This is a genomic window from Bacillus sp. M13(2017), from assembly GCF_002218325.1.
In the GTDB taxonomy this organism is placed as follows: Bacteria; Bacillota; Bacilli; order Bacillales; family Bacillaceae_G; genus Bacillus_A; species Bacillus_A thuringiensis_K.
The window spans coordinates 230687-288357 of sequence record NZ_KZ268501.1; the positions used below are offsets into that span (position 1 = coordinate 230687).

Consider the following 57671-nt stretch of genomic DNA (forward strand, 5'->3'; position numbering starts at 1 on the left):
ATTGTAAAGGCTTACAGTTATGTGCACGAAGATCTATTAGGATTGGAGGAAATAATGATGAAAGCTGAAGAGAAATTTTCCCCGGGATTAGATGGTATAGTGGCAGCGGAGACGAAAATCTCGTTTCTTGACACAGTAAAAGGTGAAATTGTAATTCAAGGGTATGACTTAATCGAACTCTCAAAAACAAAAGAGTATTTAGACATTGTGCACCTTTTATTGGAGGAACACCTACCGAATGAAGATGAAAAAGTAACACTTGAAAAGAAATTAAAAGAAGAATATGCAGTACCAGAAGGTGTATTCAACGTACTAAAGGCATTGCCTAAAGAGACGCATCCCATGGATGGATTACGTACAGGTGTGTCAGCGTTAGCTGGTTACGATAATGATATCGAAAACCGCTCGTTAGAAGTGAATAAAAGCCGAGGGTACAAGCTGTTAAGTAAAGTGCCAAACATTGTAGCGAATAGCTATCATATTTTAAATAATGAGGAGCCAATTGAACCTCTTAAAGAATTATCTTATAGTGCGAATTTCTTCTATATGTTAACTGGTAAAAAACCAACTGAACTTGAGGAAAAGATCTTTGATCGTTCCCTTGTTTTATATAGTGAGCATGAAATGCCAAACTCTACATTTACAGCTCGCGTTATTGCATCAACACAATCAGATTTATACGGTGCTTTAACAGGTGCAGTTGCATCTTTAAAAGGAAGTTTACATGGCGGTGCAAATGAAGCGGTTATGTACATGCTTTTAGAAGCTGGTAATGTTGAGAAATTTGAAGAGTTATTACAGAAGAAACTATATAACAAAGAAAAAATTATGGGCTTTGGACACCGTGTTTATATGAAGAAGATGGATCCAAGAGCACTTATGATGAAGGAAGCTTTAAAACAGTTATGTGATGTAAAAGGTGATTATACACTATATGAAATGTGTGAAGCTGGAGAAAAGATTATGGAAAAAGAAAGAGGAATTTATCCAAATCTTGATTATTATGCAGCTCCAGTATATTGGATGTTAGGTATTCCAATTCAACTTTACACACCAATCTTCTTTAGCTCTAGAACAGTGGGGTTATGTGCGCACGTTATTGAGCAACATGCAAATAATCGTTTGTTCCGTCCTCGTGTAAATTATATTGGCGAGCGACATGTACTTAGTAAATAAGAACAACTGGGGAGTTGTTAGCGCCGCCCGCCAGATGGGTGTTTGACCGACACCCATCATTAATAATAACGAATTTTCGACAGAAAGGGAAGAATAGCATGATTAAAACAAATGAAATTAAGCAAAAAGATGCATTATTAGAAGAGATTACCGATTATGTATTAAATAAAGAGGTTACTAGTGCAGAAGCATTCAGTACAGCTCGTTACGTATTACTTGATACACTTGGATGTGGAATTTTAGCACTGCAATATCCAGAATGTACGAAATTACTAGGACCAGTTGTGCCAGGAACAATCGTGCCAAATGGTACACGTGTACCAGGTACGTCTTATGTACTAGATCCAGTAAAAGGTGCATTTAATATCGGATGTATGATCCGTTGGTTAGACTATAACGATACTTGGCTTGCAGCAGAGTGGGGACATCCATCTGATAACCTAGGCGGAATTTTAGCAGTTGCAGATTATATTAGCCGTGTTCGTATTTCAGAAGGAAAAGAAGCTTTAAAAGTACGTGAAGTATTAGAAATGATGATTAAAGCACATGAAATTCAAGGCGTACTTGCTTTAGAAAACAGCTTAAACAGAGTTGGTCTTGACCATGTATTATATGTAAAAGTAGCAACAACTGCAGTAGTTGCGAAAATGCTTGGCGGAACACGTGAAGAAATCTTTAATGCATTATCACATGCGTGGATTGATAATTCTAGTCTTCGTACATATCGTCATGCTCCAAATACGGGCTCACGTAAATCATGGGCTGCAGGCGACGCAACGAGCCGCGGTGTTCATCTTGCAATGACTGCTCTAAAAGGTGAAATGGGTTATCCAACAGCATTATCTGCGCCAGGATGGGGATTCCAAGATGTATTATTCAATAAACAAGAATTAAAATTAGCAAGACCACTAGAGTCATATGTAATGGAAAATGTATTATTTAAAGTGTCATATCCAGCAGAATTCCATGCACAAACGGCTGCAGAATGTGCAGTGAAGTTGCATCCGGAAATTAAAGAGAGATTAGATGAAATTGACCGTATTACAATTACAACTCATGAATCAGCAATTCGTATTATTGATAAAGAAGGTCCATTAAATAACCCAGCTGATCGTGATCATTGTTTACAATACATTACGGCAATTGGTTTATTAAAAGGAGATATCGTTGCAGACGATTATGAAGATGCAGTAGCAAACGATCCACGTGTAGATGAATTACGTAATAAGATGGTTGTTGTTGAAAACAAACAGTACAGTTTAGATTACCTTGACCCGAACAAGCGCTCAATCGCCAACGCTGTTCAAGTTCACTTTAAAGATGGCACAGTAACAGAAAATGTGGAATGTGAATATCCACTTGGTCACCGCTTCCGTAGAGACGAAGCAATTCCAAAAGTTGTTCAAAAATTCACTGCAAATATGGCAGGTCATTATTCTAGTAAGCAACAAGAACAAATTCATGAAGTTTGTTTAAATGAAGAAAAACTAGAAAATATGAATGTAAACGAATTTGTAGATCTATTCTTAATTTAATAATAGGGGGGAATTTAGAATGGCTTGGGTTGTGAAAAAGCAGTCAACACAAGAGGAGCTTGCGAATCGATTCCGAGCTTTAGTAGAAGCAAATGAAATTTTGCAAATTCCAGGTGCTCATGATGCAATGGCAGCTCTTGTTGCGAAAAATACAGGTTTTTCAGCTCTTTATTTATCAGGAGCTGCTTATACTGCAAGTAAAGGCTTACCAGATTTAGGTATCGTGACGTCTACTGAAGTGGCTGAGAGAGCAAGAGATTTAGTAAGAGCTACAGACTTACCTGTTCTTGTTGACATTGATACAGGATTTGGTGGTGTACTAAATGTGGCGAGAACAGCTGTAGAAATGGTGGAAGCGAAAGTAGCAGCTGTCCAAATTGAAGATCAGCAATTACCAAAAAAATGTGGACATTTAAATGGTAAGAAACTTGTTACTACAGAAGAATTGGTTCAAAAAATTAAAGCGATTAAAGAAGTTGCACCGAGCTTATACATTGTAGCACGTACTGATGCTCGTGGCGTTGAAGGATTAGATGAAGCAATTGAAAGAGCAAATGCATATGTAAAAGCAGGTGCAGACGCAATTTTCCCTGAAGCGCTTCAATCAGAGGAAGAATTCCGTCTATTTAATAGTAAGGTAAATGCACCTTTGCTTGCGAATATGACTGAATTCGGAAAAACTCCATATTATAGTGCAGAGGAATTTGCGAATATGGGTTTCCAAATGGTTATTTATCCTGTAACTTCACTTCGCGTTGCAGCGAAAGCGTATGAAAATGTGTTTGCTTTAATTAAAGAAACAGGTTCTCAAAAAGATGCACTTTCTAATATGCAAACGAGAAGTGAATTATACGAAACAATTTCATATCATGACTTTGAAGAGTTAGATACTGGTATTGCAAAAACAGTATTATCAGAAGATCAATAGATAAAGCAGCGAAGGCGATGAAAATACATCTTTGGCAAAATAAAATGCTTGATGTGAAAAATCATCGCCTTCTATTTTCAAAAAAGATATTCCACTCATCGTAGACGAGCATAAGCAAAAAGCTATGAAAGCCGAATGATAGGGGGATACATATGGAGAAAACGAAGTTACCATGGGATGAATTTTTTTCACTTAATAAAGATATAAATCATACTTACTTTACACCAGAAGATTTTTCAGGTGATGAAGATTTAATCGCAAAAACGACAGAACAATTCGTTAAACAAGAAATTGTTCCACAAATGGAGAATATTGAACAACATAACTATAAAGTTTCTCGTCAATTATTTGAGAAAGCTGGGGAACTTGGATTATTAGGCATTGAGGTACCAGAAGATTATGGCGGGTTCGAGTTAGGAAAGGCTGTCTCAGGTCTTGTAGCAGAGAAAATGGGTTACGCTGGTGCGTTTAGCGTTTCTTTTAATATACACGCTGGTGTCGGTACATTGCCTTACATATATTATGGAACGAAAGAGCAAAAAGAAAAATATTTACCGAAAATCGCATCGGGAGAATGGATTGGGGCTTATGCTTTAACAGAGCCAAATGCTGGTTCGGATGCATTAAGTGCAAAAACAAGCGCCGTATTGAATGAAGAGGGAACAGCTTGGAAGTTAAATGGTGAGAAGCAATGGATTACAAATGCTCATATGGCAGATGTATACGTTGTTTTTGCGAAGACAAATAAAGGAATGACAGCGTTTATTGTCGAAAGAACATGTGAAGGTGTATCTATTGGATTAGAAGAAAAGAAAATGGGGATTAAAGGTTCTTCAACAGCGACTCTTATTTTAGAAGATGTTGTCATCCCTGCTGATAATGTTTTAGGGGAAGTTGGGAAAGGGCATCACGTAGCCCTTAATATTCTTAACTTTGCTAGACTTAAACTTGCTTTTGGAAATATTGGAACAGCAAAACAAGCAATTGGTTTGTCGGTTCAATATGGAAAAGAGCGAAAACAGTTCCAAACGGAATTAGTAGACTTTACGATGATTCAAGAGAAAATTGCAAATATGATCATTGCTACATATGGAGCCGAAAGTGCAGCTTATCGTACAGCAGGTGTAATCGATGAAGCAATTCATGAGAGCGATGAAGATCTTATGGAGAAAATGTCCCAATTTGCAATTGAATGTGCACTGAATAAAGTAAATGCTTCTGAAACACTTGCTTATATTGTAGATGAAGCTGTACAAATTCATGGTGGTTACGGTTATATGCAAGAGTATGAGGTAGAACGATTATATCGTGATGCTAGAATTAGTCGTATTTTTGAAGGAACTAACGAAATTAATAGGTTAACAGTTGCAAAAATGTTAATGAAGCAAATCGAACAATTAGAAGATACTGAAGTAGAAAGTGATGTAGCAAATGTAGAAAGAAACCATCGTTACATTTTATTAGCGAAAAAATTGTTGAAACAATCTTTGAAAACGCTCTCTAAAACTCCAGGTCTAAAAATCGACCAAGAACAAGAATATTCACGTGTAATATCAAATATGTTGACGGACGTGTACGTCATGGAATCAGCGTTTTTACGTACGAGAAAAGCGGTACGTAAAAATGGAGAGGAAAAAGAACGTACGAAGCAACTAATAACGGATGTTATTTGTGAAGAAGGATACCGTAAAGTAGAAGAAGCGGCGATTTCTGTACTTTCAGCGGCTGTCACAGAAGAACAAGATAGACATGTGATTTTAGTTGAAATCCGTCAATTATTAGTACCTTTATACACGAACGTATTTACGAAGAAGAGGGAAATTGCGAAAGCTATTATAAATCGTGGGAAATATATTGTGTAAATAGGAGGAAAGCGATATGAAAAAGATTGGTTTTATCGGTTTAGGTAACATGGGTCTTCCGATGTCAAAAAATCTAGTTAAATCAGGTTACACAGTATATGGCGTGGACTTAAATAAAGAGGCGGAAGCGTCCTTTGAAAAAGAAGGCGGAATTATCGGTCTATCGATTTCAAAACTAGCAGAAACATGTGATGTAGTTTTTACAAGTTTACCTTCACCTCGCGCTGTTGAAGCGGTATATTTTGGAGCAGAAGGATTATTTGAAAATGGTCACTCGAATGTGGTTTTCATTGATACAAGTACGGTATCGCCGCAGTTAAACAAACAATTAGAGGAAGCTGCAAAGGAAAAGAAAGTAGACTTTTTAGCAGCACCTGTGAGCGGTGGTGTAATCGGAGCCGAAAACCGTACATTAACGTTTATGGTTGGTGGATCAAAAGAGGTATATGAGAAAACGGAATCTATCATGGGCGTACTAGGCGCGAACATTTTCCACGTTAGTGAGCAGATTGATAGTGGTACAACTGTTAAGTTAATTAATAACTTATTAATTGGTTTTTATACAGCTGGTGTGAGTGAAGCTTTAACATTAGCGAAAAAGAACAATATGGATTTAGATAAAATGTTTGATATTTTAAATGTAAGTTACGGTCAAAGTAGAATTTATGAACGTAATTATAAAAGTTTTATAGCACCTGAAAACTATGAGCCAGGATTTACTGTGAACTTATTGAAGAAAGATTTAGGATTTGCAGTTGACTTAGCTAAGGAAAGCGAACTCCATTTACCGGTAAGCGAAATGTTACTAAACGTATATGATGAAGCGAGTCAAGCTGGATATGGTGAAAACGATATGGCTGCTTTATATAAGAAAGTTAGCGAGCAATTAATTTCTAATCAAAAATAAATTATACAAAGGAGAGAATACAATGATTACAACTGAAATTAAACGAGTAAAAAATCACATTAACGGTGAGTGGGTTGAATCGACAGGTACGGAAGTAGAAGCAGTTCCAAATCCAGCGACTGGAAAAATTATCGCTTACGTTCCACTATCTCCAAAAGAAGATGTTGAAAAAGCTGTTGAAGCGGCAAAAGCAGCATTCGAAACATGGTCTAAAGTACCAGTTCCAAATCGTTCAAGAAATTTATATAAATATTTACAGCTATTACAAGAAAACAAAGATGAGCTTGCAAAAATCATTACGCTAGAAAATGGTAAGACGCTAACGGATGCAACAGGTGAAGTACAGCGTGGTATTGAAGCGGTAGAACTTGCAACATCTACGCCAAATTTAATGATGGGTCAAGCACTTCCGAATATCGCTAGCGGAATTGATGGATCGATTTGGCGCTACCCAATCGGAGTTGTTGCTGGTATTACACCGTTTAACTTCCCGATGATGATTCCGTTATGGATGTTCCCACTTGCTATTGCTTGCGGTAATACATTCGTATTAAAAACATCTGAAAGAACGCCACTTTTAGCGGAGCGACTTGTAGAATTATTCTATGAAGCAGGTTTCCCAAAAGGCGTATTAAATTTAGTGCAAGGCGGAAAAGATGTTGTAAATAGTATTTTAGAAAATAAAGATATTCAGGCTGTTTCGTTCGTTGGCTCTGAGCCGGTAGCTCGTTACGTATATGAAACAGGTACGAAACACGGAAAACGTGTACAAGCGTTAGCAGGTGCGAAAAACCATGCGATTGTAATGCCAGATTGCAATCTTGAGAAAACAGTACAAGGTGTAATTGGATCTGCATTTGCAAGTAGTGGAGAGCGCTGCATGGCATGCTCAGTAGTAGCAGTAGTGGATGAAATTGCTGATGAATTCATTGATGTATTAGTAGCAGAAACGAAAAAATTAAAAGTAGGCGATGGCTTTAATGAAGATAACTATGTTGGACCATTAATCCGTGAATCTCATAAAGAGCGCGTTTTAGGCTATATTAATAGCGGTGTAGCAGATGGGGCAACTTTATTAGTAGATGGCCGTAAAATTAATGAAGAAGTTGGAGAAGGTTACTTTGTAGGTGCGACAATCTTTGATGGCGTGAATCAAGAAATGAAAATTTGGCAAGATGAAATTTTTGCTCCAGTATTAAGTATTGTACGTGTTAAAGATTTAGAAGAAGGTATTAAACTAACAAATCAATCTAAATTTGCAAATGGTGCGGTTATTTATACGTCAAATGGTAAACATGCACAAACATTCCGTGATAACATCGATGCTGGTATGATTGGTGTAAACGTAAACGTTCCAGCACCAATGGCATTCTTCGCATTTGCAGGAAATAAAGCTTCATTCTTTGGTGATTTAGGTACAAATGGTACAGATGGCGTTCAATTCTATACACGTAAAAAAGTTGTAACTGAGCGCTGGTTTTAATATAGAGTAAACAACCAAATCAGTTATTAGATGAAAACCACCACTATTAATAGTGGTGGTTTTCGTCTTGTTAATTATTTTTTTCAAAAGCTAGTTTAATACCAAATCCAATTAGGACGACTCCTGTTAGCCCTTGAATATAACGTTGCGTCTTCGGTTTTTTCATAAAAGCACTAATTTTATCAATTAAAAATATATAAAATGCAAACCAAATGACTGTTAAAACGAGGTAAGTAAGGCCCATTACAAGAAGTTGAATAAATGTATTATGATTTGGATTTAAAAATTGTGGTAAAAAAGTTAAAAAGAAGACTGCTACTTTAGGATTTAATAAATTTGTAAGAAATCCTTGGCGAAAGCAAGAAGTATGTTCGTTTTCATTATTCAAAGATAGATCATTTGTATCTAAGTTTTCTTTGTTTCTTACTGCTAAAAGGGCTTTAATACCGATATATATTAAATAGAGAGCCCCAACGTACTTGAAAATAGAAAATAAAAGAGCTGACTTTACAATAAGTGCAGAAAGACCAATTACAGCAGCTAAAGTATGAATTAATAGTGCAATACATGTACCAAACACTGTTTTCACTCCACCGACTTTACCAGCAACCAATGTATTTTTCGTAGCCATTGCTGTATCTGGACCAGGTAAAATGATAAGGCAAATAGACATAATGATGAAAAGAAGATAATTTTCTATCATAGCCGCCCCTCCTTTTTATTTTTAGAATATTTGATTAAAATCAGTGTAGCACAAAAATGGATTTAATAAAATTAAATTTTGTTAAAAATAATTAAATAAAAAAGGCTATATAGTAGCTGTAATTACACTACTATATAGCTTCGATTTTATCCCGCTATTTGCGGGTAGTAAGATTTTCACCGCACAAGATTTAGCTGAAGCAAAGAAGTTAGGTAGGGGATGAACAAAACATCCCCTCATGACAATTTCATTTTATGCATTAAGTAAGTTAAAGAAACGATTCACATCTTCTTCTGAAACGTCACTTAACTGTTTATATTTATAATTCGGATTTTGATCTTTATCAACGACAACGGAGCGTACTCCTTCGAAGAAATCTTCATGTCTCATGAAATTTTTAGCAAGTATAAGGTCCGTAGCGAAACATTCTTCAACGGATTTATTTTTTCCATCAATAAACTGTTTTAATGTTACTTTTAGTGAAATAGGGGATTTTGATAACAGTGTTTCTTTCGTTTTTAGAGCAAAGGAACTTTCATCTTTCTCCAATGAATGGATGATTTCTTCAATTGTATCGAAAGCAAAATGTGAATTGATTACTTCTAATGAAGGAGCGAGCTCGCTTTCTAAGTTTGGAGCAGTTGCAAATGTACGAATAACTTCTTTTAAATTAGTATGTACATCATCTTCTTTATGCCAATTTACACTTTCAAGTTCAGTAAGAAACTTTGGTAATGAATCAGATGTCATAAAGTAATCAGCAGCATTAATAAATAATACGTCAGAAGCTTTTAAAATAGATGCTGTTAAAGCAACGAATCGTCCTGTATATCCAGGCGCTTTATTTAAGAAATATGCAGCTCCGACGTCTGGGAAGAAGCCGATATTCATCTCTGGCATTGCCCATTTCGTACGCTCAGTTACAATGCGATACTTCGCACCATTTGTAAGACCGACACCACCGCCCATTACAATTCCATCTAAACAAGCAATAATCGGTTTTGTATATTGATAAATATATGTATCAATTTCATACTCTTCTTCAAAAAAACGTTCTGCATGTTGCAATGCCACTTCATTGGAACGCGCTTCATAAAGAGTTTTAATGTCGCCGCCTGCACAAAAACCTTTTGTGCCAGCTCCTTTTAACACGATAAGTGCAATACGCTCATCGTGTTCCCACTCTTTAAGTTTTTGTCCGATAGGTTGTAACATGTCATAAGATAAAGAATTAAGTGCTTTTGGACGGTTTAAAGTAATTGTCGCAACGCCGTTTTCACTAACAGAAAATAAAACTTGTTCAGTCATAATGCATCCTCCCTTACATATCTTCTTATTCTTAATTCTTGATATGTACTGAAATGTCCTTTATAAATTTTGTCAAAAGTTGACGGTAAATATTAATTTGGTCACCGCATATTTTGACGAGTTATCTTTGCAGGATTTCAGAGACTGAGGGGGAATATTACAACATTACTGTAAGTGTAATTATTTGAAGTTATAATGATAAAAGCGCTATTATATAGGTGTGAATTGTTCATTATCAATTCTAAAAGAGTGTTTGAAGAAAAAATAAATCGTACAATTGTAATAAAAAATTTTACACTGAATTAGAAATAGAGAAAGGAGAAATCGGAATGCCAGGACCTTTACTATTGTCGGTTATTATTTTGTCTTTTTTAATGATAGGAATAACGCAGTATTTTCATCATACAGATACGACAGAAGAAGTGAAGGATAAAGTACGTCTCGTATTTCCGATTTTTATAATATCTATTTCATTCTGTATTTTATTAAATAAAGATGGGTACATTGTCGCAGTGTTCTCATTTTTCGTCGCAATCGTTTTAATTACCGTTTTATATTATGTAATGAAAGACTTTATACAAAAATAAAGATGTCATAATAGGCATTTTTATTTTGGAGAAAATATAAAATTTCACATACCGTATTTTATATAAAATACATGAAGTATATAACAATAGAAAAGTGTGTACTTTGCTGTGTATGTACTTGTCAATCTTGCATAGCCACTATACTATTAAAATGTAGAGATTATAAAAAGGGGTTGTATCTATCATGAAATTTGAGATGCACACAAAAATTATTTCAAATGAAAAAGAAGTAAGATTACATATTGAAGAAAATATATTTCAATTAATATTGGATGGCTATCACTTATTTACAGTTCAAGAAATATTGCCTTTATATAAATCAAATGAAGAAAGAATTGGAAGTGCAACGATATTGAAGCTAGAGTGGGAGAACGGAAAAACTACAATAAACTATCAACTCGTTTCACTAAAATCAGTAAATTAAAAGGAGTAGAAAAATATGAAGTTATTTCATACAGCGGATTGGCATTTAGGTAAGCTTGTTCATGGCGTGTATATGACTGAAGACCAAAAGATTGTATTAGATCAGTTTGTACAGGCTGTTGAAGAAGAAAAACCAGATGCTGTAATTATTGCAGGGGATTTATATGATCGAGCAATTCCACCTACAGAAGCAGTAGACTTATTAAATGATGTGCTGCAAAAAATAGTTATTGATTTGCAAACACCAGTTATTGCGGTAGCTGGTAATCATGATAGTCCGGATCGTATCCATTTTGGAAGTAGTTTAATGAAAAAACAAGGATTACATATTGCAGGTCAATTTCAATTCCCGTATGAACCTGTTGTACTAAATGATGAACATGGAGAGGTTCACTTCCATCTAATACCGTATGCAGATCCAAACATAGTGAGGCACGTGTTGAAAAATGAAGACGTACGTTCTCATGATGATGCGATGCGCATTTTTATGAATGAGCTCTCTGAAACGATGGATAAAGAAGCTAGACATGTATTTGTTGGACATGCATTTGTAACTTCTTCAGGAGAAGCGGAGGAGAATACAAGTGATGCAGAACGACCACTTTCAATTGGTGGTGCTGAATATGTAAATAGTCATTATTTTGATAAGTTTCATTACACAGCGCTTGGACATTTACATCAAGCGCATTTCGTACGTAATGAGACGATTCGATATTCAGGTTCACCACTTGCCTATTCAATTTCTGAAGAGAAACATAAAAAAGGTTATTACATTGTAGAACTGAATGAAACTGGTGAAGTAGCAATTGAAAAAAGATTACTTTCACCACGTCGTAAAATGCGAACAGTAGAAGCGAAAATAGATGAATTATTACAGCACCCAGTAAGTGAAGATTACGTATTTGTAAAATTATTAGACGAAAACCCTGTCTTACAGCCGATGGAGAAAATACGATCTGTATATCCAAATGCAATGCACGTTGAAAGAGCGATGCAAAGGCGAGAACTCACAGATACAAATGAAGTAACTGTTTCAAGACATAAAACGGATGATTTATCTCTTTTAAAGGCTTTCTATAAAGAAATGAAAGGGTTAGATTTATCAGAAGAGAAAGAACGCCTATTTATAGATGTATTACAAACAGTGCAAGAACGGGAAGGTGAACGAGGATGAGACCGATTCAGCTTATTATGACAGCATTCGGGCCATATAAACAGAAAGAAGTAATCGATTTTGAAGATCTTGGAGAACATCGTATTTTCGCTATTTCTGGGAATACAGGAGCTGGAAAAACAACGATTTTTGATGCGATTTGTTATGTGTTATATGGTGAGGCTAGTGGAGAAGAACGTAGTGATACGAGCATGCTTCGAAGTCAATTTGCTGATGATAATGTTTATACAAGTGTTGAATTAACCTTTCAGTTAAAAGGGAAACGCTATGAAATAAAACGACAACTTGGACATAAAAAACAAGGGAATAAGACCATTACAGGACATGCAGTAGAATTATATGAAGTTATTGATGGAGAAAACGTTCCAGCCGTCGATCGTTTTCATGTAACAGACGTAAACAAAAAAGTGGAAGATTTAATTGGGTTAAGTAAACATCAATTTAGCCAAATTGTTATGTTACCCCAAGGGGAATTCCGAAAACTATTAACATCTGAGACGGAAAACAAAGAAGAGATTTTACGTCGTATTTTTAAAACGGATCGTTATAAATTAATGCGTGAGTTACTTGATCAAAAGAGAAAACAATGGAAAGATGTCTTGCAAGAAAAACAAAAAGAGAGAGAGCTCTATTTCCGTAATGTTTTTAAATTACCAATCCGTGATGGAGCATTATTAGAGACATTAGTGGCACAAGAACATGTAAATACGCATCAAGTAGTAGAAGCGTTAGAACAAGAAACAACCGTGTATAAAGCAGAGGTTGAGCAATTACAAGTAGAACAAGATGTTCAAACGAAGCAATTAAAGGATGCAGAAACACGTTTTCATGCAGCAAAATCTATAAATGAGAAATTTATAGATTTACAACAAAAGAATGAGAAATATAACACTTTACAAGAGAACCGTGCAGCAATTGAAAGGAAAGAAAAATCCTTTAAACGTGCGGAACAAGCAAAGCGCTTATTACCATTTGAACAATGGTATGAAGAAGCGATGGAAAATGAGCAGAAAGTTGAAAGTTTGTTAAAACAGATAATTGTCAAACAAGAACAGATAATGAACAGCTTTGAACTTGCTAAGGAGAAGTATGAAGTAGTAAAGAATAAAGAAGCTGAACGAGAAGAGGCTAAAAAACTTGTTCAAAGATTAGAAGAGTTACAAGCAATCATTGAATCATTAGCTGAGAGAAAGCTGAATTTACAAAATGCCGAAATTCAAATAGGGAAATTAAAAGAAAGTATGCAAAAGTTAGATCAACAACTAGAAGAGCATACAAACCAAAAACAGAGAATGTCTGATGAATTGCAGCAATTAGAACAAGCACTTGAGCAATATGTAGCTAAAGTAGAAGAACTAACGAATATGCGAGAAGATGCAAAAGTTTTAAAGCAAGCATATGATGTTTGGCAAGAAAAACAAAAATTCGAGCAAGAAAAAGAAGCGGCAACTAATAAAATGCAAGTGGCAGTTCGTGCATATGAAAACATGGAGCGCCGCTGGTTAAGTGAACAAGCTGGTATATTAGCTCTTCATTTACATGACGGTGAATCTTGTCCGGTATGTGGTAGTACGAATCATCCACAAAAAGCTACAGAGCAAAGTAATGCGATCGATGAAAAAGAGTTAAACGATTTAAGAGATAAGAAGAACATTGCTGAAAAATTACATGTGCAAGTAGAGGAGAAATGGAATTTCTATCGACTACAATATGAACAAGTGATAGAAGAAGTTGTGAAGCGCGGCTACAATTCGGAAAAATTAGCTGAAACATATAGTGCACTTGTTCAAAAAGGAAAACAATTAGCTGCAGACGTGAATACGTTAAAAGCAAGTGAAGAAACACGTAAGCAGATTGCTGCGAACATGAAAAGCGTAGAAGAAAAAATAGAAGAACTTCAGAAACAAAAACGAGAAATGGAAACAATGCAGCACCGTACAGAAATGGAGTGTATGCAACTTCGTACGTCATATGAACATGATAAACGAAATATTCCAGAAAGCTTACAAACAGTACAAGCTTGGAAAGTACAGTTTGACCAAGCTATGCAGGAACTTAGGTTACTGGAGGACGAATGGAAGAAAGTGCAGGAAGCGTATCAGCATTGGCAAAATGAAAATATACGTATTCAAGCTGAACAAAAAGGTGCTTCTAATCAATTTGAAAGTGCAAAATTAAAGAAAGAAGAGACTTTCGCACGCTTTATGAAAGAGCTAGAACAAAGTGGGTTTACAGATCAATTCACGTATAAAGAAGCCAAATTAAGCGATGCCGAGATGGAGATGTTACAAAAAGAAATTCAAGGTTATTATTCATCGCTTGAAGTGCTTGCAAAACAAATCGAAGAGTTAAACTCAGAATTAAAAGATAAAGAGTATATGGATATTACATCTTTAGGTGAACACATAAAAGAACTAGAAATTAATCTCGATATCATTAAAGAAAAACGTCAACGTGCGCAAAATGCGGTAACATATATTTCTGATTTACATGAAAACATTAGACGTATTGACGAACAAATTCACGAGGAAGAAAAAGCCTTCCAAGAACTTGTTGATTTATATGAAGTAATGAAAGGTGATAACGAAAGTCGTATATCATTTGAACGTTACATCTTAATTGAGTATCTGGAACAAATTGTTCAAATCGCAAACGAACGATTACGTAAATTATCAAATGGACAATTTTATTTAAAACGAAGTGAACGAGTTGAAAAAAGAAACCGCCAAAGTGGATTAGGCTTAGATGTGTACGATGCATACACTGGCCAAACGCGCGATGTAAAAACATTATCCGGCGGAGAGAAATTTAACGCATCACTTTGCCTAGCGCTAGGAATGGCAGATGTCATTCAAGCATATGAAGGCGGTATTTCCATCGAAACGATGTTCATCGATGAAGGGTTCGGTTCATTAGATGAAGAATCATTAACGAAAGCAGTAGATGCCTTAATTGACCTACAAAAATCAGGCCGATTTATCGGTGTCATTTCACACGTACAAGAGCTGAAAAACGCAATGCCAGCTGTATTAGAAGTAACGAAGCAGAAAGATGGATGTAGTCAGACTAGGTTTGTGGTGAAGTAACACCTGTAACCGATCTAATTTATCCACCGTTTTTAGTCCCGAGTCACACTAGCGGTCACACTTTTCAAAGACTTCGTCGAGCTTTTCAGCTACAGAACGTTGCATATCTGGCAATACGTGACTGTACGTATTTAATGTCGTACCTATATCGGCGTGACCTAGTCGTTCTGAAATTAGTTTTACATTAACGTTTTGTTGAATTAATAGCGTAGCGTGAGTATGTCGTAAATCATGGAACCTTATTCTAGGTAAGCCGAGTTTTTCGGTTGCATTGTAAAATGATCTACGTATGCTTCGAGAATCTAAAGGTTTTCCATATTTCGAGGGGAGAACTAAGTCTAAGTCGGTGTATTTATCACCGGCTTTTTCTTTTTCATATTCGACGAACTTACGGTGAGTTCTTAACTCTTCTACTAAAATCTTCGGAATATGAATCGTACGTATACTAGTTTTATTCTTCGCTCCATATTTTAATTCCCCACGCTCAGACAACGTTTGTCTGACAGAAATTCTTTTATTTTCAAAGTCGATATCTTTCCAACGTAGCCCCAAAATCTCACCTTGACGCATTCCAGTAAATATCGCTATTGAAAAGCTAATACGAAATCTCGTAGCGTTCCTCATTGTTTTACTTCCACTCAAAAAGTAATTTACCTGATCCAACGTCCATACTTCCATTTCAGTTTTAATTATTCTAGGTAAAACAACATCGGTTGCTGGATTATTCTTTATAAGTTTAAGTACCTTCGCTCTTTTCAAAGAGGTTCTGATAAAACTGAAAGCTAAATTTATTGTACCTTTTGAGTAATAATTTTCCTCTATTAACGTGTTGATGTAATTTTGTAGATGCATTGTTGTAATGTCTTGAATCCTCAAGTGACCGAGACGAGGTTTTATTATATTTAAGTAATGCGTGTAATTTGCTCGAAAGGTACATTTTTGAAGCTGATTTTGCCTTTCTTTAAACCACTGTTCCATAAATGCTTCGTATGACATATGGGAAAGCTTAAGAAAATCATCGTTAAGATAATCAGCCTTTAAGAGCGTCATTTCTTCATTTGCTTCTCTTTTAGAAGCGAAACCTCTACGGCGTATCTGTTTACGCTTGCCTGTCATTGAATCTTTAATAGCGAAGACAAAATCCCATTTACCTGTATCCTTATTTTTACTTACTGTACCACTCAATCTTATGTCCTCCTTTAAAAAGTCACAAGAAAGAGGTTATATTTTCCATTACCTGTATTCTAAAACTAAAGTCACAAATTGTATAGGGGTATAAAAGGTAGAAAAACATTGGCTCAATTTCAAAAGCCTAAACGTTTATATAAGCGATGAGAAAAATAAATCCGAAATTTATTTATGAAAAGTGCGCGAGGTTTCAAAGTAGTGCGTCATATATAGCATAAGGCATTCACAAGGCATTACACGGAGGTGGGAATGGGTGAATACAGTGAGCGAAAATAGCAACTTAGTATCAATCGAAGCCCAAACGGAATATTCAATTACAAGTGGAAAGCGAGAGACACGTATCTTTCTAAAGATGTATGTTGACGCAGTACACTCCGGTTTAATAGCGGACTTAGGTCCTGAAAGATGGACGACTCTTTGCGTATTAGCATCATTCATGGATGAAGATGGCGAATGTTATCCAACGCAAGATATGATCGCAAAACGATTAAACATAAGCCGTGAGAGCGCTAATAGACGCATTAAAAAGCTATGTGAATATCGTTGGGATGGAAAGCCATTAGTCGTTAAGGAAAGACGCAGACACGAGCGTACACAACAGTGGGAGAATACCGTATATACGATTCTACCGATCAGTCAGCTAACAATATTCGGAAATGAACCGGAATCTATCAGTCCATGTGACGTATGACCACATATGGCGACTTCCACACATGGTTGTAGTTCACACTAACAAGAACTAACTCTTAACAAGAACTATCTTTTAACTAGAAAAAGATTAAGAGCTAAAACCTTGAAGTCTATTTCTAGTGAAATATCCTTCCATCATTAATATGTTCAGCGGTAATTACTTATATAAAAGAATGTCGCTAATAGATGATGAGATACAACGAGCGTAAGCGAAGTTGTAAGGTTTTAATTAATGTTTTATAAGGATAAATAGATTTATAAATGAGGAAAAGCACTAAGTTTTATGTAGAGCACAATACGAAAAATATAAAAGGATAATTAAGAGGAGGTGTCTACGGTGAGAGACGTAACAAAGCGGCTGCAACGTATCCTATCGGAACTAGAATCGCTAGAGTCCGATATGCAACAAACGAATACACGTAAGTCACAAACGGATTTAGCGCAGCAAGATATCTTACATATTATCGAAATAGAATCGTTTACTACAGCGCGTGGCAATCACTTATTGAAAGAGCTGAAACGTATTCGTAAAGAGCGTCGTAAGGCAAAAGACGATCAAGCGGTATTGCAGTCGGTCATGCACACGTTAAAAGGCGTTAAGCAAAAAGTCGAGTGTAGTATCGGGAGCGTAACCGGAGTAATTGAGCGCCAACAAGAACGCAAGGTCACAAAAGGTTATTAACATAAATTCTACGGTCAAATACGTAGAAAAGAATCTAGGAATCTACGAATGTATATAACAAGGATTGTTCCTGGTAGGGCAAGCGTTAAACAATTGAAAAAGACCCGCAATAAGCAGGTCTATTGGCAAGTGCACAATCGGAGAGTACCTATATATTAACAAGTATGGGACTTTAATACCATACGTTGCATGTTGAGAAATAAAATGGAGGACTAACAAATAAACGAATGTTACACGATTTATTACTGAAAGAAATCTACATCGAGGCGCTAATCCGTCGGAACGTATTCAAAACGGAAGATGGACGAGACTTATGGCAGGCGTCTAACGAGGAATTACATGCGCAATTATTTGACGAGGAGGGAACCAATGACCCGTATATCAACGAAAGATTTTCGCAATCTACCAATCGAAAAGTGGAACGTAACGACATTTCGAGAGTACCTAAAGCACGAACATGAGGAGCGTTATAAAATTCCTTATGTCACTCGAAGCTATGCGATGGAAGGTCGAATGCTCAAAATGTCACTAGCGGAATATAACCAGGAAGTTTTAAAACGATTCATTGACGCATGTTTTGCCGACTATAAGCCGACGCGGGAGTATCCCGGATTAAACTTTGCGTTTATGTATTCGTATATGCGATCTAGGTTGTTGCCGAGAGTTCTTGAAGAAATTCGTAGAAAAGAGGCTCGTTTATCTCAAAATACGGAATATATAGAAGTAAGTACGGAAGAAATTATCGATTATTTGTAACCGGTTAAATTATTTTTTCGAAAATCTGCAAGTGAAACGTGAAAAATGCGAGATATGTATTAGTAGAAACGGAGGGAATACGAATGACAAAGCGATTATCTTTCAAAGAGGTGCAAGCGAAATTCAAAGAACGGGGATATAGATTACTAGAAACGGAATATAAGAACAATCAAACTAAAATGCGTTACATATGCTCAAAGCATCCTAATGATCTGCAGGCAATTCGATTTAAAAGTTTAAAAAGAGGTTCTGGCTGTCTATTATGCGGAAAAGAAAAAACGAAACACTCGCGTGAAATTAACGGTTTAATAGGAGTTACTAAACGACAGTATCCAAAAGAGGAAGTTAAGGAGGCCCGTTACAAAGCGGAGGATTTATTAAACGAATATTGCATGTCCTGCCCACTTAATAGTTTAACGAGCGTCGAAGACGTACAGAAACATTGTTATAAAGAATGTCCGCATGGAATCGGATTAGAACTACGTAAGTGTGGCGCAATTATGGCTGGTGAGGATGTCGATGCAGTAACGGAACATTATGTAATCAAACACGAGAAGGAACGTATCGACCGTATAGAGGAGGCGATATGATGCAGTGCATTCTATCCGATCACTGTTTGCTATATAAAAGCGAGTCATGTAACCGTCAGTGTACCTCGTACATCGCACTACACGGGCATAACGGTAATGGAGGGCGTATGGCAGCGACCAACTTACCGAAAGAATATCGTCATTTAACGTTACAGAATTCGCCTGTACGAGCGTCCCAACCGAAGGTCTATAAGATTATCGATGCACAAGTAACGACTTTCTCACGGCAATTTGAGGCGGATGTGTCGACAGACCCGAAGGATAAAATCAAATCGATGTATCTGTTTTCCGAAGAGACTGGCACGGGGAAAACAACGACAGCAGCCGTGATTTTAAACGAATGGCTCATACGACATTACATCGGTAGCTTGCAGCGAAATAGGCAATCGTTGCAGGTACCTGGATATTTTTTAGATGTGAACGAATGGCAAACGTTATTTAACGAATTCAATCGGTCCAATATACCGCGTGAAACCGCAGAGAAATCCGCAAAGGAATATTACCATCGTATGAGTAATGCAAAGGCAGCACCTTTTGCAGTGCTAGACGATATTAGAGTACGTAGTGCGACCGAGGCATTTCGAGGGGATTTACATGCGGTGATTAACCATAGGGTAACGAATGGATTAGCGACGGTATACACTTCGAACATTCCTATCGACGAGTTGGAAAGCGTGTTTGATCGTCGGCTGTACGATAGGGTGCGAGATTTGTGCGTGGTGTTGCCGTTCGAGGGCGAATCGAAAAGGGGGATGCGGAAATAAAAAAATGACCGCTCCTTTTATAGGAGCGGCCGTACAAATATCATGTGCTGGAGGTCGCTCCAAATGGCATAAGATGTTTTCTCTAAAAAGTATGGACAAGAAGTTTTACGATTATACGTAATAACGGCGAGTAACCAAATAGGCTACCCACTACGTCCCTGCACGACACGGAGAAGAAACCCCGTTTTGAAAGAATGAAGTCGAAGGGAGATCGACTCAAAGGTAGTATGCGCAAAACAAAAACGGTTATTCAAAAGGGAGAATACGAAAATGAAGAAACTTATTATCGGTGCATTTCTATATTTACCGCTAGCTTTCTGGCTTAGTTCTTTTTGTGGAATCAGTACGGTAGAAGTGCTCGCAACAATGTTTATTGTCGGAGTTACCTGCGGAATCTATAACGTAGTATTAGAGGAAACGAAGAAATAGTGAGTAAGACAAAATTTGAATTTTGTATAGAAATGAGGTTAAGAGAATGAAATTAAATGTTCCGCTTCACAAACGTATTCATCAATTGTTTTGTAAGCATAAAGATGCTGGTTGGAGTGCTTATACAAGAGGAATAAACTTTAAAGAAGGATATGAGTACGTTAACTATGAGTGTCCTGATTGCGGCGTAAGTATTGGAGAATGGCATAAAAAAGGAGAATGGGACAAGCTAGATTTTCCTCCTGAATATACGATTCAAAACAAACGAGTACGTAAAAAGTAAACTAAACAAAAGCGTTATTTTGTACCAAATAAAAATAAAAGAGCCCTGCAAGAGGGCCACGCGAATATTTTCGCATATCGTATACCTTAGTATATGTATGTCCCAAAAGAATATGATCAAAATAGTTATTTTGTAAAAGGACCTTTAAACCTATACACAAAGATAGCAGGCAACCAATTAAGTTACCTGCTATGCTCGCACACTTGCACAGAGGAGCGCCTTCCATTTGGAAAGAGAGGAGCCAGGGAGAAAGCGACTCAGGTGTAGTATGTGTAATAACAAAAAGAATTATTCAAAAAAGGGGAATGAAAAATGAATACAATTACTATTAAGTTTGGACAAGGTACAACAGCTTGGCAAGATATGCAAGAAGTAGTTAAAGCTCTACATGATAAAGGATATATTGCACAACCTTACGAGGATATTGGAACGGTTAAATTAACTAAGGAATTTAAAGAAGAAAATTAAACAAAATTCTTATTTTAAAGCTAAAGAACGCCTTGTAGAGCGCTCCTTATGCCTAATTATAAATACTTATGTTCGATCTTAGATTAATTTCTTGCTTGGAGGAATAAAATGCTCTTAAACAAAGTTTAGATAGACAATCCAGCCAATAATTACAATATAATATATCGCACAAAAGAAGATTAAAATGTATTCTAATGCTTTGTTCATATTAGTACCGTCCTAAAAGAGGAGTATTTGGATTTTAATATCGTATGTAAAAAAAGGTGCATTTATACAAGGGGGGGAGCTAATACAAGTAAAACAAAATCCTTATCTAATAAAAAAATCGCGTACAAAAAATGTACACGATTATATAGAAACTATGTCTTGCGTGCTCATTGCATTCTATGTCTATTGTATGTAAAACATGATACATCTAAATAAATTAAAAGAGCACTTATAGAAGTGCTCTCTGACCAAGACTCCTATTGTAAAAGAGTACATGATAATATATGTGTTTTTTCTCAGGGTGTGAGTTGTTTAAACAAAATCTTTATTTGAATGCATAAGAAAAAAAGACAACATCCGAAGAGGGGTGTTGTCTCAACAAAAGTGAAATTTTATATGAGAAAGGTGGAGATACAATAATATATGCTTGTCTAGCTTAAATGTGAAAAGATTTTAAAGTTAAAGAGCGCCTTCCAAGGCGCTCTCTGACTAAAACTAATATTGAAAAAGGATACCCAAGATATTGTATGTATGTTTTTTAGATAGGTGCAGTTTTATAACGGAGAATTGTGAAATGAAAAGGTTGAGATGTGTAGTGGGAATAATTCTTTTGATATTAAATTTGATTGCATAAGATTGGTTCAGGGTATTTTAGATGAATTAGAAATACTATATTAAGTTGTTAAGGTAACACTTTCAATATCTTCACAACCTATAAATATGATATTAGTAGATTCAGGGGTTATTACATCTTCCTCTGTTAATATAACTAAACAAAGTGTTGGATAAAAACTAGAAAGAGTAGCAGGTCCGATTATTTGTCCAGACTTGGTTGTTATTGTAATGATAGTTCCTATCGGCCAATTAGAAAGTAAATAACAAGCTATTCCTGTACAAGGTGCCATTTTTATTTTCCCTCACTTTAAATTTGGAATTTAAATAAACTGTATATGGGTATAGGATATGCATTTAGGTTGTGAAGTGTCACTTAGGTTAAATTTTATATTTGTAAAAATAATTGATTTCATACGATGTATTTTTTGAATTCTCTCGATTGAACTTCAATGAGAAATAATAAATCTGTAATTGTAATAAAAACGCTATTTTGTACTGAGTAAATGTTGATATTTATTAAAATGATAAAGCAGCTAGCTCAATGAACTAACTGCTTTATCGTCCAACAAGAACAATACCCACAATACATTGTAACTTAAGGTTACAACTATAGTATGAGTAGAAGTGAAAATGTTATGCAAGAAAGTTAAATAAAAACTTCATTTTAAACAACAAAGCAGCTAGCCGAAATAGCTAACTGCTTCGTTGTACAATTTTAGAAGTTACAATCGATACGGATATATGTTGTAACAAAAAGTTACAACTATAGTATAAACAAATATCAAAATATTATGCAGGTAAGAAAACTAAACAAAAATTTCATTTTGTAGAAAAGGGGAATAAACAATGAGCTTATACTCAACGAAGGAACAAGAAACGGTACTTACGTACGACAATGACACGAAGGAATGGAGCGCATACTCTTGCGTTCCGAAACACATTCGTAAACTAGTAGCCTTGGTCGGAGAGGAAAACGTTACAGTTATCGAACGTGATGACGAGGATAAGCCATTAGCGGTGAAATGTACATTACAGGAGAAGAACGTAAGTATGAAACGATTGCGTACTTATAGCGAAAATCAAAAGCGTGAGATGGCGGAAAGAATGCGAGCGGTTCGCGAGAATAAGGAGTAATAAGGATGTTGTTGCTTAGTGCTAGTTTCATATATAAACTCAGAAACATAGAGCTCTTTGACAGCCAAATAAAAAATGACACAAATGTGACGTTACGAAAGAAATCAATAATTGATATATTGGAGGTGTAGTTAATGAACTACGGAGAAATGCTTTTATCAAAAGTGGTAGATTCCGCTAATCCTATGCAATTAAACCATTTAACAGAACGAGATTTTGTTACAGAAGCTGAACAAAAAGCGTACCGTTTTATCAAAGATTACGTAGAGATGAATCGAGGTAAAACGCCCGACTTCCGCACGCTAGTAGCAGAAGTCGATGGCTTCACATACGTCCCACAAGTCGAGGATAGCTTCGAGTATTTAACGAAGCAAATAAAATCCTATTCTGCAAAGATCGAAGTGATGGGGTTACTACAAAACGAAGCGCCAGGACAATTCGAACAACTAGACGGAAATTCTTTCCTTGAATGGTTGCGAGAAAAAGTCGACGGAGTTATAATTAGAACAAATGTTCGTGGTAAAGTGGGAACAAGTCTAAAGACCGACACGAACAGGTTTCTGGAAGAATACGAACGTCGTAAAAAAGGCGAGTCATATCGTATTTGGAAATCTCGTTTTCCATTCATTAATAAGGCGATTGGTGGATACGTGAGTTCGAACGTCTACACAATCTATGGAAAGTCAGGACGTGGTAAATCCGCAACGACTATCGAAGAAGGTGTGGAAATGGCGTTCCAAGGAGCGAACGTACTTATTTGGCTAATGGAAATGGGATGGTTCGAGGGAATGGTGCGTTTATACACTTCAATCTCATCACGTATCGGAGCAACGGTCGCTGAATTAGATGGCGCACTAGCTACTTGGGCCGCGAATAAGCCTAAGTAGCTTTTTTATGTTAGTTTATATCGAATATATTTTATATGAAGGTTTTATATATGGAAAACGAAAAGAAACGTGCACTACCGTTTGATTTATCGAAAGGGTTCACGGCTATACCGACGACTGTAATGCGTCACTACACGTACTTACCTGGATTTAACGGTAATGTCATTCTAGTGTACGGATATATTATCGCTATGTACAATCCGCAATACGGTTACGCGTTTCCTACGCATGATCAAATAGGGTTAGCGTTAAATATGTCGAGGAAAACAGTCGGTAAACACATCAGCGTTTTAGAGGACGCTGACCTTATCGAAGTAAGTAAACGTGGTGGTAGTACAAACGATACTTATACGTTACTTAAGCCGATAGAGGATGAACGTGAATTCTATTCGAGGTTTCCACAAGCGTGGGAAAAACGTCAGAAAGCGGAAGTAACAACGGGAAAAGACGTTAAAGAGCGTTATGAAAGAAAAGCTAGGTACGAAGATAGTAGTGATAATATCATAGCGTATTTGTAATACGAGTAATCCAATGAGTAATTATTACACGTTGAATGAGTAATTTTTACCCATTGAGTGTGTACTTTTTACTCCGTATATATATTTACTATATAGACTTACTATAAAGATTTACTATTAAGAGATTAAAAGAATAAGAATAAGAGTATAAGTACTATTCGGTAAGTATTCACTTTCGTTCATACTTACCGGTAATCCTTTTCTATCGAAAAGAATTACTATATTAGATATTATCGATTAATTACTTATGTAAAAGATACTCCGCTAATGTATTGAGAAATACATAAGGATATTAAACTTCAAAGGATTCTCCGTAGATAAATAGAAGTATGTTCGTATCTGTTTATATTGAAAAAGGAGAGTTGGTTAGTATGATAAGTTTTGGGATTAATTTACGTACTATCATAAGTTATACGCAAGTGAGTAGGAATCGTAACAATATAAAAATACTAAGTAAGTTGGGCATAAGATTATTTGATACGAACGGTGAACCGTTACCTGTTTCGGAGGTTAATCAAGAATTAATGACGGCATTAAAACGTCAAGACATAAATAAGCAACGATATATAATAAGCCATTTAGAAGGATAGAAAATATGGTATTATTCGGCGTCTCTTATAGAGAAGCGTTTTTATTTTGCGCAGAAAGGAGGATGTATTCCTTTCTCTAAGAGGAAAACGATAAAATACTACGAAAGTAATATAGAGGAGGGATGAAGAGTGAAAGGAAGCGTTCTTCTAGACAAGCAGAGGGGGACTTGGTATTTTTCGTTTGATAGAAAAAAGGATACGTTTACAGGAAAGCGTCAGCAAGTGAAGAGAAGGGGCTTTTCTTCTAAACAGGAAGCCTACGAAGCAATGGTGAAATTACAAGCTGAAATGCTAAACGAACAATTTATAGATTTATCGACCATGAAATATGATACGTATATTGATGAGTGGATGAAGGAACGATCATTTCACTTGCAAAAATCTACGTTCGACATCCATCAGATGTATATAGAAAATGTGATTAAACCACGTATTGGTCATTTTAGATTGCAAAAGATTCAACCGATACATATGCAATCATTCGTTAATGACTTAGTTGTAAATACAGATTACTCAGCGCATACAGTTCATATTATTTTTCGAATAATAAGCGCTTCATTAAAAAAGGCACAGGTATTAAAACTCATTAAAGAAAATCCTACGATAGGGATTACGTTACCCAAAATAAAGAAATCGGAAATGAATATATGGACGTCAGAACAAGTAAATCATTTTATAAGTGAAGGAAAGAATGTTTATCGGCCTACTCGTTTTTATGTCGCCTGTGTCATTGCACTATTAACTGGTATGCGTCAAGGAGAAATCATGGGACTTCGTTGGAAAGATATTGACTTCGAAAATAGGATAATTTACATAAGGCAAACGTTAACTCAGACGGGGGAAATTAAAGTAGGCGCTAAAAATAACGCAAGTATACGCAATATACATTTTCCGATAAAATTAATCGGAGAGTTAGAGTTACATCGTGAAACGATAAAGAAAGAACGTGAATACTACGGTAGAGATTACGAGAATAACGATCTAGTAATATGTACACGTAAAGGAAACCCGTTAATACCTAGAAATGGTCGCATAGAATTCTATAACTTAACGGAGAAACTCGGATTACCTAAGATACGTTTTCACGATTTACGCCACACACACGCAACGATGCTGATACAACAAAACGTTAATGTAAAACTGATATCAGAACGTTTGGGGCATACGGATATACAGACGACGCTTAATACATATAGTCATGTGCTGCCGACGATGCAACGCGAGGTGGCGGATAAGTTGGATCAGATGTTTGGGTAAATTGTGTACATTATCTATTGAATTTTTTAAAATATTGACGCGATTATTATGGAAATATATTCTATAATAAAAGAACAACTACAACTATAAAGCATGGGGGGATTATATTGAGCTTAAATAAGTTTGAAAAAGAACTTGGTACCATAGTCAAAAAAGTTGTTGAAGAAAAATTAAAAAACGGAGAAGAAATTGACGAAGATAAATTATTATCCGCTATAAAAGGAGTATATTCAAAGGAAAGCCTTGATGAGTATGCAAGTCCTATCTACTCTACTCTTAAGCAAACAACGCCAAAAATGGTAGAGGAAGAGAGGTTAATACATCAAGAGTTTGAGTCACGACTCCAACTGAGATGGCTAAACGCTTTTTACGATTTAGCCTCTGTTATAAAGATTTCTGAAGAAACAGCTATGGATATTATTGATGAGTATATGGAAGAGCGTGTTGAAATGGAAAATAATAAATATTCAATTTCTGTTACTTTTGATGTATTAATGAAACTCTTTGCTAAAGCTATCGTTATAAGCAAGGAAATATATACTTTGCTTAAATCGGGATTTTCAGATGGAGCAATGTCTAGATGGAGAAGCCTCCATGAATGCAATGTATATTTTCGAAATTTAACTTCAAGGTATAGCGATAAAGAATTCACAGACGATTTAATATGTAAATTCATAGATTATTCATTTGTTGAAGACTACCAAGAGTTGACTAAATATAGAAAAAAAGATGACAAGTTTAAACTAGATCAAATAGAAGCAAATAATATAGAAAAGAATTATAAAGTGGTTTTAAAGAAATACGGTAACGATTTTAGAAAACCTTATTCATGGGCAAAAGCTTTATTTCCTTCTAAAAATAAAATTTATTTCAGTGATTTAGAGAAAAATGCAGGAATAAATCGCCTATCTATTTATTATAAACAAGCAAACTATCATATACACGCAAGTCCTACTGGATTATACAATAGCTTAGGAAATATTCTAGACGAAAGGGTGCATAAGTATGGTTATGTTTTTGGGCCTAGTAACTATGGTTTATCAATACCAGGCCAATTAACTATTATCTCCTTAGCGCAAATTGCAACTTCATTATTGTTACTAAACTCAAACATAGATAAATTGATAAGAGCAAAGGTTTTTCGAAAGTATGCAGATAATGCAGGGCTTGAATTTGACAGAGTCCAAAATGAGATTGAACAGGAAGAGATTGAAGAAAGTATTCTGAATACCACGTTATAATAAAAGAGAAAAGTACATTAATTGCCACTGGCTACGATAGGTGAAGGATGGTAGTAACTATCACTAACTAAGCGAGGGGAAAACGTAAGGGCTAGTTGATTATGATCGATAAGAAAAGATAAGATAAAAAACGTTAAAATATAAAATAGTATATGAAAATTTCACATAACAAATTTGTAATGGGAGGGACCTATGGATTCACAAGAAGAAATATTAATGTTAATGAAACAGTTAGAGGAAATCTCGCCAAAACAACTACTGAAAGAGATTTCTGGCGGGGCAGAGGCGACGAAAGCGGACTTGCGAATCGTTGAAGATGTTATGATCAACCAAAAATTGCCACCAGGAGTTGTGAATGTACTTATTTATTACGTTATGCTTCGTAATGATATGAAGTTACCAAAATCATACGTTGAAAAATTAGCTGGACATTGGGCACGAAAAAAAATTAGTACAGTAGCGGAAGCGATGGCGTTAGTGAAAGAAGAAAACCGTCAATATCAAGAGTGGGCTGAGAAGAAGAAAGAAATTGCTAAACCAACGCCTGTTGAAAGGGTTAGAAGTATAGCAATAGAGCAGGCAATTTCTCAGGGGATTTCCGATGTAGAGTTAGGGAAGTTTGTTCGTACATTATTTGAAGAAAACCAATAAGGTTAATGACAAGTCAATCGATAGAGGGAAGAGGTCAGGAGCATCGTGAACTTAACTACCGACCTAAATTCCGTCACGTGACGTGTGTCGGTGAAACGTTCGTTACATTTTGCTACCATCAAAACAGTACGATATGTCTTTATTCGGACAGATAAACGTCAGGATATACACATGACTCGACGTCGAGTCGGATGAGTGTTCGTATACCTAACATAACTTAACATCGGACACCATTCCCACTGTTTTACCCCATCGTACATAATTTCCGTTTCACCAGCCGAACGCTCCCGACGCACGTCCACACTTCGAAAATTTCTCCCACGCACGGAAACCGTGCATCGCAACTACTATAATATCTAACGATGGGAAATGTCGATTTCACTACGTATATATAGAAGCAACCACCGTAACAACTTCTCAACGTTTCCCATTTCGTCAGCTTTTCGTTCCTTACAGACGTACGTCTCTTAATGAAATTTCAATAGGAACTATAACGCCGATAATTCACGCCATATAAGGAAGAAACGGTATATATCGAATATAGTACGGTATAGTAATTTGTGGCTTTTATCAGGCGAAGGGGTCAAATGGACACGCCTCCAGAAATTTTCGATAGTAACAAGTCACAATGCAACCGTTAATTGATTTTGCTTAAATATACGTGAGTAAAGGCTTTTATTCGGAAATTCTACTATTTGATCGATGTGATTCGTTGTGCTTTATTGTGCATTTCGTCAGCCTAACACTCGATACAAGTAACCCTCCAATAATTTTTAAGGTAAGTGTAAAGCGTCCTATTTTTCCGCTATATATATAGAAGCAACTGAATCCGGTAGTTTACATCGGTTTACATTTTATCAGTCTTCGCTGTTTTACATATACCGGTTTGGAATTTTCGGAAGTGGGTCATTTTTCGCCAATATAATAGAGAAAACTCGTTTAGTGCCTCTCTTAATACTTCCGATATCACCAACCTCACCCCTCCGCCAAAGACGTCCTTCTAAAACTTCGCCCCCTATTTCGAATGTATGATTATACTTAAAATCGTACATTCATTTTGTTTATTTCGTTGACGTTGCGAGATATAAACGATAAAATAGACTTATCTAAAAAAATCGTACATTCAAAACGTTGATATTATTGTCTTGGTGAAAGGGGTATTTCGTATGAATCAATTGAAGGACGTACGACCGATTCGAGATTTAGAACAGATTGATAACATGAAGTGGGCATTACGCAGACATTGCAGCGAAAGAGATTACATACTATTCTTAATCGGTATCAATACAGGATTACGTGTTGGTGATCTACTAAAGCTAAAAGTATCGGATGTAAAGGGGAAACGTAAGGCAATCATTAAGGAAGGAAAGACACAAAAGAAACGTATTATCTATCTTGACTCAGTATACGATGAGGTACAAGATTACATATCTACATTGGATAGTGAGTGGTTGTTTCCATCACGTAAAGGAGATAAAGCAATCTCACCAACGCAAGCATATCGTCAGCTAAACAAAGCTGCAGACTTTGCAGGAGTAGAGAGCGTAGGCAACCATACATTAAGAAAATCATTCGGATATTGGTATTATAAACAACATAAAGATGTAGCGGAGTTGCAAAAAATCTTAAATCATAGTCATCCGTCGATAACGTTAAGATACATTGGGATTACTGAAGAACAAATCGAGGATAAGCTGAAGGTGTTTAAACTATGAGTCGTTATTATAAGGCTCTTTTTTCGTTTAGTTTTAAAAGGGCGGGGGCGATGGTTACGAAATCCAGGAACGCCGAGTGTCAGATGATTTCTTACAACTTTGAAACACGTGGGTCTAAATTCGAAAAGGCGGGGAGGGAGGTGCCAGGAAAAATGCCACTTCTTCTAAGTCTGAAATCCGGATATTCACAAAACGCTTTGATTTTACGCGATGTAAAGAGAGGTTACTAGTATTTGTGGTAAATACACCCACCGGGCGGTTCTAAAATCTATGTATCAAAAAATATTGAGAAATTTTTAAAAATATTAATTTATTTTGTGAAATATGTTATTTTATGTAATATACAGGAAAGGAGGATTTTAGATGAAATTATTAAAACGCTTCGTCTTATTTTGTTCAATATTAGTATTGTCCTTGAGTTTTTCCACAGTCTCTCAAGCAGCTAACAGTGAAAATTTTAAATTTAATACCGCAAAGTCATCTTATGGATTTACTGATCCTTCAAACCCTTATAATTCTGATTTATTATTTGAGGTAAAGAAAGGGTACCATGATATTCATTTTGGCTTAGTGTTAGATGATAGTGATGGCGCCACACTTCCAATTACCTTAAGTGTTAGATTAAGTCCAGAATGGGGCGGTGCAGAATTTAGTTATAAGAAAATCACATTTAAAAAAGTGGGACAAGCTGTATATACTGCTAGTTATACAGGTACAGTTGATCCAGGAAAATATTATATCGAAATAGATGATACCAAGTACGGTGGGTATGAACTTAAAGGTAACGGATTTGTTTATTATTCGACTAAGTAGCTTAGAAAAATCACTTAATAATTCCACTATTTTAAAAGTATAGTGCCAAAATTTTTGAAAAAAAAGAATGTGTTGATTGCGACATGTTCTTTTTTACTTTACTTATCTAATAATAGTGTTGTGTATAATAACCGTTAATTTGATGGTTTACATCAAAACCAAACTCGAGTTCCTGCTTCAAAAATTATACTTGCAGGTAAGCGCACTACACGATTGCGAAATCGACGTATCAAAAAATTACTTTGGAGTTTGAAATCACCAGTATACTCGTTGTGTTTTTACGTAATAGCTCTTTCTTGTGTATTTATACTTTCGCATGTACGTACTCAATTTCGCTGATAATTCTCTAGGAAAAATGAACTTAAAACGTATTATATTGAGGTCGACGTAAATGGTTCGCCTCAATACTGCGTGCACAATTCAAAAGGAAATGGCTAGTCCGACTTATGTAAATATACGTTAGTAGACGTAGAAAAGACCGCCTATTACGGGCGGTCGATTTTTTTATTTTTCAGTAATTAGAATCGGTTCTTATTTATTCACAAGTTTCAGGTTCTATAAGAGCAGGGATAGGTAACGAATTTTTTCTTTCGATTTCTAATTGATCACCAAGTGTATCAGCTGCACCTGTTAAAAAGCTCATTAAGTCGTGCATACTTTCTTTTAAATTTGATAGGCAAATTGGTTCTCGATCATCGCCTAAGTTTTCTAGTTGTTCTATCGGTAATTTTCCTTCTTTTGCCTGTTTACGTTTGGGCTTTGCAAGGGGATAACGGAAAGTAAAAGACAAAGGATCGATTTCTGTAAATTCTTTTATATAGTTATCAATTTGTTGTATCTTACGGTCGCCATGTTCCTCTATATCTTTTTTGAATAACTTATTAATAATAATTTTTACTTTATCCCAAAGTTTATCTACCTCATGCCCAAAATCATTCATTATTTCTAACGCGTCCTTTGTAGTATTGGTTTTTAAACTTTCATCAAGTAATATTATTTGTTTTAGTTTTAGTTCTAAAGCTTGGCGATATGAAAAAATAATAGGGTAAACTAATCGATCACCTTTGTGTGCGTGCCGATTTGCAATCGAGTCATCTACCAAACAGTCAGCTGCATCCATGTAGCCTTTTGAGTACAAGTCCCACCGTGTGTGGTAATAATGGCTGTGAGGAACCCATGTAATCCATGCGTTTGATTCAAAAGGCCCTTCTTTAAATAATTTTCTATTTACCATTGGAATCCCCCTTATTATTTTACTAGTTTATCCATTACCGCTTTATACTTATTGAACTCCTCATCCTTCATATCGCCATTCATTTGTAACAGGAAGTTACCTTTTGTGTATGTATGCGAGAATAGCATAGGAGCCGAGTTTCCTAGTTCATCGTAATACTTCTTCGCTTTCTCTAAGTCTTCTTTTTTAGTAATCTCGAATAATCTACCGCCTTTATCTCCTCCAAGTGCCGGTACTACAATACGTTTCCCTTCTTTACGCATATTACCGAACTCTTTTTGTGGTAGATCAGTAGGATTTTCGGCTTCTAGCCCAGTATTTTTAAACTCAGTAATGATAGAATTTACCGTTACCTTCGTTTCTTTCTTTTCTTTTTTTGCTTCTTGCTTCGGCTCAGCGGATGATTTTTCGCCACCACTACTACACGCAGTTAAAGAAGCTAATGATAAACATAATGCTCCAACGACTAATATCTTTTTCAAAGTGAACCCTCCCTAAAGTATCTTACGAGTTTAATTATAACAACTTTTGGATATATTTTCCTACCTGTATTTAACGCTTCAAAGAGGTTCATTGTATGCCGCATGTTTCTTCGCGGGACCAAATTAATACCTATTTAGAAAATCTGTTGTCAAAATGATACCTAAAAGGTGCGACGTCTCAACATTTCTACATAAAAAAGACACCCATAATAGGCGTCCTTATTGATTATATACCTAGTAATTGTTTTTTCTTTGCTGAAAACTCTTCCTCTGTAAGTATCCCTTGATCTTTTAACGAGGCAAGTTTTGCGATTTGGTCAGCGACGTCATGATTGTCTGCGCTCGCAGCAACTTGTGCTCCTGTTTCTTTCTTTTGAATACTTTCTTTCACTATTTCAATAAATTTGGCAATATCGCCGCCGTTAATCCATTTCATTTTAACTTTATTTCCAGACGCAAAGAAATTGATGGAGTGTCCCATAAATCCTTTGCTTACCTCGATTGAACTTATGTTTGTATATGGAAATACTTCCATATCATAACCGAACATTTTCTTTGCATAGAACACTACACGCTTTTCAGTTGCTATGAAAATACCATTTCGAACTGAATCACTTTTCATCACTTTTGTTTCATAAGCACCTAAAATAACTGCTAATACTTGCTCAGTTGGCTCTAAGTGCTCTTTAGCAGCTGATAACAATTTGTCAATCTTCGCCATAATAATAGTCCGCACCTTTCAATATAAAATATGTATACGATTTTAGTATATCAAAAATAAATGAGCTAATCTTACATATTTTTTAATTATTTTCCATTTTAAAGTAAATAAAAAGAACGTCTTATTTGACGCTCTCCTCATCTTTTACAATCTCAAATAATTCTCTAATATCATCTATTTTGAAATGATCAGCTACTTTAGCGAGTGTCTCAATATTTACTCTCTTAATTTCTCCCTTACACAGTTCATTTACTGTTGATGGGCTTACCTCTAATATATCTGCAAGTTTGTTTTGGCTTGTTTTCTTTTCTGTTAATACCTTTTGTAACTTTATTTTGATTTTCCTCATTAATAAAAAGCCCCCTATTGTTTGTTACTAACAATTATAAAAGTATTCGGTTAAACTGTAAATTAAATGTTGACATTCGGTTAAACCGAATATAAAATGTAATTAAATCATTCGGTTAAACCGAATAAAAACGAGGGGGAGAAATGTAAAATGAACGTATCAAACATGAAACAAGTATCAGTAAAGGTAACTATCGAAAATTACGACGGAAGCACCGCTATATTCACCGAAAAGGGGCTGAAAATCAGTGATACATTAATTCTTAGTGTTTATGAAGCTGGCGTATCTATCAACAAGTTTCACTACGATCAAACAGGCAACATAGTCCTAGATGAAGAGATACTCGATTTGCAAGGTTCAGTCAATGACTACGGACTTAACTTAGAAGAGATTTGTAACATGAACGCCATCGAATTCTTATTGAAAATCGCTACGCTCACAAAGGATTTACATTAATGGAGGCGCTGAAAATGTTAAAAAAAGTGAGTGATTATTTTGGGATAGAGACTCAGTCAGACGGATTATGGTTCTATGGAGTCTTCGGCGTAGGCGGTACGTTGTTTTTAATTGATATGGCAATTGCTTATATTTTATAAAAATCGAAAAGGTGGATCGTTGAGCTCGTACACTTTAGGCATGTGTATGAGCGGCGACTGAAGTGGTGCATTAAGATGGCATGGAGATATGAGACGGCAACCTCGTAGTTGTGTGCGATTTTCGTCATCAGCCTATTAATTAAAGGGGGAAAAGGAAATGGAGAAAATCACGATTAAATTTCATTATCAGGATGTAGATGGATTAAAGGAATCGAAGTATGAAGCGTATTTATTATCAGATTTGGTATATTACGAGTTTAATGGGGAAAATCTAACCTTCCGAGAAATTCCACTGAGAGAACGCGGTAAAAAAGAGTTAACGATTTACGATTCAGATAGTTACAGAGCATTCGAGATTTATTGCGGAGCGGCAATCGAAAATATATCTGAAATGAGCGCCGTTGAATTTATTGAAGCGGTAATGGAAGGGCAGAGTTTACCTAGCGGCAACTAGGAGCCAGCCAAAACAGACCCGGGCAAGGTGAGACGAAAGCGACGACGGCAAGTTTATATATATAGAACGAGTAAAGCATGTGCGGCCTACACACGTGCTTTTTTTGGTATGGGAAGTACGTAAAGAAATGAGTTTACACATTATACATATATAAATGAAATAGGCACATATTAATATTGTTTGAATAGTAGCTTGTAAAGGAGTTGGAAATGATTATGGGTAAACTTGCTAAGGTTAGGTTAGTCGGCATTTTTTGTGAAAATACAGGTGATGATCCAGGTGCTAACTTGGAAGTTTATGGATGGCTGATGGCGAATACAGACACAGCGCCAACTTGGATGTGGCAAGTAGGGGATGATGACGGCGTTAACATTGCCGAAGGTACTCTCTATGTAATTAATAAAGATGTTACTGTCCATGTGCGAGATGGTCAAAACTTGTACATAGGTGGTGAATTATGGGATGACGACGATATTAGCGCTGATGATTATATGTCACGGCCAGGTGGGAACTGGGCTGTAATCCCACTCAATGAAATCACCCCTTTCGTAAAATATTATGAGATATGGTTTCAGGAAAGTGATCAGAAAATTCGAGTTGATTATCAGGTGATAGAGGAACAACTTTAGTTAGAAGAGAATGAATAAAATCAATTTGGCTGAAACAAAAAAGAACACCGAGCGGCAAACGGTGTTCTTTTTTTACGTTTATTTAATCGAAAAGTGTGCGAAAAGAAAACGTCCTGCGACTTAATTAGTATAGTCGGAAATTTTATCGCTCTTTTGTGCGCGCCGAGAGGAACACTCGCGTCATACAAAGTGTAAGGGGTAAACGTCACAAAAAAATTTACGGAAAAGCGGGGATTTTTTTACTTTTGAAAGGAGCGGCTAAATTGGATAGAAACGCAGCTAAACAAATAAGGGAAGAAATTCAAGAAGAAACAAGGCGTGAAAAGATGGAACATCAACTAAAGGAAGCGATCGTCAAGTATATAGAGGGAGAGCAAACAATTGATGAAGTGATGTATTCGCTACTACATCAATCAAGTCAAATAGGAGCAAGGTTACGGCAGAAATCAAAGAAATTCATAATCGGAAATTTTGATATAAAGGTTCGATATGTAAAATTTATTGACTGAAGAACTTTGGAAATTCGTCGTAGAAAGTCCAAGGGGCTTCGAGGAAATAATGAGCTATCGGGTTAGTAATAAGGAGATTATGGCGGATGCTTTTAGCGATTTGAAGTCCGTTATAGAATTTGTGCCAAAAGGTATCCACCATAACTAGGAGGTGTAGCTGTTAACAGATTCCGCAGTAATAGCAACAGCTTGCAGCACTTCCTCCGTTTCTTCTACATCGACGATAACATTCCCAACCGTCATTAATTCCACCACCATAGGTATGAAACGGATATAGGTTTGAACTGTAAGGTGTTGCTTGACTTAAGCCATAAGGTACTATAGGTGTTTGATAAGCGGTGGGTATTAAGTAGGGGTAGGTAGGAACTGAAATGGGTGGGTAACATGATATAAGGCAATAATCATAATCATGACCCTTTGATTGACAAGACTCCATGCAAGTTGGACGACGGAACATGTATATCACTCCTTGGTTTAAATTAATTATTTTATAGTCTATTGAATTCCGCGCCAATTAGATGATTGTCTTTTCGTAAATAGGTAGTTGTCTAAGTCGATGGGAATATTAGTTAAGAGAGAGTTTATGCACGCATCTTGTACTATGCCTTGAAACGAAAGGTAATATGTAGTGTTTATTTTGTAACAAAAAACATGTATATACACATTTCAAGTTGAAAAGTCGGTGCCTAGGGCGATTCGACATGCCCGATTATTTTAATCGGAGGTAAATGTGTATGTATGAAATTATTACCGCAGAAGAAAAAGGAATTGTTGTACGAAATGAGGAAAGAGATGCAAAGTTTTTAAAGCAACAGGAAGCGAATCAGCTATTTTTAACGTTTTTCGGAGATCAAATTATAAACGTTTTACAGGCGTATTTTGACGACGATTTCCAGTATCGAGCCAATGAGTTACAAGAGGGCGTAAAAAATCTACGTCGTTTTCATCGTAAGGAATGGCTATATCTAATTGAATTAGCATCTTCGAATATTCCCGATTCGGTATTACAGGAAACATACGGAGCGGTAGAAATACGACATATTGCTTCGAATATTAAACCGAACAAGATTAAAGAATGTATCATTTGTGGGAAGGTTTTTTACGATGCTATGCCTGGGGGTAAGAAAACATATTGCTCAAGAATGTCTATCGTTAAGAAAGGTAGAGTAACAAGTTGTGAAAGGGAAGTAAGTAATAGACGTGCAAGAGCATGTTACAACCGTGAGCGATTCGGGGTCTCTACCCACGATTATCACAAAATAATAAGTATCTATAAGTACGAAAAACTATTCGAACCAACCTTAGAAACACTGGAAGCACTCATTCATAATAAATCGGAATTTAGTAACGATCCACAAGATATTGTTTGTGGTACGAAAAGAACGCATGTAATTTATCGTAAGCGTAGTAAGGGGAATTATCCGCTTCAGTTTATGAATGGAAAAGAAGGAAAACATAAACGCAAATTACTATTAGAGTTATCACGAGAGATTCGAAAGGAAGAGATGAGAGATTCCGGAGGTACTTCTATATTTAGAGTTAATTTAATCGAAGGTAAGAAAGAAGAAAACTTGAATTTTACGTTTAAAGGAAAGATGTTGCCGATTAAAGCAGAAAAGAATTTACCGCCAAAAAGAAATTTGTAAAAAAATAAAAAATTTTTGCGTAACCCCCTCTGTATTCGTTAGAAAACGGACTAATAGTGAAGGGGCAGTGGGCTTGAGTATCTAGCGCTAATACTTAAGCAGTATTTCAACGACGGTTATTCGTTTAACTGTCGTTTTTTTATTACACTAACTTATCGCTAAATAATAAGACCTGGCAATCGACTTTTCCGCTTCGCTCCAAAGTCGTTGCATCTATCATTATTATCGCTGATATATACATTATCGGTAAATTAATTATGAGGGTGGCGACGAGTGAAGCGTAGCGAAACGAAGTCGCAAGGGTTTAATTATTAAGTATTGTTTTTCTCTTTATCTTCTAATTTAATACGTATGTTTAATTTTCAAGTCTATCGTTTTGATAGTCTCTTTTTTATTTTTAGGTGAAGTTATCATATTTATTAATAGGTTTTGTTAAAAGGAGTGATTAGAAAATTGAAGATCGATGGAAAAATGATTCGCTTATTACGTTTATCAGAAGAACTGACCCAGGAGCAACTAGCAGAACGACTAGGTATAGGTGCGGTTACTACTATTTCAAATGCTGAGACAGGATATCGAAAAGTGAGCGATTCGTTGAAAGTAAAGCTAATTAAGGCGTTCAATTTAACGGAAGAAAAAATCGAGGAACTGAAATTGATGGAGAAGGTGATTTACACGTGATCGGTAAAATTTCAAATACCGTAATTGTGGATTTTACAGCTTTAGGTATTCAAAACGGAGCATACATCGCAGGTGTAGCGATTGACTTGTTACACTTCGATGGTGAAAAGAATCGTATCTACACTCCGTACAAGGTAGCTAGTCTTTACATCGATGATACTGAGGTTAATTCTATGAGAAAGTGTATCAAGTGGTTATTAAAACGATTGTTAAAAGAAGTTCCAGAAGGTGTTACACAAATTATATTTCACTCTGATTTACTTTATCTTATCCATAATCGATATTATCAGAAAGAAATCTTAACTAAAGCTGAGATACGTATTAAATATATTCATCAATTGGGTAACAAACGAAACCAAATTCAACTTTTAGCAAACGAAGCATTAATCCGTAAAAACAGTGTGATAGGAGAGATTAAATGAAAGAGGTAGTAGCAATTATTTTCCTACGAAGTCACCCTGTAGCTGGACTAGCAGTAAATTGGCATGTCTTTGATAAAGCTACTGGTGAAATCATTCGTAATAATGCTTTCTCTCGATTCAGATTTGAGATTGTGGATACGATACATGAAGTAATGCAAGAAATTACCGGAGTATGTAATGAGTTTGATTTACGTTTGACTGATATTAGGTTGGAACGAGGTTAAACAATATGGAGAAGATAGAAGTTTATAGAGAGGCGTGTAACGTATACGTAGGAAATCAATCATCTGGAGATAGGGAGACCATCGTTTACTATAGCGATCGGTCTTTTTCTATTATAAATTCAAATGAACAAACAAAAAATGAGGAGAGATTATATGATTACAACAGAACAAAGTTTAAAAGAAATCCAGAAATTAGTGGATAAATTAACTAAAACAGCGGAAGCACCTGAAACTAAATATTATATAGGCATGTTACTACAACTGTTTGGCCACGAAGCAGAAAAATTCGGAAAACTAAACCTAGCACTAAGCGAAGAACTTGCTGAATTAGAAGCATTACGAAGGTTTGTAAAATCACAGGGGCTGCAATCTAATTTCCAATCATATAAAAAACTTGGGAGTAGATAGGTATGGGGGTTAATCGCGTTGAGGTACAACTTTTAGCAGATATATCTAATCTACAACGGGGTATGCAACAAGCAACACAAGCAATACGTAACTTCCATCAGGCAGTGAATCAACCAATAAATATACCAACGCCTAATATGAGTGGTTGGAATTCCGCAGTCCAAAGCGCTGGGCAACACGTACAACAATTGAACAGTCAAATGCGAAATATGACTCCGCCTCCACCACCAAATATGTCTGCTTGGCAATCTACGTTTCAGAATGTGGGTGGCCGAGTTCAAGAAGTGGGACACCGAGTACAACAAGCAGGACAGGTAGCACAAAATGCTTTTGCACCAGCCGCCGCCGCTTCCGGATTTTTTCTAGGCAGAATGATAAATGATGCGAGAGAGTTCGAAAGCCAAACGAGGAGAGCAGCAGTACTAACGGGGGGTTCTTACACCAAAGTAAAATCCGATATTTTAGACATGGCGAAGACGTCTGTTTACTCGACAAGCGAAGTTGCAGCGGCTTTTTCTGAACTTGGAGCGAAAGGTTTTGACGCTACCCAAGCAACGAACGCATTGCCAGGAATACTAAGTGCCGCCGCCGCTTCAGGCGAAGACCTGGGAATGGTAGCCGATACAATAACGTCCGCATTAAACGCTTTCGGTATGGAAGCATCACAGAGCGGGCACGTCGCCGATGTGCTTGCCCAAGCAGCTAATTCAACAGCGGCCGGCGTATTAGATATGCAGTACGCGTTTAAATACGCAGCAGGACCAGCGGCGCAATTAGGTATTTCGATGGAAGAACTCGCGGCTTCTGTTGGTATCATGTCGGATAGTGGTATTAAAGGTGAAACGGCTGGTACAGCACTAAGGGCGTCATTATTGCGTCTTGTCAAACCGCCCAAAGCCGCAGCTAATGAATTGAAACGCCTAGGTGTAACCATAACAGATCAGCAAGGAAATATGCGTCCTTTAAGCCAAATCATAGGTGATTTACAAAAAGGTATGGCAGGTATGACGAAAGCACAAAAAGGTGCAGCATTAGCAACAATATTTGGTACAGAAGCTGTATCGGGTATGATGGCACTTGTATCTGCAGGTCCAGAAAAAATCGACAAATTAACACAATCTCTTGTTAATTCTAATGGAGCATCGAAACAAGCAGCGGACGACATGTTAAAAGGTTGGGCGGGCGCGCTTAAGATGATGGGGTCTACTATAGACGCTAATTCTAAACTATTTGTAGACGCTCTTGGACCTGCTATTGAAGCCGTTGCAAATTCAATTACTAATTTGGTTAACTGGTTCGCTAATTTATCAGGGACTATGCAAAGTGTAGTAGCTATTTCAGCGGTATCTGTAGCTACATTTTTAGTAGTTGCTACGGCAGTTGGGATAATGATAAATGCTATAGGAGCCACCTTATTTGTATTCGGAAAGTTATTTCTAGTGATAGGTAAGTTAGGTTCACTTATCAGCGTACTAGTTGAAGGAATAACTATCCTAGGTACTATAATCAGTGCGCTTTTAGGGCCAGTTGGTATTGTAATCGCAGCTCTTTCTCTACTAGGAACGGCACTCGTCCAACTATACAAACACAACGAAACATTCCGTAACGCAGTAAATAGCGCTTGGGAATCGATTAAAACTACAACTATATCAGCCGTGGAATCTATGAAAGCGGTGTTTGACTCATTTGGTGCGTATCTTGCAACTATCCCCGCTAAATTTACAGCGATGGGCGTTGCGATAGGTGCCTTTTTTAGTTCTGTAACCGCTACGTTAAGCGGTATCGGTCAGAGTATAAGTGGGGCTTTCGGTTCAGCTATTGAAGGATTAACCGCTAAGTTTTCAGGTATGGGAGCAGCGATTTCGCCGGTTGTAGATTTTATAAAAGCATCGTTCTCAACAATCGGAAATACAATTGCTACATTAACACCGCTAATCGTACGTTTGGGATTATCGTTTTTAGGTGTATCTGGTCCTATCGGTTGGGTTATCGCTATTGTTGCCTCATTAGGTGCTACGATTTTTAAACTTGTGAATACGAATGATCAGGCAAAAGCAGCGTTAATGTCAGCTTGGGAATCGATTCAGAGTGTATTTAGCACGGTTGCTTCCGTCATCATGCCGATAATTACTTCATTAGCACAAGGTTTTATCGACGCATTCGCGCCGTTAGCACCAGAGTTTCAAAAGACGGGTCAAGTCATCATGGAAAGTTTCGCATCGCTACAGCCAGCATTTGCAGAGTTAGGTGCGGCATTTGGTGAATTAGGAACGACTATCATGAGTCTTTTTGGAGACGTTGTAAAACAAGTAATGCCGGTAGCAATGGACTTATTTAAGTTATTCGGAGAAAACATTCAATTAATCATGCCTATGGTTACGGATTTAATGAAACTATTCGCTGATACAACGATTGAAATCATGCCTGCAATTACGCAAGTAGTTCAGGAGTTATCTCAAATGTTTTCAGAATTAGCGGCTGAAGTAATGCCGATGCTTTCACAAGTAGCACAAGAAGTGTTTCCTGCGATATTAAACGTTATTCAAACATCGGTTGGTGTATGGGTAATGCTTATAAAAACATTCGGTGAAATTCTTGTAATTGTAGCGCAAGAGATGATACCGGTCATACTTACGGTTGTTCAAGAGGTATTTCCTATCATTCAATCGATTATTGAGACGGCTATTCCTATAATCATAGAAATTATTAAGTTGTTCGGTGAGATTATAACGATAGTTGCGACGACTGTAGTTCCGCTTATTCTACAAGCGGTGCAAGAAGTCTTTCCAGTAATTCAAGCAATTATTCAGGCTGTAATTCCTATCATTTCAGCATTGTTACAAGGTGCAGCCGAGATTATTAAAGGTGTATTAATTCCAGCGATTCAATTCATTTTACAAATTGTGCAGGCGGTATTCCCAGCGGTAATGGGTATTATTAAATCTGTTATCGGCATCATCACGAACATTATCAAACTATTTACGTCTATATTGAAAGGTGATTGGAGTGGCGCATGGGATGCGGTTAAGGGAATTACGTCAAATGTAATGTCGTTAATAAAGAGTATTATCGATGGAGCGATTTCTTTGATAGGTGTAATCGTACGTAACGGATTGAATTTAGTCCAATCAATTTTCTCTAGCGTATTAAATGCGGTATGGAATGTAGTCAAATCTATATTCGAGGGAATACGTAATGTGATTTCATCAGTAATTTCAGCGGTTGGAAATATCATTTCTGCGGGGTGGAATGCAGCTAGTTCCGCAACCTCTAGTATCTTAGATGCGATGTCTAATACAATCTCGAACATATGGGATAACATAATCTCGTTCTTAAAAGGGATTAACCTATTGGATATCGGTAAGAACATCATGGAAGGTATGTTAAATGGTATAACTTCGATGGCTAGTCGTATTTGGGACAAGGTAACTGAGATTGGTAACGGTATTAAAGATAAATTAACAGGACTATTTTCGATTCATTCTCCTTCACGTTGGATGCGCGACATGATCGGTGTAAACATGATGCAGGGTTGGATTAACGGTGTTGACGGAATGAAAAGTTCGGTGCAACGTACGACGCAACAGATGTCTGATTGGATGAAGCCGGAAATGTTAGCGGTGGATACAGGCGCAACAATACCGAGAGGAGTAAGCGGGTTAGGTGCGTATCAATCTGCTAAACCAACGCCAAGCATGTATAAGCCGAGTCAATACGATAACCATACGTCTAGAGATAAGCAACCAGCGTATATTAACGTTCAACTTGGTAAACAAGAGTTTGCGAGATTCGTTGACGATATTACAGGCGAGCAAGAAGCAGTTAAAAGACGTAGAGAGGTATTTAAAGGAGGGCGGTAGATTGCTAGTTTTTAATGGGATAGATTTAGAAGAAATATTTTAAGTAATTATGAAGGCGTGTTTTTCCATTGCGGAAGGGCACGCCATTTTTTATTTGTATATAAACGAAAGGGAATGGTATTGTGAGAGTAGAAACTAAAGTAAAACGATTGATACGAGATACATGCGCCTGTTATACTCCGAACGAAGGTAATTGTATTTACAAGGCGAAATGTCCATTTTTTCACGCGATACATTACCGCGATAAAGAAGTGAAATTTGAAAGTAAACGCTGTGAATATTTCGAAACACATGTGTTACCGGCTGATAAAGAATTATACGCATTGTATTTTAACGAAGATCAAAATGGTAAAGTGTGCGAGGTATGTAACGATCATTTTATCGCTAAAGGCAGTCGGGCTAAATACTGTGATGGTTGTCGTGACGGGGTGCGTAAGAGACAAGCACGAGAGCGTATGCGTAAGTACAATCGGAAAATAGGATAGATATTGACGCAATAGGATGGTAGAAATGTGTTATAAGGCTAAATTTCACTGATAATACTCTCGTTAAAACGAACGGTACATATTAGGTCAATTAATTATGTTATGATACGGTTAATCGTAATCTATTACGTAAAATTCTCAAATCTTATGTTGGAAGTGTAAGAGATAGAGACAGTAGGCTAACTTCGTTGACCAAAATAAAAAGCGCAGGAATCCCTATGCTAAATTAAAGGAAGATATAAACTCTTGTCTTGTAACAGTTTATTATATAAATTTTACTGTGCTAGCGGTCACACTAGCGGTCACACTTTGTGTGAAAATCCTTATCAAACGCCCTCCACAAAGCCTTTTGTATAGCGGTTTCCGTGTACGATGCATACACTGGCCAAACGCGCGATGTAAAAACATTATCTGGCGGAGAGAAATTTAACGCATCACTTTGCTTAGCGCTAGGAATGGCAGATGTAATTCAAGCATATGAAGGCGGTATTTCCATCGAAACGATGTTCATCGATGAAGGGTTCGGTTCATTAGATGAAGAATCATTAACGAAAGCAGTAGATGCCTTAATTGACCTACAAAAATCAGGCCGATTTATCGGTGTCATTTCACACGTACAAGAGCTGAAAAACGCAATGCCAGCTGTATTAGAAGTAACGAAGCAGAAAGATGGATGTAGTCAGACTAGGTTTTTGGTGAAGTAAGCTTAGAGAATGGAGTAGGGAATCTACCGATACTTTTAGTCTCGTATGTAATAAAATAAAACGTCGTCTCTTCATTGGAGACGACGTTTTATTTATATATCTATGAATTATCGGAAGAAGGCGGCGTATTCTCCAAACGATTATAAGCTTGAAAAGCTGAAATTGCCGATATAGCCCCGCCTACTAAAAATAAAGTCGATCCTCCAACTAAGATGATATGACTGACATATGTTTCCGGTGCTTCTTCGACTTCTTCTTGTAACGCTGTAGGCATATGAATTCCCCTTTATAAAAGTTGCTTTATTTCGCTATTTGCCGTGCAGTAAGACGCCCATCTCAAAATTCAGCGGAAGCAAAGAAATTATGAGGGGGGCAGGTTGCCCGTAAAAGCACGATTGGTGAGGGCTGATTAAAGTTTTACTTTATAAATAGTATATACAAACGCCTAAAATGTGTTAAAATAACTGATGATTTTATGCAGTGAGTAATTAGATGAGTAGGATGCGAGTGGCTAAATAAATCTTCATCACAAATTTATGTGAACTTCACATAGAGCACATATTAACATTGTATTATGTATATGTACCAAATAAATAAATAAATAAAGTGAATGTAAGTTCTGTTTTCAAAAATTTAAAATCCTTTTATTTCTATATAAAAGTTTTAATCAAGGGTTTTAAAAAATTTGGAAATAGATCTTATGAATATGGAATTCATATAAAAGGGGAATGTCTTATGACAACATATACGAGTGAAATGAGAAAAACTTTAGTTTCAGAAGAAGATGTAGATATTTTAAAAATTATGGCGCATCCAATCCGACTGCAAATTGTAAATGAATTAAGTACGAGAAAAACTTGTAATGTAACACAATTAACAGAGTTACTGAATATTCCGCAATCTACTGTTTCACAACATTTATCAAAAATGAAGGGTAAAGTGTTACGAGCAGAGAGAAGAGGTTTAGAAATTTATTATCATATTAACAATTTAAAAGCGAGTAAGATTGTTAATGTTTTAGGGTATATAAACTAGTGAAATATTTTTATATAAAATAGCCCCTGCTGTTGAGCAGGGGCTATTTTGTGTTGTTTTATGTATTTGTATTTAAAACTTTATAGTTTTTATGATTTACAATTGTTCGATCAAATTCAAAAGTACCACCGCTTACATTTGTAATTTCAACTAAGACCGATTCAGTATAAAGTTTTAATACAGATCCTGTAATCTTTAAATTATTTCGTTGAAAAAGTATAGTATCCCCTATGTTTGCTTTCATAGTACCTCCTCATTAAAGACAGAAATTTTTTTATTATATATATTAAACCACGGATAGATATATTAGTGAATATTTAGTTTTATTTATCAAAAAAATATTTGTTGTCTATGTGTGCAGAATTAAAAGAGGTTTTAACAAGACGTATTAAAAATGCTTTCATTATGATGGAATTTGTTTGTTAAATTGTCACATTTTAATAAACAATTATAAGCGTATAAAGAAAGTCAGGCTTTTGAATTGACTTAATAAAACCGTTTCTTTAATAAATAGTTTTTTTGTATTTCGTCCTTCATTTTCTGTAACTGATTCCATGTTTTTGACGCTCTATCTTGTAAGTGCTTACATAAATGAAAACATCTTATACAATGAAGGTGTCAAATCAAAAGAGGTGACCAAAATGAACATAAAAAAAGTAAATTTAGCGAATAGCATTGAAATAGAAAGAGGGGGCGGAAAGATATGAAAAAATCAACTGTTAATCCATGGCTTGTTGTCCTTGGCACAGTTATAGTACAGATGGGGCTTGGGACGATATATACATGGAGTTTATTCAATCAGCCTTTAGTTAGTAAATATGGTTGGAGTCTTAACGCTGTTGCGATAACTTTCTCAATTACTAGTCTTTCTTTAGCATTTTCAACTTTATTTGCGAGTAAATTGCAAGAAAAATGGGGACTTCGTAAACTTATTATGATAGCTGGATTAGCATTAGGACTAGGATTAATACTTAGTTCACAAGCATCCTCACTAATATTATTTTATGTACTAGCGGGAGTTGTTGTAGGTTATGCAGATGGTACAGCATATATCACTTCACTATCAAATTTAATAAAGTGGTTTCCAGAGCGTAAAGGTTTAATTGCTGGTATTTCTGTCTCTGCATATGGTTCAGGTAGCTTAATCTTTAAATACGTTAACGCACAGTTGATTGAATCAGTTGGTGTATCCCAAGCATTTATATACTGGGGTTTAATTGTTACAGCTATGATTGTAATTGGTGCTTGTTTAATCCATCAAGCTGCAGATCAAGGAGCAGTTCATGAAACAAAAACTAAGGAATACACAACGAAAGAAATGTTAGGCACAAAACAAGTATACTTATTATTTATCATGTTATTTACATCATGTATGAGTGGCTTATACTTAATTGGTATGGTAAAAGACATTGGTGTTCAACTTGTAGGACTTAGCGCAGCAACAGCAGCTAATGCGGTGGCTATGGTTGCAATCTTCAATACATTAGGTCGTATCATTTTAGGACCGTTATCGGATAAAATTGGGCGTTTAAAAATCGTTACTGGTACTTTTGTTGTTATGGCGAGTTCAGTCTTAGTTCTAAGTTTTGTAGATTTAAATTATGGTATTTACTTCGTATGTGTAGCAAGTGTAGCGTTTTGCTTTGGTGGAAATATCACTATTTTCCCAGCTATTGTTGGTGATTTCTTCGGTATGAAAAACCATAGTAAGAACTACGGAATTGTGTATCAAGGATTTGGATTTGGGGCGCTTGCAGGTTCCTTTATCGGTGCACTTCTAGGTGGATTCAAACCAACGTTCATGGTAATAGGTGTATTATGTGTCGTGTCATTCATTATCGCAATTTTAATTCAAGCACCTAAACAGAAAAAAGAAAAAGAAGAAGAGTATCGCAGCGTAGCGTAGCATAGCATAAGTATACAAATCTTCTATAACACTATGATTACGAAAAAGCATCCTATTCTATTAATTAGGATGCTTTTTTATGAGTTATTTTAACAAGGTTAAATTACTTTTGGGATTTTTATAGATGTAAAAGTGAGTGGAATATAATAAATTGATACATCGTATTCGAAATATATATTAAATCTTAAATGACAAAAAAGACATTCATTAGTATTTGTAAGATATATTTTCAGAAAAATATTGAGAAAATATATACTTGAGTTTTTCATAAAGCATTGTAAATGAACGTATCTCTAGTTTAGTTTCTTCAATTTTAAAAAGAGGACTTTGAATTTTATTTATAATATAAGTACTTTTAATGCGTTTACATATGATTTTATTAAGAAGCATTAAAATGGTTTATCTGAAAAATAAAAAAAGATTGACAAGTTTATTGAGAAACATTATCATTTCGGTGTAAGATGGTAAATGAAAAACATTATCAATAAAATGGATTTTAAAGTAATGCGCACTTGACCAATTAGTTTAGTAAGTGTATTATTTTTTACAACACAACTGATAATGAAAATCAATATCATCGGTGTTGCTTAATGAAATTAATGTTTATGTGAAAGGATAGAGAAAATGAACTTAGGGGAATTTGATGGGAAAACAGTTTTAGTAACAGGTGCAGCACAAGGCATAGGCAGTGTCGTTGCCAAAATGTTTTTAGAAAGAGGAGCCACAGTTATTGCGGTTGATCAAAATGAAGAGGGGTTAAATGTACTCTTAAATCAAAATGAATTAAATAATACACGTATGAAAACGTTTCGTTTAGATGTGAGTGATAGCGCCGCTGTTGAAGACATGGTAAATCATATTACAAATGAAATAGCGCCAATAGATATTTTAATAAATGTTGCAGGGGTTTTACGTATGGGACCAATTCATTCGTTAAGTGATGAAGATTGGAATAAAACATTCTCTGTAAATACGACAGGGGTTTTCAATATGTCCCGAGCGGTAAGTAAAAATATGATGTTAAGAAAATCGGGGGCAATTGTTACAGTCGGTTCAAATGCGGCAAATACGCCAAGAATGGAGATGGCTGCGTATGCTGCGTCAAAGGCCGCAACGACGATGTTTATGAAATGTTTAGGACTAGAGCTTGCGGCATACAATATACGCTGCAACTTAGTTTCTCCAGGTTCTACTGAAACTGAGATGCAAAGATTACTATGGGCTGATGAGAATGGAGCTAAAAATATAATTGCTGGTTCTCAAAATACATATAGACTCGGAATTCCATTACAAAAAATTGCACAACCTTCAGAAGTTGCTGAAGCAGTGTTATTTTTAGCCTCAGATAGAGCGAGTCATATTACAATGCACAATTTATGTGTCGATGGCGGTGCTACGTTAGGAGTTTAATAAAAATTCAGGAGGTTATTATATTATGAATGAACATATAGCTGTAAAGGAATTGTCAGAAAAACTTTTAGATGATTATAAGACTGAATCTTCATTCTTTTTCGCTTCACCAACTCGAACGATATTAACAGAAGGAGAGTTTACTACAGTAAAGCATCGTGAAATTGAAAGTTTCCCAGAGCTTGTGCAAACGACATTAAGTAATGCGAAACAAGCTGGAAATCCAAATCCTATCGTTGTGGGTGCTTTGCCATTTGATCGTAGAAAAGAAGTCCAACTCATCGTACCAGAATATAGCAGAATTTCTGAGCGGTTACAATTGGATACAACAAATCAGCTTGAAACAAATGAGAACGCAACATTTGAAATGACGCCAATGCCAGACCCTGAAGTTTATATGAATGGTGTGAAGCAAGGAATTGAAAAAATACAGGACGGTGATTTAAAGAAAATCGTTCTATCCAGATCGTTAGATGTTAAATCTTCCGAAAAGATTGATAAGCAAAAACTTCTGCGAGAATTAGCAGAGCATAATAAGCATGGTTATACATTTGCTGTGAATTTACCGAAAGATGAAAAGGAGAACAGTAAGACGCTAATTGGAGCAAGCCCTGAATTACTTATTTCACGTAATGGTATGCAAGTTATTTCTAACCCGTTAGCTGGTTCAAGGCCACGTAGTGAGGACCCAGTAGAAGATAAAAGAAGAGCAGAGGAATTACTTTCTTCTCCAAAAGATTTACATGAACATGCGGTAGTAGTGGAAGCGGTTGCCGCTGCACTTCGTCCGTATTGTCATACATTACATGTTCCAGAAAAGCCATCAGTTATTCATAGTGAAGCGATGTGGCATTTGTCTACAGAAGTGAAAGGTGAACTTAAGGATCCAAATACTTCTTCTTTACAATTAGCAATTGCCCTTCATCCTACGCCAGCAGTTTGCGGAACTCCGATGGAAAAAGCAAGAGAGGCTATACAGCATATTGAGCCATTTGACCGCGAGTTCTTTACAGGAATGCTAGGATGGAGCGATTTAAATGGAGATGGAGAATGGATTGTTACAATTCGTTGTGCTGAAGTACAAGAAAATACACTTCGTTTATATGCAGGAGCTGGAGTTGTTGCTGAGTCAAAACCAGAAGATGAGTTAGCAGAAACATCAGCTAAGTTCCAAACAATGCTAAAAGCTTTAGGGTTAAGAGATAGTTCACTTAATGAAAAATAGGGGGAAGAAAGAATGCTAGTAGGTTATACAGAATGGCCAAAAGAATTTGCCGATCGTTACCGAGAAGCAGGATGTTGGCTTGGTGAAACATTTGGAGGAGTGTTAAGAGAGCGAGCTGAGAAATATGGAAATCAAATCGCGGTTGTAAGCGGTAAGACGCATATAACGTACAGTGAACTTAATAAAAAGGTAGATCGTTTAGCAGCAGGTTTACTGAATTTAGGAATAAAGAAAGAGGACAGAGTTGTAATCCAGTTACCTAACATTATCGAGTTTTTCGAAATATGTTTTGCACTATTTAGAATTGGAGCGCTTCCTGTCTTTGCACTACCTTCACATCGAAGCAGTGAAATTAGTTATTTTTGTGAGTTTGGCGAGGCGAGCGCTTACGTTATTTCAGATAAGGCTCTCGGTTTTGATTATCGAAAACTAGCAAGAGAAGTGAAAGAGAAAGTGCCAAATTTACAACAAGTCATTGTAGTGGGAGAAGAAGAAGAATTTGTGAACATAAATGATCTGTATATGGATCCCGTCTCATTACCAGAAGTTCAGCCAAGTGATGTTGCGTTTCTCCAATTATCAGGAGGGACAACAGGACTTTCTAAATTAATTCCTCGAACGCATGATGATTATATTTATAGTTTACGTGTTAGCGCTGAAATTTGTAATTTAAGTGCAGAGAGTGTCTATATGGCCGTTCTTCCAGTAGCACATAATTACCCGATGAGCTCTCCTGGAACATTTGGAACTTTCTATGCAGGTGGAAAAGTTGTGCTGGCAACTGGGGGTAGTCCGGATGAGGCATTTGCACTTATCGAAAAAGAAAAAGTTACAATTACTGCTCTCGTACCGCCATTAGCAATGATATGGCTTGACGCTGCATCTTCTCGTAATGCTGATTTATCGAGTCTAGAGGTTATTCAAGTAGGTGGTGCTAAGTTTAGTGCTGAGGTTGCAAAACGTATACGCCCTACATTTGGATGTACGTTACAGCAAGTATTCGGTATGGCGGAAGGATTAGTGAACTATACAAGATTAGACGATCCGGAAGAAATTATTATTCATACACAAGGTAGACCAATGTCTGCACTCGATGAAGTACGAGTTGTTGATGAAAATGACAACGATGTAAAACCTGGCGAAGTAGGTAGTTTATTAACACGAGGTCCATATACAATTCGTGGTTACTATAAAGCCGAAGAGCATAATGCCCGATCATTTACAAAGGATGGGTTTTATCGCACAGGTGATCTTGTAAAAGTAAATGAACAAGGATACATCATTGTAGAAGGAAGAGATAAAGATCAAATTAACCGTGGTGGTGAGAAAGTTGCTGCGGAAGAAGTTGAAAATCATCTATTAGCACACGATGCGGTTCATGATGTAGCAATTGTATCTATGCCTGACGATTATTTAGGTGAACGCACCTGTGCTTTTGTTATAGCTCGCGGACAAGTTCCGGCAGTAAGTGAATTAAAAATGTTTTTAAGAGAACGTGGTATAGCGGCTTATAAAATTCCAGATCGAATTGAATTTATTGAATCATTCCCGCAAACAGGAGTCGGAAAAGTCAGCAAAAAGGAACTACGTAAAGTCATTGCTGAAAAACTTATTACAGTAAAACAATAATAAAAACCGGAAGGAAGTGATTAGATGGCTATCCCATCTATTTCAGTATATAAAATGCCAATTGAATCAGAACTACCAAAAAATAAAGTGAATTGGACACCAGATCCGAAACGTGCAGTGCTTTTAATTCATGACATGCAAGAATATTTTCTTGATGCATATAGCGATAAAGAATCACCAAAAGTAGAACTTATTTCAAATATTAAAATGATAAGAGAAAAATGTAAGGAACTTGGTATACCAGTTGTTTATACAGCACAACCTGGTGGGCAAACGTTAGAACAACGAGGTTTATTACAAGACTTTTGGGGTGACGGTATTCCTGCTGGACCAGATAAAAAGAAAATTGTTGATGAACTTACTCCTGATGAGGATGATATATTCCTAACAAAATGGAGATATAGTGCATTTAAAAAGACAAATCTATTAGAAATTTTAAATGAACAAGGAAAAGATCAACTGATTATTTGCGGTATTTATGCGCATATTGGCTGTCTTTTAACAGCTTGTGAAGCATTTATGGATGGTATAGAGCCGTTCTTTGTAGCAGATGCAGTTGCTGATTTTTCACTAGAGCATCATAAACAAGCATTGGAGTATGCATCTAATAGATGTGCAGTAACGACATCAACAAACCTACTGTTAAACGATTTACAAAGTGTAAAAGGTAATGAGAGTGAAGGAACCGCTATACAGGAAGTGCATGAACTAGTTGCACAACTACTTCGTGAGCCAGTAGAGAGTATTGATATTGATGAAGACTTATTAAATAGAGGGCTTGATTCGGTCAGAATTATGAGTTTAGTAGAAAAGTGGCGTCGTGAAGGGAAAGAAATCACTTTTGCAGATTTAGCAGAACGTCCAACTGTTGCAGGTTGGTACAGTTTACTATCTTCACAAACAGCACAGGTGCTGTAACAAATAGACTACATAATAAAGGGGTAGTAAAGAATGCCTAACAGTCAAAAGATTCGTCATTCGTTATCATCTGCGCAGTCTGGTATGTGGTTTGCGCAACAATTAGATCCGCTTAATCCAATTTATAATACTGGGGAATATGTAGAAATAAACGGAAATATTCATCAAGACATTTTTGAATTAGCTGTACGTAAAGTTGTAATGGAAGCAGAAGCACTTCATGTTCGCTTCGAAGAGGATGAAATTGGCCCATGGCAAGTTATTGAAGAATCACAGTTTCATATGCATTTTATTGACGTTCGTAAAGAAGAAAATCCTGAAGAAGCTGCTAAAGTATGGATGAAAAATGATTTATCTATGCCAGTCAATTTGAAAAAAGATACTTTATTTACTGAAGCACTTATTCAAGTCGAAAATAATCGTTTCTTTTGGTATCAGCGCATCCATCACATTGTGATGGATGGCTATGGATTTTCACTTCTTAGCCAAAAAGTAGCAAATGAGTATACATCACTTATAGAAGAAACCAACAAGAATGAAAAGCCATTTGGTTCTCTTGCAAAAGTCGTGCAAGAAGATATTGAGTATCGTGAGTCTAAACAATTTCAGGAAGATCGTACTTTTTGGTTAGAAAAGTATGCAGATGAACCAGAAGTTGTAAGTTTGGCAGAACGAGCACCGAGAACATCAAATGGATTTTCACGAGAAACAGCTTATTTATCTAGTTCTAGCACGAAAACCTTACTAGAAGATATCAATATTTCGTTAACAAGTTGGCCGGAATTCATTGTCGCTGTAACAAGTATTTATATGCATAAGTTAACAGGTGAAAATGATATTGTTTTAGGTTTACCGATGATGGGACGTCTAGGTTCTGTATCTATTCATACACCAAGTATGGTAATGAATTTAGTTCCACTTCGTATTACAGTAACTCCAAATATAACTTTTGCGGAATTATTGCAGCAAGTTTCTAAAGAAATCCGAGATGTACGTCGCCATTATAAATACCGTCATGAGGAATTAAGAAGAGACTTAAAGTTACTAGGTGAAAATCAAAGGTTGTTTGGACCGTTAGTGAATGTAATGCCTTTTGATTACGGGCTAAATTTTGCTGGAAATCGTGGTATTACGCATAACTTATCAGCAGGACCTGTCGATGATTTATCAATAAATGTATATAAACGTTTTGATCAAAATGAGCTAATGATTCATTTTGATGCAAATCCCGAAGTATATAATGGCGCGGAGCTAGCATTGCATAAAGAAAGATTTATGAATCTATTTGAATTAGTAGTAAATAATTATGAAAAAAACGAGTCGATTGGAAAAATAAACATTACTCTGCCTGAAGAAAATCATAAAGTTTTATTGGAATGGAATGAAACGAAGGAAGACGATGAGTTAATCAGTCTACCTATATCATTTGAAAAACAAGTGCAAAAAAATCCTGATAAACTAGCGATTACTTGTGACGGTGTAAACCTTACGTATAAAGAGCTAAATGAACGAGCAAATGAACTAGCACATTATTTAGTAGAAGAAGGAATACGACCAAACCAGTTTGTAGCTTTAGTATTCCCTAGATCAATAGAAATAGTGGTTAGTATGCTAGCAGTCTTAAAGGCTGGTGCAGCGTATTTACCAATAGATCCAGAATACCCAGCAGAAAGAGTTAATTATATAGTAAATGATGCAAAACCAGTTTGTATCATAACACATTCATCTGTTTCATCTAAGTTAGTTATAGAAAATGATATGAAAAAAATTGTATTAGATGAAGAAGAAACGAAACTAGCGTTACATACATATTCTCGTATGAATATAGCATGTAAGAATGAAGTATCACTTTTAAACCCAGCCTATACAATATATACTTCAGGCTCAACAGGAAACCCAAAAGGTGTAATTGTTCCTATGAGAGGTTTAAGTAACTTTTTAATGGCTATGCAACAAAAATTTTCATTACATGAAAATGATCATTTATTAGCAGTTACAACGTTTGCATTTGATATTTCTGCACTAGAAATTTATTTACCTCTTATTAGTGGTGCAAGTTTAACAATTGCACAAAAAGAAGACATACAAGAGCCTTCTGCATTAACGACACTTTTACATGAAGAAAGAGTGACCATTATGCAGGCTACACCGACGCTTTGGCAGGCGTTAGTAACTGATTACCCAGAGAAGCTACAAGGGCTAAACATACTTGTTGGTGGTGAAGCTCTTCCAGCACATTTAGCAAATAAATTAAAAGAATTAGGTTGCTCAATAACCAATTTATATGGACCAACTGAAACGACGATTTGGTCTACTTTCATGAACATTGATGAAGGTGAAAAGGGTATACCTCCTATTGGAAAGCCAATTTGCAATACAGAAGTGTATGTATTGGATGCAGGGTTACAACCAGTTCCACCTGGAGTTATTGGGGAATTATATATTGCAGGGGAAGGACTTGCAAGCGGATATTTAGGAAAACCTGAGTTAACAGCTGAACGATTTGTTGCAAATCCTTATGGAGAATCAGGGAAGCGCATGTACCGTACTGGAGATCTCGTGAAATGGCATAGTGAAGGTGTGTTAGAGTACATTAGTCGTGCAGATCATCAAATTAAAATCCGTGGATTCCGAATTGAATTAGCTGAAATTGAAATGGTATTACAACGACATGAAAATATTCAACAAGCGGTTGTAATGGTACGAGAAGATCGCCCAAATGATAAGCGCATCATTGCGTATATCGTTGCAGAAGAAAAGGAACTGATTAATCTTTCACAAATTCGTTCTTATGTTTCAGAAAGTTTAGCGAATTATATGATACCATCAGCATTTGTTGTGCTAGAAGAATTACCATTAACGCCAAATGGTAAGGTGGATAGAAAGAAATTACCTGCTCCTGATTTTAATGGAATGAACAATGAGAGGGTTGCTAGAAATCCGAAAGAAGAAATATTATGTGATTTATTTGCAGAAGTACTCGGTGTTTCTCGAATTAGCATTGATGATAATTTCTTTGAAATGGGTGGACATTCCCTTCTAGCATCTCGTTTAATGGCAAGAATTCGTGAAACGTTAAGTGTGGAATTAGGAATCGGGAAACTATTTGAATCACCAACTGTTGCCGAACTGGCGAAACAATTAGACCATGCCAAAAGCGCAAGACTAGCTATTCAGAAAGCAAGTAGGCCAAATGAAGTTCCACTTTCATTTGCACAGCGCAGGTTATGGTTCTTAAATTGTTTAGAAGGTCCAAGTCCTACTTATAATATTCCGCTAGTCATTCGTATGAATGGAATATTGAATCGAGAAGCATTACAAGGTGCTTTTTATGATGTAGTTGAGAAACATGAAACACTTAGAACAATTTTCCCTAACGTATTAGGTAGTTCCTATCAGAAAATTTTAGATATGGAAAACTTAAATCTACAAATGGTTATAACTAATACATGTAAAGATGAATTAGAAAGTGTACTTTCAGAGGCGGTAAGATATAGCTTTAACCTCGATTTTGAGCCGGCAGTTCGTTTGCAACTTTTTACAGTGAGTGAAAACAAACATGTATTATTAATTCTATTACATCATATTGTAGGTGATGGCTGGTCATTACAGCCGTTAACGAGAGATTTTACAGCGGCGTATAAAGCGCGATGTCAAGGTGAAAGAATTCAGCTGGAGTCACTTCCCGTTCAATACGCAGATTATGCACTTTGGCAACAGCAATTGCTAGGTGATGAAACGACACCAGAGAGTCTTATTTCAACACAATTAGATTTTTGGAAAGAAGAACTTAAAGGTTTACCAGACCAAATGGAGTTACCTACAGATTTCCAGCGTCCAATTGAGACGAGTTACCGCGGGGAAACAATTCATTTTCATATAGATGAAGAAATGCATAGTAGGTTAGTAGAGCTTGCACGTGAAAATGGAGCTAGTTTGTTTATGGTATTGCAAGCAGGGCTTAGTGCACTATTTACAAGATTAGGTGCAGGCACTGATATACCAATTGGAAGTCCGATTGCTGGAAGAAATGATGATGTACTCTCTGACATAGTCGGCTTATTTGTAAATACATTAGTGTTACGTACAAATACATCAGGAGATCCAAGTTTTAAAGAATTATTGAATAGAGTAAAGCAGACAAATCTTGCAGCTTATGAAAATCAAGATGTTCCATTTGAACGACTCGTTGAAGTGTTAAACCCAGTGCGTACTCGAAATAGTCATCCGCTATTTCAAGTTATGTTAGCTTTCCAAAATACGCCAGAAGCAATCTTTGATGCCCCGGATATAGAAGCGAACCTTGAAATTCAAAGCGTCGGTTCTGCAAAATTTGACTTAACATTTGAAATTAGTGAGAGTAACGGGGGTGACGGTACTCCGAACGGTTTACATGGATTACTAGAGTTTAGTACCGATTTATATAAACGTGAAACGGTTCAAAAACTAATAGAACGATTCATTTTGTTATTAGATGATGCAGCGAAACATCCGGATCGATCCATTGGCAGATTAGAAATATTAACTGTAGCAGAGAAAAATACAGTGTTAGAAAAGTGGAATGGTGGTTTTCAAATTGCACCAGAAATGACATTGCCACAATTATTTGAAAAGCAGGCTCATATAAATCCAAATTCTATTGCTGTTGTCTTTGAAGATAAGAAATTAACTTATGAAGAGTTAAATAGAAAAGCAAATAAAATAGCTCGATTCCTAATAGCAAAAGGGATTGGTCCTGATCAACTCGTTGCTTTAGCGATGCCAAGATCATTAAACATGGTTATAAGCTTATTAGCTGTTCTTAAAGCTGGTGCTGGATACCTTCCGTTAGATCCAGATTACCCAGCAGACCGTATTTCATTTATGCTACACGATGCGAAACCATCATGTGTTTTAACGAATTCAGAAGTGGAAATTGAATGTAATGAGGCACTAAAAGTTTTAATTGATAATGTAAAAGTAATAGCAGAAGTTGAGAAATATAGTGAAGACAATATTGATGAAGTGGAACGTATTAAGCCATTATCTCCATCACATATTGCTTACGTTATTTATACGTCAGGGTCAACGGGTAGACCGAAAGGCGTTATGATACCTCATCAAAATGTAGTAAGACTTTTAGGAGCAACTGATCATTGGTTCCAGTTTGACGAAAACGATGTTTGGACGATGTTCCATTCATATGCTTTTGATTTCTCGGTTTGGGAAATTTGGGGACCTTTATTATACGGAGGGCGTTTAGTTGTAGTGCCACATACTGTAAGTCGCTCACCGAAAGAATTTTTACAGCTTCTTGTTAAAGAAAAGGTTACGATTTTAAACCAAACTCCATCAGCGTTCTATCAATTGATGCAAGCAGATCGTGAAAATGAAGAGATTGGCCAAAAATTATCTTTACGATATGTTGTTTTTGGAGGAGAAGCACTTGAGCTAAGTCGCTTAGAAGAGTGGTATAGTCGACATCCTCATAAAGCACTAAAGCTTATTAATATGT

The 57671-nt window shown here is 36.3% G+C and carries 56 protein-coding genes and 3 pseudogenes (1 of these 59 cut by a window edge); 49 read left to right on the forward strand and 10 right to left on the reverse strand.

What is annotated here, in order from left to right; translation table 11 throughout:
* Window positions 1-54 precede the first annotated feature (54 nt).
* From mmgD to CGQ22_RS07495, 6 genes are all read left to right on the forward strand, one after another.
* Complete coding sequence (mmgD, locus tag CGQ22_RS07470) at window positions 55-1176, forward strand: citrate synthase (RefSeq protein ID WP_139032742.1); 1122 nt, start codon at window positions 55-57, stop codon at window positions 1174-1176.
* A 98-nt stretch (window positions 1177-1274) separates the two neighbouring features.
* On the forward strand, window positions 1275-2711 hold the full coding sequence (prpD, locus tag CGQ22_RS07475) for a 2-methylcitrate dehydratase (RefSeq protein WP_000598123.1): 1437 nt from the start codon (window positions 1275-1277) through the stop codon (window positions 2709-2711).
* A gap of 19 nt (window positions 2712-2730) precedes the next feature.
* A complete protein-coding gene (gene prpB, locus CGQ22_RS07480) occupies window positions 2731-3639 on the forward strand; it encodes a methylisocitrate lyase (protein ID WP_000312639.1) in 909 nt (302 codons plus the stop codon).
* Between the two features lie 152 nt (window positions 3640-3791).
* A complete protein-coding gene (locus CGQ22_RS07485) occupies window positions 3792-5501 on the forward strand; it encodes an acyl-CoA dehydrogenase family protein (RefSeq protein ID WP_089148459.1) in 1710 nt (569 codons plus the stop codon).
* Between the two features lie 16 nt (window positions 5502-5517).
* Window positions 5518-6408 carry an NAD(P)-dependent oxidoreductase gene (locus CGQ22_RS07490; protein WP_000719411.1) on the forward strand — a complete coding sequence of 297 codons (891 nt, stop codon included), beginning with the start codon at window positions 5518-5520 and terminating at the stop codon, window positions 6406-6408.
* Between the two features lie 22 nt (window positions 6409-6430).
* Window positions 6431-7891: a CoA-acylating methylmalonate-semialdehyde dehydrogenase gene (locus CGQ22_RS07495; protein ID WP_000633344.1), complete on the forward strand. Its 1461-nt coding sequence runs from the start codon at window positions 6431-6433 to the stop codon at window positions 7889-7891.
* Between the two features lie 70 nt (window positions 7892-7961).
* On the opposite strand, the gene CGQ22_RS07500 is transcribed toward CGQ22_RS07495, so the two are convergent.
* A complete protein-coding gene (locus CGQ22_RS07500) occupies window positions 7962-8594 on the reverse strand; it encodes a LysE family translocator (RefSeq protein ID WP_000572360.1) in 633 nt (210 codons plus the stop codon).
* A gap of 252 nt (window positions 8595-8846) precedes the next feature.
* Window positions 8847-9902: an enoyl-CoA hydratase/isomerase family protein gene (locus tag CGQ22_RS07505; RefSeq protein ID WP_086408689.1), complete on the reverse strand. Its 1056-nt coding sequence runs from the start codon at window positions 9900-9902 to the stop codon at window positions 8847-8849.
* 329 nt (window positions 9903-10231) lie between these two features.
* On the opposite strand from CGQ22_RS07505, the gene CGQ22_RS07510 reads away from it, so the two are divergent.
* The 4 genes from CGQ22_RS07510 (at window position 10232) to CGQ22_RS07525 (ending at window position 15172) form a co-directional block, all read left to right on the forward strand.
* Window positions 10232-10489 carry a hypothetical protein gene (locus tag CGQ22_RS07510; RefSeq protein WP_001119404.1) on the forward strand — a complete coding sequence of 86 codons (258 nt, stop codon included), beginning with the start codon at window positions 10232-10234 and terminating at the stop codon, window positions 10487-10489.
* Window positions 10490-10673: 184 nt separating this feature from the next.
* Window positions 10674-10913 (forward strand): DUF2584 family protein, encoded by a 240-nt coding sequence (locus CGQ22_RS07515; RefSeq protein WP_000667346.1) that lies wholly within the window; start codon window positions 10674-10676, stop codon window positions 10911-10913.
* Window positions 10914-10928: 15 nt separating this feature from the next.
* Window positions 10929-12086 (forward strand): exonuclease SbcCD subunit D, encoded by a 1158-nt coding sequence (locus CGQ22_RS07520; RefSeq protein WP_089148460.1) that lies wholly within the window; start codon window positions 10929-10931, stop codon window positions 12084-12086.
* Window positions 12083-15172 (forward strand): AAA family ATPase, encoded by a 3090-nt coding sequence (locus CGQ22_RS07525; protein WP_001247460.1) that lies wholly within the window; start codon window positions 12083-12085, stop codon window positions 15170-15172. The genes CGQ22_RS07520 and CGQ22_RS07525 overlap by 4 nt, the downstream gene beginning before the upstream one ends.
* Window positions 15173-15220: 48 nt before the next feature.
* Here the strand turns inward: CGQ22_RS07525 and CGQ22_RS07530 are convergent, their stop codons facing one another.
* Window positions 15221-16357, reverse strand: coding sequence for a site-specific integrase (locus tag CGQ22_RS07530; RefSeq protein WP_089148461.1), 1137 nt, complete (start codon window positions 16355-16357; stop codon window positions 15221-15223).
* 256 nt (window positions 16358-16613) lie between these two features.
* Between CGQ22_RS07530 and CGQ22_RS07535 the strand changes: the two genes are divergently transcribed.
* The 9 genes and pseudogenes from CGQ22_RS07535 to CGQ22_RS31880 all read left to right on the forward strand — a co-directional run.
* Window positions 16614-17051: a helix-turn-helix domain-containing protein gene (locus CGQ22_RS07535; RefSeq protein ID WP_089148462.1), complete on the forward strand. Its 438-nt coding sequence runs from the start codon at window positions 16614-16616 to the stop codon at window positions 17049-17051.
* Between the two features lie 336 nt (window positions 17052-17387).
* Window positions 17388-17732, forward strand: a complete 345-nt coding sequence (locus CGQ22_RS07540) for a hypothetical protein (RefSeq protein WP_001205804.1) — start codon at window positions 17388-17390, stop codon at window positions 17730-17732.
* A 227-nt stretch (window positions 17733-17959) separates the two neighbouring features.
* On the forward strand, window positions 17960-18193 hold the full coding sequence (gene fbpA, locus CGQ22_RS32365; protein ID WP_254704094.1) for a Fur-regulated basic protein FbpA: 234 nt from the start codon (window positions 17960-17962) through the stop codon (window positions 18191-18193).
* Window positions 18102-18488, forward strand: coding sequence for a hypothetical protein (locus CGQ22_RS07550; RefSeq protein WP_089148463.1), 387 nt, complete (start codon window positions 18102-18104; stop codon window positions 18486-18488). Before fbpA ends, CGQ22_RS07550 begins: the two co-directional genes overlap by 92 nt.
* A gap of 83 nt (window positions 18489-18571) precedes the next feature.
* Window positions 18572-19078: a zinc-finger domain-containing protein gene (locus CGQ22_RS07555; RefSeq protein WP_089148464.1), complete on the forward strand. Its 507-nt coding sequence runs from the start codon at window positions 18572-18574 to the stop codon at window positions 19076-19078.
* Window positions 19078-19842 (forward strand): P-loop NTPase family protein, encoded by a 765-nt coding sequence (locus CGQ22_RS07560; RefSeq protein WP_089148465.1) that lies wholly within the window; start codon window positions 19078-19080, stop codon window positions 19840-19842. The genes CGQ22_RS07555 and CGQ22_RS07560 overlap by 1 nt, the downstream gene beginning before the upstream one ends.
* Before the next feature lie 270 nt (window positions 19843-20112).
* Window positions 20113-20271, forward strand: coding sequence for a hypothetical protein (locus CGQ22_RS31875; protein WP_175423359.1), 159 nt, complete (start codon window positions 20113-20115; stop codon window positions 20269-20271).
* A gap of 46 nt (window positions 20272-20317) precedes the next feature.
* Window positions 20318-20554 (forward strand): hypothetical protein, encoded by a 237-nt coding sequence (locus CGQ22_RS07565; RefSeq protein WP_089148466.1) that lies wholly within the window; start codon window positions 20318-20320, stop codon window positions 20552-20554.
* A 312-nt stretch (window positions 20555-20866) separates the two neighbouring features.
* Window positions 20867-21016: pseudogene (locus tag CGQ22_RS31880) on the forward strand (DUF8088 domain-containing protein); the annotation flags it as partial.
* 887 nt (window positions 21017-21903) lie between these two features.
* On the opposite strand, the gene CGQ22_RS07575 reads toward CGQ22_RS31880, so the two are convergent.
* Window positions 21904-22134, reverse strand: coding sequence for a CGEA protein (locus tag CGQ22_RS07575; protein ID WP_089148468.1), 231 nt, complete (start codon window positions 22132-22134; stop codon window positions 21904-21906).
* A gap of 556 nt (window positions 22135-22690) precedes the next feature.
* Here CGQ22_RS07575 and CGQ22_RS07580 point away from each other — a divergent pair.
* The 9 genes and pseudogenes from CGQ22_RS07580 to CGQ22_RS07625 all read left to right on the forward strand — a co-directional run bounded on the left by CGQ22_RS07580 (window position 22691) and on the right by CGQ22_RS07625 (window position 30650).
* Window positions 22691-22978, forward strand: coding sequence for a hypothetical protein (locus CGQ22_RS07580; protein WP_089148469.1), 288 nt, complete (start codon window positions 22691-22693; stop codon window positions 22976-22978).
* A gap of 134 nt (window positions 22979-23112) precedes the next feature.
* Window positions 23113-23865 carry a hypothetical protein gene (locus CGQ22_RS07585; protein ID WP_254704095.1) on the forward strand — a complete coding sequence of 251 codons (753 nt, stop codon included), beginning with the start codon at window positions 23113-23115 and terminating at the stop codon, window positions 23863-23865.
* Window positions 23866-23915: 50 nt separating this feature from the next.
* The gene (locus CGQ22_RS07590) at window positions 23916-24383 is read left to right on the forward strand and encodes a winged helix-turn-helix domain-containing protein (RefSeq protein ID WP_089148470.1); all 468 of its coding nucleotides are present in this window, start codon (window positions 23916-23918) and stop codon (window positions 24381-24383) included.
* Between the two features lie 371 nt (window positions 24384-24754).
* Window positions 24755-24973, forward strand: a complete 219-nt coding sequence (locus tag CGQ22_RS32710; protein WP_086423377.1) for a hypothetical protein — start codon at window positions 24755-24757, stop codon at window positions 24971-24973.
* Window positions 24974-25102: 129 nt separating this feature from the next.
* Window positions 25103-26230, forward strand: a complete 1128-nt coding sequence (locus CGQ22_RS07600) for a site-specific integrase (protein ID WP_089148471.1) — start codon at window positions 25103-25105, stop codon at window positions 26228-26230.
* 107 nt (window positions 26231-26337) lie between these two features.
* The gene (locus CGQ22_RS07605) at window positions 26338-27471 is read left to right on the forward strand and encodes a DUF5677 domain-containing protein (protein ID WP_254704096.1); all 1134 of its coding nucleotides are present in this window, start codon (window positions 26338-26340) and stop codon (window positions 27469-27471) included.
* A gap of 198 nt (window positions 27472-27669) precedes the next feature.
* A pseudogene (locus tag CGQ22_RS07610) lies at window positions 27670-27999 on the forward strand (DnaD domain protein); the annotation flags it as partial.
* 1289 nt (window positions 28000-29288) lie between these two features.
* The gene (locus CGQ22_RS07615; protein ID WP_089148473.1) at window positions 29289-29837 is read left to right on the forward strand and encodes a tyrosine-type recombinase/integrase; all 549 of its coding nucleotides are present in this window, start codon (window positions 29289-29291) and stop codon (window positions 29835-29837) included.
* Between the two features lie 363 nt (window positions 29838-30200).
* Window positions 30201-30650 (forward strand): hypothetical protein, encoded by a 450-nt coding sequence (locus CGQ22_RS07625; RefSeq protein WP_089148475.1) that lies wholly within the window; start codon window positions 30201-30203, stop codon window positions 30648-30650.
* Window positions 30651-31185: 535 nt separating this feature from the next.
* On the opposite strand, the gene CGQ22_RS07630 is transcribed toward CGQ22_RS07625, so the two are convergent.
* The 4 genes from CGQ22_RS07630 to CGQ22_RS07645 form a co-directional block, all read right to left on the reverse strand.
* Window positions 31186-31884: a hypothetical protein gene (locus CGQ22_RS07630; RefSeq protein ID WP_089148476.1), complete on the reverse strand. Its 699-nt coding sequence runs from the start codon at window positions 31882-31884 to the stop codon at window positions 31186-31188.
* Window positions 31885-31898: 14 nt separating this feature from the next.
* Window positions 31899-32366, reverse strand: a complete 468-nt coding sequence (locus tag CGQ22_RS07635; protein ID WP_089148477.1) for a stress protein — start codon at window positions 32364-32366, stop codon at window positions 31899-31901.
* Between the two features lie 226 nt (window positions 32367-32592).
* Window positions 32593-33087: a PH domain-containing protein gene (locus CGQ22_RS07640; protein WP_089148478.1), complete on the reverse strand. Its 495-nt coding sequence runs from the start codon at window positions 33085-33087 to the stop codon at window positions 32593-32595.
* A gap of 121 nt (window positions 33088-33208) precedes the next feature.
* The gene (locus CGQ22_RS07645; protein WP_089148479.1) at window positions 33209-33436 is read right to left on the reverse strand and encodes a helix-turn-helix domain-containing protein; all 228 of its coding nucleotides are present in this window, start codon (window positions 33434-33436) and stop codon (window positions 33209-33211) included.
* A 150-nt stretch (window positions 33437-33586) separates the two neighbouring features.
* On the opposite strand from CGQ22_RS07645, the gene CGQ22_RS07650 reads away from it, so the two are divergent.
* From CGQ22_RS07650 to CGQ22_RS07705, 14 genes and pseudogenes are all read left to right on the forward strand, one after another.
* Window positions 33587-33892 (forward strand): hypothetical protein, encoded by a 306-nt coding sequence (locus CGQ22_RS07650; RefSeq protein WP_089148480.1) that lies wholly within the window; start codon window positions 33587-33589, stop codon window positions 33890-33892.
* Window positions 33893-33906: 14 nt separating this feature from the next.
* Entirely contained in the window at window positions 33907-34032 is a 126-nt protein-coding gene (locus CGQ22_RS31325; protein ID WP_139032823.1) for a DUF3961 domain-containing protein, read from the forward strand.
* Between the two features lie 157 nt (window positions 34033-34189).
* The gene (locus tag CGQ22_RS07655) at window positions 34190-34486 is read left to right on the forward strand and encodes a hypothetical protein (protein ID WP_089148481.1); all 297 of its coding nucleotides are present in this window, start codon (window positions 34190-34192) and stop codon (window positions 34484-34486) included.
* Between the two features lie 209 nt (window positions 34487-34695).
* Window positions 34696-35115 (forward strand): hypothetical protein, encoded by a 420-nt coding sequence (locus tag CGQ22_RS07660; protein ID WP_089148482.1) that lies wholly within the window; start codon window positions 34696-34698, stop codon window positions 35113-35115.
* 263 nt (window positions 35116-35378) lie between these two features.
* The gene (locus CGQ22_RS07665) at window positions 35379-35624 is read left to right on the forward strand and encodes a hypothetical protein (protein ID WP_089148483.1); all 246 of its coding nucleotides are present in this window, start codon (window positions 35379-35381) and stop codon (window positions 35622-35624) included.
* A gap of 734 nt (window positions 35625-36358) precedes the next feature.
* A complete protein-coding gene (locus CGQ22_RS07670) occupies window positions 36359-37270 on the forward strand; it encodes a hypothetical protein (RefSeq protein WP_089148484.1) in 912 nt (303 codons plus the stop codon).
* Between the two features lie 453 nt (window positions 37271-37723).
* On the forward strand, window positions 37724-37951 hold the full coding sequence (locus tag CGQ22_RS07675; RefSeq protein WP_089148485.1) for a helix-turn-helix transcriptional regulator: 228 nt from the start codon (window positions 37724-37726) through the stop codon (window positions 37949-37951).
* Window positions 37948-38373: a hypothetical protein gene (locus CGQ22_RS07680; protein WP_089148486.1), complete on the forward strand. Its 426-nt coding sequence runs from the start codon at window positions 37948-37950 to the stop codon at window positions 38371-38373. The genes CGQ22_RS07675 and CGQ22_RS07680 overlap by 4 nt, the downstream gene beginning before the upstream one ends.
* Entirely contained in the window at window positions 38370-38597 is a 228-nt protein-coding gene (locus tag CGQ22_RS07685; protein ID WP_089148487.1) for a hypothetical protein, read from the forward strand. Before CGQ22_RS07680 ends, CGQ22_RS07685 begins: the two co-directional genes overlap by 4 nt.
* A 5-nt stretch (window positions 38598-38602) precedes the next feature.
* On the forward strand, window positions 38603-38800 hold the full coding sequence (locus tag CGQ22_RS31330) for a hypothetical protein (RefSeq protein ID WP_139032743.1): 198 nt from the start codon (window positions 38603-38605) through the stop codon (window positions 38798-38800).
* Window positions 38751-39005 carry a hypothetical protein gene (locus CGQ22_RS07690; protein WP_089148488.1) on the forward strand — a complete coding sequence of 85 codons (255 nt, stop codon included), beginning with the start codon at window positions 38751-38753 and terminating at the stop codon, window positions 39003-39005. The genes CGQ22_RS31330 and CGQ22_RS07690 overlap by 50 nt, the downstream gene beginning before the upstream one ends.
* A gap of 2 nt (window positions 39006-39007) precedes the next feature.
* Entirely contained in the window at window positions 39008-42865 is a 3858-nt protein-coding gene (locus tag CGQ22_RS07695) for a phage tail tape measure protein (protein WP_431521026.1), read from the forward strand.
* Between the two features lie 122 nt (window positions 42866-42987).
* Window positions 42988-43350, forward strand: a complete 363-nt coding sequence (locus CGQ22_RS07700) for a cysteine-rich VLP protein (RefSeq protein ID WP_217622147.1) — start codon at window positions 42988-42990, stop codon at window positions 43348-43350.
* 353 nt (window positions 43351-43703) lie between these two features.
* Window positions 43704-44054, forward strand: a pseudogene (locus CGQ22_RS07705) (SbcC/MukB-like Walker B domain-containing protein); the annotation flags it as partial.
* A 100-nt stretch (window positions 44055-44154) separates the two neighbouring features.
* Here the strand turns inward: CGQ22_RS07705 and CGQ22_RS31885 are convergent.
* A complete protein-coding gene (locus CGQ22_RS31885) occupies window positions 44155-44328 on the reverse strand; it encodes a hypothetical protein (protein ID WP_001141665.1) in 174 nt (57 codons plus the stop codon).
* A gap of 461 nt (window positions 44329-44789) precedes the next feature.
* Here CGQ22_RS31885 and CGQ22_RS07715 point away from each other — a divergent pair, with 461 nt between their 5' ends.
* A complete protein-coding gene (locus CGQ22_RS07715) occupies window positions 44790-45089 on the forward strand; it encodes an ArsR/SmtB family transcription factor (protein ID WP_000214801.1) in 300 nt (99 codons plus the stop codon).
* A gap of 58 nt (window positions 45090-45147) precedes the next feature.
* Here the strand turns inward: CGQ22_RS07715 and CGQ22_RS07720 are convergent, their stop codons facing one another.
* Window positions 45148-45333, reverse strand: a complete 186-nt coding sequence (locus tag CGQ22_RS07720) for a YkvS family protein (protein ID WP_000646581.1) — start codon at window positions 45331-45333, stop codon at window positions 45148-45150.
* A gap of 459 nt (window positions 45334-45792) precedes the next feature.
* Between CGQ22_RS07720 and CGQ22_RS07730 the strand changes: the two genes are divergently transcribed.
* The 6 genes from CGQ22_RS07730 to CGQ22_RS07760 form a co-directional block, all read left to right on the forward strand.
* A complete protein-coding gene (locus CGQ22_RS07730) occupies window positions 45793-46995 on the forward strand; it encodes an L-lactate MFS transporter (protein WP_000750121.1) in 1203 nt (400 codons plus the stop codon).
* A 624-nt stretch (window positions 46996-47619) separates the two neighbouring features.
* On the forward strand, window positions 47620-48405 hold the full coding sequence (gene dhbA, locus CGQ22_RS07740; RefSeq protein WP_089148491.1) for a 2,3-dihydro-2,3-dihydroxybenzoate dehydrogenase: 786 nt from the start codon (window positions 47620-47622) through the stop codon (window positions 48403-48405).
* 25 nt (window positions 48406-48430) lie between these two features.
* Window positions 48431-49630 (forward strand): isochorismate synthase DhbC, encoded by a 1200-nt coding sequence (gene dhbC, locus CGQ22_RS07745; RefSeq protein ID WP_001002065.1) that lies wholly within the window; start codon window positions 48431-48433, stop codon window positions 49628-49630.
* A gap of 12 nt (window positions 49631-49642) precedes the next feature.
* Window positions 49643-51259 carry a (2,3-dihydroxybenzoyl)adenylate synthase gene (locus CGQ22_RS07750; protein ID WP_000960122.1) on the forward strand — a complete coding sequence of 539 codons (1617 nt, stop codon included), beginning with the start codon at window positions 49643-49645 and terminating at the stop codon, window positions 51257-51259.
* Window positions 51260-51283: 24 nt separating this feature from the next.
* The gene (locus CGQ22_RS07755) at window positions 51284-52177 is read left to right on the forward strand and encodes an isochorismatase family protein (protein WP_089148492.1); all 894 of its coding nucleotides are present in this window, start codon (window positions 51284-51286) and stop codon (window positions 52175-52177) included.
* 33 nt (window positions 52178-52210) lie between these two features.
* Window positions 52211-57671, forward strand: partial view of an amino acid adenylation domain-containing protein gene (locus CGQ22_RS07760; protein WP_089148493.1) — the 5' portion only. It continues 1697 nt past the right edge of the window; only the first 5461 of its 7158 coding nucleotides appear in the window; it begins with the start codon at window positions 52211-52213; the stop codon falls past the right edge of the window.

Coding starts and splice junctions, on each gene's coding strand:
- CGQ22_RS07660 (WP_089148482.1), top strand. CDS start 34,696: ATGATTATGGGTAAACTTGCTAAGGTTAGGTTAGTCGGCATTTTTTGT.
- CGQ22_RS07625 (WP_089148475.1), top strand. CDS start 30,201: ATGAAATTATTAAAACGCTTCGTCTTATTTTGTTCAATATTAGTATTG.
- CGQ22_RS32710 (WP_086423377.1), top strand. CDS start 24,755: ATGATAAGTTTTGGGATTAATTTACGTACTATCATAAGTTATACGCAA.
- CGQ22_RS07550 (WP_089148463.1), top strand. CDS start 18,102: ATGACCCGTATATCAACGAAAGATTTTCGCAATCTACCAATCGAAAAG.
- CGQ22_RS07730 (WP_000750121.1), top strand. CDS start 45,793: ATGAAAAAATCAACTGTTAATCCATGGCTTGTTGTCCTTGGCACAGTT.
- CGQ22_RS07565 (WP_089148466.1), top strand. CDS start 20,318: ATGAAATTAAATGTTCCGCTTCACAAACGTATTCATCAATTGTTTTGT.
- CGQ22_RS07495 (WP_000633344.1), top strand. CDS start 6,431: ATGATTACAACTGAAATTAAACGAGTAAAAAATCACATTAACGGTGAG.
- CGQ22_RS07755 (WP_089148492.1), top strand. CDS start 51,284: ATGGCTATCCCATCTATTTCAGTATATAAAATGCCAATTGAATCAGAA.
- CGQ22_RS07525 (WP_001247460.1), top strand. CDS start 12,083: ATGAGACCGATTCAGCTTATTATGACAGCATTCGGGCCATATAAACAG.
- CGQ22_RS07490 (WP_000719411.1), top strand. CDS start 5,518: ATGAAAAAGATTGGTTTTATCGGTTTAGGTAACATGGGTCTTCCGATG.
- CGQ22_RS07655 (WP_089148481.1), top strand. CDS start 34,190: ATGGAGAAAATCACGATTAAATTTCATTATCAGGATGTAGATGGATTA.
- CGQ22_RS07750 (WP_000960122.1), top strand. CDS start 49,643: ATGCTAGTAGGTTATACAGAATGGCCAAAAGAATTTGCCGATCGTTAC.
- dhbA (WP_089148491.1), top strand. CDS start 47,620: ATGAACTTAGGGGAATTTGATGGGAAAACAGTTTTAGTAACAGGTGCA.
- CGQ22_RS31330 (WP_139032743.1), top strand. CDS start 38,603: ATGGAGAAGATAGAAGTTTATAGAGAGGCGTGTAACGTATACGTAGGA.
- CGQ22_RS07560 (WP_089148465.1), top strand. CDS start 19,078: ATGCAGTGCATTCTATCCGATCACTGTTTGCTATATAAAAGCGAGTCA.
- mmgD (WP_139032742.1), top strand. CDS start 55: ATGATGAAAGCTGAAGAGAAATTTTCCCCGGGATTAGATGGTATAGTG.
- CGQ22_RS07640 (WP_089148478.1), bottom strand. CDS start 33,087: ATGGCGAAGATTGACAAATTGTTATCAGCTGCTAAAGAGCACTTAGAG.
- CGQ22_RS07630 (WP_089148476.1), bottom strand. CDS start 31,884: ATGGTAAATAGAAAATTATTTAAAGAAGGGCCTTTTGAATCAAACGCA.
- CGQ22_RS31885 (WP_001141665.1), bottom strand. CDS start 44,328: ATGCCTACAGCGTTACAAGAAGAAGTCGAAGAAGCACCGGAAACATAT.
- CGQ22_RS07670 (WP_089148484.1), top strand. CDS start 36,359: ATGTATGAAATTATTACCGCAGAAGAAAAAGGAATTGTTGTACGAAAT.
- CGQ22_RS07690 (WP_089148488.1), top strand. CDS start 38,751: ATGATTACAACAGAACAAAGTTTAAAAGAAATCCAGAAATTAGTGGAT.
- CGQ22_RS07615 (WP_089148473.1), top strand. CDS start 29,289: ATGAATCAATTGAAGGACGTACGACCGATTCGAGATTTAGAACAGATT.
- CGQ22_RS07590 (WP_089148470.1), top strand. CDS start 23,916: ATGGAAAACGAAAAGAAACGTGCACTACCGTTTGATTTATCGAAAGGG.
- CGQ22_RS07645 (WP_089148479.1), bottom strand. CDS start 33,436: ATGAGGAAAATCAAAATAAAGTTACAAAAGGTATTAACAGAAAAGAAA.
- CGQ22_RS07555 (WP_089148464.1), top strand. CDS start 18,572: ATGACAAAGCGATTATCTTTCAAAGAGGTGCAAGCGAAATTCAAAGAA.
- CGQ22_RS07580 (WP_089148469.1), top strand. CDS start 22,691: ATGAGCTTATACTCAACGAAGGAACAAGAAACGGTACTTACGTACGAC.
- CGQ22_RS07720 (WP_000646581.1), bottom strand. CDS start 45,333: ATGAAAGCAAACATAGGGGATACTATACTTTTTCAACGAAATAATTTA.
- prpD (WP_000598123.1), top strand. CDS start 1,275: ATGATTAAAACAAATGAAATTAAGCAAAAAGATGCATTATTAGAAGAG.
- CGQ22_RS07575 (WP_089148468.1), bottom strand. CDS start 22,134: ATGGCACCTTGTACAGGAATAGCTTGTTATTTACTTTCTAATTGGCCG.
- CGQ22_RS07715 (WP_000214801.1), top strand. CDS start 44,790: ATGACAACATATACGAGTGAAATGAGAAAAACTTTAGTTTCAGAAGAA.
- CGQ22_RS07520 (WP_089148460.1), top strand. CDS start 10,929: ATGAAGTTATTTCATACAGCGGATTGGCATTTAGGTAAGCTTGTTCAT.
- CGQ22_RS07585 (WP_254704095.1), top strand. CDS start 23,113: ATGAACTACGGAGAAATGCTTTTATCAAAAGTGGTAGATTCCGCTAAT.
- CGQ22_RS07515 (WP_000667346.1), top strand. CDS start 10,674: ATGAAATTTGAGATGCACACAAAAATTATTTCAAATGAAAAAGAAGTA.
- dhbC (WP_001002065.1), top strand. CDS start 48,431: ATGAATGAACATATAGCTGTAAAGGAATTGTCAGAAAAACTTTTAGAT.
- CGQ22_RS07510 (WP_001119404.1), top strand. CDS start 10,232: ATGCCAGGACCTTTACTATTGTCGGTTATTATTTTGTCTTTTTTAATG.
- CGQ22_RS07485 (WP_089148459.1), top strand. CDS start 3,792: ATGGAGAAAACGAAGTTACCATGGGATGAATTTTTTTCACTTAATAAA.
- CGQ22_RS31325 (WP_139032823.1), top strand. CDS start 33,907: ATGTTAAAAAAAGTGAGTGATTATTTTGGGATAGAGACTCAGTCAGAC.
- CGQ22_RS07685 (WP_089148487.1), top strand. CDS start 38,370: ATGAAAGAGGTAGTAGCAATTATTTTCCTACGAAGTCACCCTGTAGCT.
- CGQ22_RS31875 (WP_175423359.1), top strand. CDS start 20,113: ATGAAGAAACTTATTATCGGTGCATTTCTATATTTACCGCTAGCTTTC.
- CGQ22_RS07695 (WP_431521026.1), top strand. CDS start 39,008: ATGGGGGTTAATCGCGTTGAGGTACAACTTTTAGCAGATATATCTAAT.
- CGQ22_RS07500 (WP_000572360.1), bottom strand. CDS start 8,594: ATGATAGAAAATTATCTTCTTTTCATCATTATGTCTATTTGCCTTATC.
- fbpA (WP_254704094.1), top strand. CDS start 17,960: ATGTTACACGATTTATTACTGAAAGAAATCTACATCGAGGCGCTAATC.
- CGQ22_RS07505 (WP_086408689.1), bottom strand. CDS start 9,902: ATGACTGAACAAGTTTTATTTTCTGTTAGTGAAAACGGCGTTGCGACA.
- CGQ22_RS07650 (WP_089148480.1), top strand. CDS start 33,587: ATGAACGTATCAAACATGAAACAAGTATCAGTAAAGGTAACTATCGAA.
- prpB (WP_000312639.1), top strand. CDS start 2,731: ATGGCTTGGGTTGTGAAAAAGCAGTCAACACAAGAGGAGCTTGCGAAT.